Below are 55,142 nucleotides of genomic sequence, written 5' to 3' on the forward strand. Positions count from 1 at the left end.
AAGGGGCGCACCGCTCGGCGGGCACTGAAGGACAATCTGGCGATGTGCCGTCGTCTGGGTCTGGGGCTGATCACTGTTCGTGCCGATGGCGCGGTCGAAGTGCAGTGTGATCCCGGGCTCTACGCGCCGCGAAAGAACAAGGTCAAAGCAGCGCGCATGCTGCGGGAATTTGATCGACTGGAGGGTGATCCCAACGCTGGTGGTGCGACTCGGTACGGGATTGTGACTGCATATCGGCAGGACGCACTAAAATGCGCCGCGCATCTGGCAGAGCACGGCGCAACCAAAGGTTCTGAGGTTGCGGTTGCGACCGGTGTTTCTGTCGCCACACGCTTGATGCGTGAAAACCATTATGGCTGGTTCGATAAGGTTGAGACAGGTGTTTATGGCCTGTCCTCTGCGGGTGAAGAGGGGCTGAAGCACTGGGCATATAGCTGGGAAGATGCGGATGAAATCTAGCCACGCGGATGGGCTTATTCACTCAGCATGCGCTTCGATCTCGGCGATCATTGCGCGGCCAATATCGGAAATCACAGCGTTGCGTTTTGCAAAGGATGCGTTTGTTTCGGTGAGATAGATGGCCGTCAGATAGGTGCGTGGCTCTGGGGTTTGGAGAAAAGCGATGATCGCGCGGCTACCGTGGCCGCCAGCGCCGGTCTTGTCCCCGATTGTCCAACCTTCTGGGACATGAGGGCGGATGAGTTCGTCGGCGACCTGATCTTCGATCATCCATTGCCTGAGTTGAACGGCAGAGTCTGGTGAAAGGCGCGTGCCATCCAGCAGCCTTTCCAACGTCTCCAAAATCGCCCGGGGCGTTGTTGTATCGCGTAGATCACCTGGTGTGGCTTGGTTCAGCGCTGTTTCCCAGCGATCAAGGCGGGTGATGGTGTCGCCTGTAGTCCGCAGAAAGCCGGTTAGTTCGCTGGGCCCGCCCAATCGCTGCAACAACAGGTTGGCTGCGGTGTTGTCGCTGATCGTTATGGTTGCTTTGCACAGGTCTCGCACGGTCATGCCGGTTTCTACGTACTTACTGGTGACGGGCGAGTAGTCGACGAGGTCAGATGATTGATAGGTAACGCGTTCCGATAACGCTTGGGTACCTGTGTCGACCCCTGCCAAAATCGCGCCGCACAAAAGAGGTTTGAATGTGCTGGACATCGCAAACCGTTCATCCGCGCGATAGGCAACCTCCAATCCGCTGTCGACCTCGTACAGCAGCACCCCAATCCGTGCGTCAAGTTCGCGCTCCCATGCCTTAACAGTATCAGTCAGGCTCTGCGCTTGAACCGGCGTGGCCGGACCTGTGGTCACATAAGTCAAAAGTAGTAGACCGACAGCAAGAAATTGAAATCTGCGCATCGAATTTGCCCCGTATTGTTTTTGTCGTGGCCTACCTATGCAGCTGGCCTTCGCAATCAACCACATGGTCCATCAGGTTTGGCCAAAAAATTTCACCTCAACTTGTTGACTCGCTTCTTTCGACACCCTAGCTATGCCGCGTTATCACTCGAACCCACTGAGTGCTAACGCCTCACCGACAGGTGAGGGGAGGATAGATAAACTTTGAGCCCAAGGAGCTGCAAAGATGGCATTGAAACCGCTTCATGACCGTGTGCTGGTTCGCCGTACCGAAAGCGACGAAAAAACCGCAGGCGGACTGATCATTCCCGACAGTGCAAAAGAAAAGCCCAGTGAAGGCGAAGTCGTTGCGACCGGCGAAGGCGCCCGCAAAGACAGCGGCGAACTGATCGCAATGGCTGTAAAAGCTGGCGACAAGATCCTGTTCGGCAAATGGTCGGGCACCGAGGTTCAGGTCGACGGCGAAGAGCTGCTGATGATGAAAGAAAGCGACATCATGGGGATCATCGAGTAAGCCGCCGCGCTTCACTCTGATCTTCATTCCAAACTTATTTCTCAAGGAGAAACGACATGGCTGCAAAGGACGTCAAGTTCGACACCGATGCCCGTAACCGCATGCTGGCAGGTGTGAACATCCTAGCCGATGCTGTTAAAGTGACCCTGGGCCCCAAAGGCCGTAACGTGGTTCTGGACAAATCCTTCGGCGCACCGCGCATCACCAAAGACGGTGTTTCGGTTGCCAAGGAAATCGAACTGGAAGACAAGTTCGAAAACATGGGCGCGCAGATGGTGAAAGAAGTCGCCAGCCGCACCAATGACGAAGCCGGTGACGGCACCACCACTGCAACCGTTCTGGCTCAGTCCATCGTCAAAGAAGGTCTGAAGCAGGTTGCCGCGGGTCTGAACCCGATGGACCTGAAGCGCGGCATCGACCTGGCGACCGCCAAGGTTGTTGAAGGCATCAAAGCTGCTTCGCGCGAAGTCAAAGACTCGGCAGAAGTTGCTCAGGTTGGCACCATCTCGGCCAACGGCGAAGCCGAAATCGGCAGCCAGATCGCAGACGCGATGCAGAAGGTTGGCAACGAGGGCGTTATCACCGTCGAAGAAAACAAAGGTCTGGAAACCGAGACCGATGTTGTCGAAGGTATGCAGTTCGACCGTGGCTACCTGTCGCCTTACTTCGTCACCAACGCAGACAAGATGATCGCAGAACTCGACGACTGCATGATCCTGCTGCACGAAAAGAAACTGTCCTCGCTGCAGCCGATGGTTCCGCTGCTCGAGCAGGTGATCCAGTCGCAAAAGCCGCTGCTGATCATCGCGGAAGACGTTGAAGGCGAAGCGCTGGCAACTCTGGTTGTCAACAAACTGCGCGGCGGCCTGAAAATTGCTGCTGTCAAAGCACCGGGTTTCGGCGATCGCCGCAAAGCCATGCTGCAGGACATCGCGATCCTGACCGGCGGTCAGGTCATCAGCGAAGACCTGGGCATGAAGCTCGAGTCCGTCACCATGGACATGCTGGGCACCGCCAAGAAGATCGAGATCACCAAAGACGAAACCACCATCGTCGACGGTGCCGGCGAGAAAGCCGAGATCGAAGCCCGTGTTGGCCAGATCCGCACGCAGATCGAAGAAACCACCAGCGACTACGACCGTGAGAAGCTGCAAGAGCGCGTTGCCAAACTGGCAGGCGGTGTTGCCGTTATCCGCGTCGGTGGCATGACCGAAGTGGAAGTGAAAGAGCGTAAGGACCGTGTGGACGATGCTCTGAACGCAACACGCGCTGCTGTTCAGGAAGGCGTCGTCGTGGGCGGCGGTGTTGCTCTGGTTCAGGCCGGTAAAGCACTGGAAGCTCTGAAAGGTGCAAACGCCGATCAGGACGCTGGCATCAACATCGTTCGCAAGGCCATCGAAGCGCCGCTGCGCCAGATCGCCGAGAACGCAGGTGTTGACGGTGCGGTTGTTGCGGGCAAAGTCCGTGAATCTTCGGACGCGGCATTTGGCTTCAACGCTCAGACCGAAGAATATGGCGACATGTTCTCGTTCGGTGTGATCGACCCTGCCAAAGTTGTCCGGACCGCTCTGGAAGACGCGGCATCGGTTGCTGGCCTGCTGGTCACCACCGAAGCGATGGTTGCTGACAAGCCCGCCAAAGAGGGCGCGGCCCCTGGCGGCGGTATGCCCGACATGGGCGGCATGGGCGGCATGATGTAAGCTGCTTAGGCCTTAGTGCTTATCGACGGGGTCGCCTTCGGGCGGCCCCGTTTCGTTTTGAATGCCCGCTTTGCGGACATGCCTCCGGCGGAGGTATTTTTGAACAGAAGAAGCTGCGGTGCGTTTGCAGGAATGTGAGTGTGCAAAGCTGACAGACGCAGGTATGCGATTGGGATGAAGTTGTTTTTGCTGACCGCCCTGACCATGTGCGCCTTTGCGGCGAATTCGATCCTGAACCGGCTGGCGATTGACAGTGGTGCCAGCGATCCTGCCAGCTTTGCAGTTGTACGCGTTCTGGCTGGCGCGGTGGTTCTGAGCCTATTGGTGTGGGGGCGCAAGGGTGGAATGCCGCTGCGTTCTAGGCGGCGGGTTCTGGGGGCAGGGTCCCTATCCTTGTACATGATTGGGTTTTCGGTGGCCTATTTGACGCTGGATGCGGGTCTTGGGGCGCTGATCCTGTTCGGGGTTGTGCAGATATCCATGTTTGTGATTGGCGCATTGACTGGGACGACACCCACAGGACGCCAAATTGCAGGTGCTGCGGTCGCTTTGGGCGGCTTGACCTTTGTACTATGGCCGACCGAGGCGGTTCAGGTAGACGCAGCGGGAGCTGCGCTGATGGTCGCCGCTGGTTTTGGTTGGGCGATCTATTCTTTGGTCGGACGGTCCGAGTCAGACGCCTTGGCCGGGACAGCGGCGAACTTTGTTGTCGCGCTTCCCGTAACGACGTTGGCACTGGTTTTCTTGGGGGGCGACTGGCAGATCAATGTAACCGGATGTGCGTTGGCTATTTTGTCAGGCGGGGTCACGTCGGGCCTGGGATATGCGCTTTGGTACCGGGTCTTGCCGCAACTCGCGCCCTCGGTTGCCGCGGTGGTTCAGCTGAGTGTGCCAGTGATCGCGATTGTCGGCGGTGTGGTCCTGTTGGGTGAAGTTGCAGACGCGCGGCTGTTGGCTGGGGCAGCTTTGGTGCTGGGTGGCATCGCCTTGGCCGTTCTGCGCCGGACCCAAGGGTAGGTCTTCCCTCAGCCCCTCATAGGCAGTATTGGGCGGTCATGAGAATTCTGCTCGCCCTCATTTTCCTGTGCCTGCCCGCAGCGGCCAGCGCCAAATGTGTCATCCTGTTGCATGGGCTGGCGCGGACCGAGGCGTCGTTCTCGGTGATGGAGCAGTTGTTCAAAGCCCATGGCTACACCGTCATCCGTCCGGGCTATCCGTCGACAGATCTGGGCATTCCCGAACTGGCTGAACAGACACTGCCCGATGCGTTTGCAGCCTGCGGTGAAGATACAGCCAATGTTGTCGCGCATTCCATGGGCGGTATCTTGTTGCGATATTGGCTTCAGGACAACGCACCGGAAAACCTGGGCCGTGTCGTCATGCTGGGCCCACCCAATCAGGGCAGCCAACTTGTTGACGAACTTAGCGCATGGGAAGTGTTCGGTTATCTGAACGGCCCCGCCGGATTGCAACTGGGCACTGGGCCTGAAGGCATCCCCCAAAAGCTACCGGCAGTGGAGTTCGAACTGGGTGTGATCGCGGGCGAGAACTCATTGAACCCGGTGTTTTCTTCACTGATCGATGGGCGGGACGATGGTAAGGTTTCGGTCCGAACCACCAAGGTGGATGGCATGGCGGATCATATCGTTTTGCCGGTGACACACACGTTCATGATGAACAATCCGCGCGTGATGGCACAGGCCCTGCATTTCATCGAGTTCGGTGAGTTTGATCCACAGATAACCTGGCTGGATGGGGTCACTGACATCATTGACGAGATTTGCATCGGGCAGGACTGCTCTGAGCCCGAATCGGAGCCAACCAGATGACCACGCTGGAGCTGACGCTGTGCAACGCCGAAGTGCTGTTGCCGAGCGTAGGGCTGACACAGGTGCCCGTAGCAATAGCTGATGGGCAAGTGCAGGCCTCAAGCGCTGGGCGTCAGATTGACCTGACGGGTTTTTTGGTTCTTCCGGGAATCATCGACCTACATGGTGACGGTTTCGAACGCCATATCGCCCCGCGCCGGGGTGCCATGAAGCAAATGAACGAGGGCATTTTGTCGGTTGAGGCAGAGCTGGCGGCAAACGGGATCACCACCGGAGTACTGGCGCAGTTCTATAGCTGGGAAGGTGGCGTGCGCGGCCCCGATTTTGCCGCACAGGTCTTTGCCGCGATAGCTGCGGTTAGGGACAGCACCGTCACCGACTTGATCCCTCAGTTAAGGTTCGAAACCCACATGCTGGACGACTATGCCGATCTGGCTGTTCGGATCAAAGACTGGCAAGTGCCTTACGTGGTCTTCAACGACCACTTGCCACATGACCGGCTTACGCAGGGCAAAAAACCGCCGCGCCTGACCGGGCAAGCGCTGAAAGCAGGGCGGAACCCGGATGTTCATTTCCAGATGTTGCTTGATATGTATGCCCGTCAGGCAGAAGTTCCCGCTGCGATCGAAGCACTATGCGCTAAGCTAGAAGGGCTGGGTATTCACCTCGGCAGCCACGACGATGCAACCGCAGATGCCCGGGCATGGTGGCGGGAGCGCGGTGTTCACATCTCTGAATTCCCCGAAACTCTGGAAGCGGCTGAGGCTGCACGTTCGGGTGGGGATCACATTATCCTCGGTTCACCCAATGTGGTCCGGGGTGGGTCACACAAAGGAAATGCCAGCGCTGTTGAACTGATTGCCATGGGGCTCTGTGACGCGCTGGCCTCGGACTATCACTACCCCAGCCCGCGCCGTGCGGCGTTGATGCTGGCTAAAAGCGGCGTGCGGGATCTGGTTGGCGCCTGGGATTTGATCTCATCAGGTCCCGCGCGCGTTTTGGGCCTCGAAGACCGAGGCACGATAGAGCCGGGCAAACGCGCTGACCTTGTCATTCTGGATCGGAAGAGCCACCGCGTCGCCGCCACACTGGCCGGAGGACGCATCAGCTACATGTCCGGGGACATCGCGGCCCGGTTCATCTCTTAAACCCAGCCTGCTTCTCTTGTTCACAAATACCTCCGCCGGAGGCATCACGCGTCAGCGTGATTTCTATGCGCGCGTGATCCGGTTGAAATGCCCCATTTTCCGGCCTGCCTTGACCTCTGCCTTACCATAGAGGTGCAGGGCGACGTCCCGTTCCTGAGCCAGCTCAGGAACGCGGTCCATATCGGCGCCGATCAGGTTTTCCATCACGACATCCGAATAGCGCTGCCCGTCACCCAAGTGCCACCCAGCGACAGCGCGGATGTGCTGTTCGAACTGATCGACGGCGCAGCCATTCTGCGTCCAATGGCCAGAGTTATGGACGCGCGGCGCGATCTCATTCACGATCAAACCCTCGGGCGTCACAAACAGTTCAACCCCCATCACTCCGACATAATCGAGCGCATTCAGGATGTTGGCCGCCAGCAGGATCGCGTCGGTGCGTTGCGCTGGGTGCAGGCGCGCAGGCACGGTGGTCGTGTGAAGAATACCGTCCCGATGCACGTTTTCGCCCGGATCGAAACATGCGACCTGACCGTCCAGCCCACGTGCGGCAATAATTGACACCTCATGGCTGAAATCAACGAACCCTTCCAGGATCGAAGGCGCGCCATTCATGTTGGCCAAGGCCGCTTCGGCATCCTCGGGTGTCTGCAAACGCGCCTGACCTTTGCCGTCGTAACCGAACCGGCGGGTTTTCAGGATGGCCGGGGTTCCGATCTGATCAATTGCGGCCTCAAGGCTGCTCAGATCTGACACATCCGCAAAAGGCGCTGTGTTCAGGCCCAGCTCCTGCAAGAACCGCTTTTCGGTCAGCCGATCCTGACTGACGCGCAAGGCTTCGCGTCCAGGGCGAATAGGGCGGTGCGCTTCCAGTATATCCAGCGCCTCGGTCGGGATGTTCTCGAACTCATAGGTGATGACATCGACCGAATCTGCAAAGGCCCTCAGTGCCTCGGCATCGTCGTAAGCCGCCGTTGTCACCCGATCTGCGACCTGACCGGCAGGTGGGTTCGCGCCGGGCTCGTAGATATGGCTGACAAAGCCCAGCCGCGCCGCCGCGACTGACAGCATGCGGCCCAACTGACCACCGCCCAGAATTCCAATAGTTGCACCGGGGGCCAGCATGTGTGTCATCATCAGGTCTCCAACCGTTTGCCGATCGCGGCCAGGGCTGCGTTCAGCGCGTCATGTGCCCCGCCTGACCGTAGCGCATCGGTCATTTGCAGGCTCAGCGTTCCATCAGTGGCCAGCGCGTCGCGCTCTGCCGCAAGTTGCCCCGCTTTGCCCTTTTCCATCGCGGAAAGGAAGCCCGAGATCAGCTGTGTCGTATAAAATTCTGCGCCGTCTGCGTTTCCGGTTTGATCGGCCAACCAATCTGCTCCGGTCGCCATCAAATCCAGTATCCCTGGCACCATGGCGCAGATCGCGAAATGGGTGTTCAACGCGGCCTGGTCTGCAACCTTGATCACCGGGTTTTCCGGTTCGAACAGATCGGCCAGCAAGCGATCATTGCCCAGAGCGGCCAAGGGGCAACCACCGGTTGCCAGAAAGCCCAGTGGGATGGTCTGCACGAAATCCGACGCAGGCGCACAGAGCTCTGCCAACTGTTCGGTTGATATGGCGGCCATTACCGAAACGATCTGATGATCCGCGCGAAAGGTCAGAGGGGTCAGAATATCAGCGGCCACCTGTGGGCGCAGACACAAAAACACGATGTCCGATGGGTCGAGCACTGATTGGACATCCGCGACCGTCACACCCAGTTCTGATTTGAGTTGCGCCGACACCTTGGCACTGCGTTCGGTGACCCAGATGTCATGACCTCTGGCCGCCAGAAAGCGCACCATAGGTGCCGCGATGTGGCCGGTTCCGACAAAGCCGATCCGGCTCATCCTTCGGGTTCTTCTGCGATAGAGGCTGACAAAGCCATGCGCCATGCATCCAGCCGCTGGGCCAACGCGTCATCCTGAAGTGCCAGAATACCGGCGGCCATCAGCCCTGCATTTGCACCACCGGCCGATCCGATCGCCATGGTGGCAACTGGGAAACCTTTGGGCATCTGCACAATGGAATACAGCGAATCAACACCAGACAGAGCACGGGTCTGAACAGGAACGCCAATCACCGGCACCCGCGTTTTTGAGGCCATCATGCCCGGAAGATGCGCCGCACCGCCCGCGCCTGCGATGATCACGTTCAAGCCGCGTTCGGCGGCAGTTTTACCATAGTCCCAAAGGCGGTCCGGCGTGCGGTGGGCCGACACGATACGCTTTTCATAGGCGACACCCAATTCGTCCAGAATATCTGCGGCCTCTTTCATGGTGGGCCAGTCCGACTGGCTACCCATGATGATCCCGACTTTGACGTTACCCATCCGTTTGATCCCCGCCCTGTTCGCAGAGCGCGAACTATATCCAAATCCGCCTTAGTGGCAATGCGTTAAGCCGATATCAGGCGATGATGTCCGGCGTCAGACGATCCTCGATAAGGCGGATGATATCCTTAAGGCGCAGCTTTTCTTTTTTCAGCCGTCGCAAGGTCAGCTGATCCGCCGTACTGCGCTCATGCAACGCTTCGATGGCTTCGTCCAGATCACGGTGCTGCCGTCGGAAAACTTCAAGCTCAACCCGCAAAACGTCATCGGTTTTCATCGAAAGATCGGTGGGCGCGTTCATTGGCGACTCGGGCTGGTTGTGGTGCTTACCCAACAAGATAGTGTGTCAGACGTTATCACGCCAGACCTTGTGGACATCCTGGTTTCTTCCCATATTCTATAGTGCGCGGTTGCCAGAACGGGGCCGCACCACACGTCGCTTTGGCAATAAAGGACGAGAAAACGTGTCAAAACTTACTCTTGGCTCATACCCGCATCTTTTGGGGTTCGAGCAGTTGGAACGCCTTTTGGAACGGTCTGCAAAGGCCGGCAATGAAGGGTACCCGCCCTACAATATCGAACAGACGTCGGATTTTTCGTACCGGATTACTCTGGCTGTGGCCGGGTTTGCCGAAGAAGACTTGTCGATCACCATCGAGGATCGCCAACTTGTGATCCGTGGCCGTCAGCGTGACGATAGCGAGGGGCGCATCTTCCTGCACCGTGGCATCGCGGCGCGCCAGTTTCAGCGCATGTTCGTGCTGGCCGATGGTGTCGAGGTGGGCGAGGCGATCATGGAGAACGGTCTGCTGCATGTGGATCTAACCCGCGCCGTGCCGGAAACCGTGGTGCAGACAATCAACATACGGAAGGGGTAAGAGCAATGAATACACCGATTGAAATCAACACCGAAGGCGACCGTATCGTTTATGTCAAAACGGTCGAGGTTGCCGATCTGCCAAGCGATCTGCAGGATCAGGCAGGTGATCTGGATCAGCTTTATGCCGTGCACGATTCCGATGGTCAGCAATTGGCGCTAGTCGCCGACCGCAAGCTGGCCTTTGTTCTGGCACGACAGCATGATCTGTCTCCGGTCGCAGTTCACTGAGGGGCCCCTTTACGCCCGTTTTGGGCGTGACAATCCCAATGACACGCGCGATGGTTTGAAACCGGCGAACCCCGCCGCTTTTTTCCTGTGTTCGGAGGCCGCGCGATGAGCTGGTTTGACTTTGATTGGGTGGATGCGTTCAGTGACCGCGCTTTTGGTGGAAATGGCTGCGCCGTTGTGCACGATGGCGCGGTTCTGCCAGCGGATGTTTGCATGGCCTATGTCCGCGAAACCTCACTGGTGGAATGCACATTCACCGGGCCATCTGATGTTGCCGATATCCAGGTGCGGTACTTTCTGGCCAGTCGCGAGATCCCCTTTGCCGGACATCCGACAATCGCGACGGTGGCTGCGATGCGGTCGCGTGGTTTGATCTCGGGCAATGCTCTGACACTCGAAACAGGTGCGGGGCTTGTGGCGATCAAGTTGAATGGGGACGAGATCGAGATGACCCAGGTCGCGCCAGAGTTCGGTGCGCATGTACCTGCTGACCTCGTTGCCACGACCATCGGGGTGCCAGAAAGTGCCATTGTATCTCCGCCTCAGTTCGTTTCAACCGGGCTGCCCTTTTGCATAACGGTTCTGCGAGATCACGAGGCGTTGCGCGCAGCGCGGCTTGACGTAGGGCCATTGCGCGAAGTTGCCGCCGCTGCCGGGTTTTCCGGTTCGGACATGGCCGAGCCGTTTCTGGTGACCTTGCAAGGTGCAACAGCCGAGGGAGATACATTCTCGCGTCTCTTGCTGGCCCCTCCCAGCCCGCCCGAGGACCCGTTTACCGGATCAGCCACCGGTGCAATGGCGGCCTATCTTTGGGAACACGGGTTGATGGCAAAAGACAGTTTCATCGCAGAACAGGGGCATGACATGGGTCGCCCTGGTCAGGCGACGGTAACCCGCGTTGGGCCCTCTGATGCGATGACCGGGATCAAGGTTGCAGGGCGTGGACATGTGCTGATGCGCGGACAGGTGGACTTGCCCGATCAGATGTGACCGCATTTTGGGTTCAGCCAAAAGAAAAGCCCCGGTCTAGGCGGGGGCTTTCTGTATTCTGGTATGTTACCCGGCGATCAGGCCCATGCTTTCCAGTTTTAGCAGGACCTGGTGGGCGCAATTGTCGACCTCGACATTCTCGGTCTCGACGCTCAGTTCAGGGTTTTGGGGAACGTCGTAAGGATCTGAGATCCCGGTGAATTCCTTGATCTTACCTTCGCGGGCCAGCTTATAGAGCCCCTTACGGTCGCGGCGTTCGCATTCCTCGATACTGGTCGCCACATGGACCTCGCAGAAGGCACCGAACTGCTCGATCTCTTCGCGCACGGCGCGACGGGTAGTGGCATAGGGCGCAATCGGCGCGCAGATGGCGATGCCACCGTTTTTGGTGATCTCAGACGCGACATACCCGATGCGGCGAATGTTCAGGTCGCGGTGCTCTTTCGAGAAGCCCAGTTCCGAAGACAAATTCTTCCGCACGATGTCACCATCCAGCAGGGTTACCGGACGGCCACCCATCTCCATCAGCTTGACCATCAGCGCGTTAGCGATGGTGGATTTTCCGCTCCCTGAGAAACCTGTGAAGAACACAGTAAAGCCCTGCTGGCTGCGCGGCGGCTTGGTCTTACGCAGTTCTGTGACGACTTCGGGGAAGCTGAACCATTCTGGGATTTCAAGCCCCTCGGACAAGCGGCGGCGCAACTCGGTGCCCGAGATGTTCAGGATGGTGACATTATCCTTATCCAGAATCTCGTCATTTGGTTCGTACTGGGCGCGTTCCTGCACATAGACCATATGTTTGAAGTCGACCATTTCGATGCCGATTTCATCCTGGTGTTTGCGGAACAGGTCCTGTGCGTCATAAGGCCCATAGAAATCCTCACCAGCCGAGTTTTTGCCAGGCCCTGCATGGTCGCGCCCGACGATGAAGTGGGTGCAGCCGTGGTTTGCGCGGATCAGGCCGTGCCACACTGCCTCACGCGGGCCTGCCATACGCATGGCGAGGTTCAGCAGGCTCATCGACGTGGTCGAGGCTGGATATTTGTCCAGCACCGCCTCATAGCAGCGGACGCGGGTGAAGTGATCGACGTCGCCCGGCTTGGTCATGCCGACAACCGGATGGATCAGCAGGTTGGCCTGCGCTTCTTTGGCGGCGCGGAAGGTCAGTTCCTGATGCGCGCGGTGCAGGGGGTTGCGTGTCTGGAAAGCCACAATGCGGCGCCAGCCCAGCTTGCGGAAATAGGCACGCAGCTCGTTCGGCGTATCGCGACGGGCGCGGAAATCATAATGTACAGGCTGTTGAATACCGACGACCGGACCGCCCAGATAGACCTTGCCAGCCACGTTGTGCAGGTAGTTAACCGCAGGGTGTGCATCGTCATCGGCGCCAAAGACCTTCTCGGCCTCACGCGACTTGTCCGGGGTCCACCGGTCGGTCACAGTCATGGTGCCAAGGATCACGCCTTCCTGATCGCGCAAGGCAATATCCTGGCCCAGCTCAATCCCTTCGGCAAAGTCTTCGTTGACGTCCAGCGTGATGGGCATGGGCCACAAGGTGCCATCGGCCAAGCGCATGTTTTCGACGACATTGTCATAATCGGCTTCGCTCAGGAAACCCTTGAGCGGGTTGAAGCCGCCATTCATCAACAATTCCAGATCGCAGATCTGTCGCGGGCTCAGGTCCCAGCTTGTCAGATCCGCGGCTTCAACTTTTAACTTCTGGGCCGAGTCATATGACACATACAATTCGGGGATCGGAGCCAGATTACTTAACATCGTCATCAGAATACTCTTGTCACAGTGTAAATTTGCCGGTGATTCTCGGCCGTTTCGGGGCGGATTTGCCCCGACTCTTACCCGAAGTCCACCACCGTCGCGAAACAAAGGACGATATGCGCTGATTTCCCCGGAAATGGAAGGATTTTCCCGTACACAATACCAAAGGCGACCGTGGTTCTGTTTCGGTAGCGCGATGCAATCAGGCAGAGGATGCTTGTTCTTCTCTGGTGGTGAGGTCGCTTAGCTCTGCGGCACGTGTAACAGGTACGGCGGGAACCGGTTCGGTCACGCCACGTAGCTGGAACAATTGGATCTGCTCGGGATTGATTGCCACTTCTGCCGCTTGCAGCAACTCCTTCGACACCAGCAGTTCGACCCCAAGTGCTTTGGTCTCGCTTTCAAGGCGGCTGGCGACATTGACAGCATCGCCGATAATGGTGTGCGATGCGTGCCCTGCGGCGCCGATTTCACCCAGCACCAGATCACCTAGATGCAGGCCCATTCCGATACGAATGCCCGGGCTTCCTTCGGCTGCGAGGCGTTGGTTGAAACCTTCCAGAGCAAGGCTGATTTCAATCGCAGCGTCTAGCCCTGATTTGGCAGAGACGGCGGCGTTGGCTTTGTTAAACACGGCCAACAACCCATCACCCATGTATTTGTCGACTACGCCGCCCGCATCGGTGATGGCCGGGACTATGGCGTCAAAGAACCGGTTCAACAGAAAGACGATGTCGTAAGGAAGCTGCCCGGTCGTACGCGCCGTAAAACCCCGCATATCCAAAAACAGCACGGCCAATTGCCGTTCCTGTCCTTGGCTGGCGTGCCCTCGATTCCGCTCGCCATCCGGGCGAAAGACGCGAAACACAGTCAGCGGGTCGGTTGGGCGGATTTGGCAGGCGAGCCGGGTTTGGGGCGAGGCACCCACCGCGGCCAGACTGCGGGCTTCGACCTCACTCGGGGCATCCAGCCCTTCGCTGCCATCTTCGACAATGACACGGCATGTGGTGCAACGCCCCTTGCCACCGCACAGAGCTGTGTGTGGGATGCCGTTGGCTTGAGATATTTCAAGCAATGTCATGCCTTTTTCTGCAACCACATCAGGGCCTTGCGCATAGGCGATCCGCACCGAATGCCTGCGACGCCAAAGCTTGCGGCCCAGAAAGAAGATCCCGCATGCGCCGAGCGTGAACAGAAAGCCCAGAACGGCGTTGTTCTTCATGGCAGACAGGGTGTCGAAGGTTTCCGGTGATGGCCAGTTGTAATACTCAATATATTGTTCACGCAGAAATTCATCAGCGAAATCCGCCCAGATGCGTCGGCCTTCGGTCAGCACACCGGCCAACGCAAATGAGGGCACAAAAACAGCCACGCCGATCAGATAGGGAACGGTTTTTGACCACCAACTGGTCAGGCGCAGCCACATATGAAGGCCGATACAGCCATGTATCCAGACGATCAGCAGCAGCAGGCTTTGCATCCAGATGGCTGAGCTGGGCCACATCAGTATGATGATGTACCCCATCTCATCATTGACGTCGAACACCTCATGCGCGATGCGGGTGTGGACGATATGCGCGATTAACTGCAAGGGGATCAGCAGCCCCAGCACAATCTGCAATGCTGAACTGAACGGCATCCGCAATGTTCTGCGCTGGATGATCGAGATCACCGCAAGGGCCGCGTGAAGGATCAGCGCGGCATAGAACAGCAGGCTGACGGCATTGTGTCGGGTGATCGCCTTGCGACCATCCTGCATCCCGTGCAGATAGTCGGTGTGAAACAGGCCCAGCCCGATATTGATAAAGTGAAAAAACGCGAAAACAAACAGGATCAGGCCGCTGCCAATCCGTAGCTGGGCTGCCCACCCGCCGCGCCAAAGTGCGTTGTCCAATGCCGGTACCCGCGAATGCTTCGTTAGGGTGGAGTGTGAGGGGCAGGCTTGCACGGGTCAAGCCGACCTGAACCGCCGAAGGTAGAAGGGCAGAGATTTCGACCTGCCCCGAAACCTCTGCGCGCCTTTCTATTCCTGTTCGGCCAGAAAACGCTCGGCATCCAGGGCGGCCATGCAGCCCATGCCCGCGCTGGTGACGGCCTGGCGGTAGATGTGATCGGTCAGATCGCCCGCAGCAAACACGCCTGGGATTGAGGTTTCGGTCGAGCCCGGCTTGGTCACGACATAGCCGCCCATGTGTGTTTCCAGTGTGTCTTTGACCAACTCATTGGCGGGTGCGTGGCCGATGGCGACGAAAACACCTTTGCAAGGGATCTCGGTAATGTCCCCTGTCTGTACGTTTTTGACCCGAACGCCTTCAACACCCAGTGGCGCATCCGTACCAACGACTTCTTCCAATTGGTGGAACCAAAGGGGTTCGATCTTTTCGTTCTTGAACAGGCGATCTTGCAGGATTTTCTCGGCGCGCAACTCATCCCGGCGGTGGATCAGGGTCACTTTGCTGGCAAAGTTAGTCAGGAACAAAGCCTCTTCCACGGCCGTGTTGCCGCCGCCGATCACAACGATCTCTTGCCCGCGATAGAAGAAACCGTCGCAGGTTGCGCAGGCCGAGACGCCAAAGCCCTTGAATTTCTCTTCCGATGGCAGACCAAGCCATTTGGCGCGAGCGCCTGTGGCCAGAATAACCGCATCCGCGGTATAGATGGTGCCGCTGTCCCCCTTGGCGGTAAAGGGGCGCTTGCTGAGGTCCAGATCGCTAATGATATCGCCGATCACCTCACAGCCCATGGCTTTGGCATGATCCTGCATGCGTACCATCAGATCAGGGCCCTGAACCTCGGTATCGCCGGGCCAGTTCTCGACCTCGGTCGTGGTGGTCAGCTGACCACCCGGTTCGATACCTTGCACCAGAATGGGTTCCAACATGGCCCGGCTGGCATAAACGCCTGCGGTATATCCTGCAGGTCCCGATCCGATGATCAGAACCTTGGTGTGTCGTGTCTCGGCCATGGTACCCCCGCTCGAACTGCCTGACTTGGGCGTTTCGCCCGTCGCACCGATATAGCGGCGTGCGCGCAGGGCTTAAAGCCCTTTCCTGTTCACGAACGGGGCAGGGGCTTGGTGGTAGTTGCGATCTGAAAACAAAGAATATTGCGCAACAGCGAAAGATTATTGCGCAAGCGGAGGGTGCTGATATAAGAACCGAAAAATCAGGAGCACTTTATGGTCACCACACGGCTGGATGAGATTGATCGCAAGATTCTGGCAGAGCTGCAGGCTGACGGTCGGATGACCAATGTTGAGCTTGCCAAACGTGTCGGTATTTCAGCGCCGCCGTGTCTGCGCCGTGTGCGCACTTTGGAAGACTCAGGCTACATCAACAGCTACCACGCAGCGGTAAACGCGCGTGAATTGGGATTTGAAGTTCAAGTTTTTGCCATGGTCGGCCTGGACAGTCAGGCTGAATCCGAACTGCGCGCATTCGAAGAACGTTGCCGGGAATGGCCGCTGGTCCGTGAATGCCACATGCTCAACGGCGAGGTGGATTTCATTCTGAAATGCGTCGCCCCCGACCTCAGCAGCTTTCAGCAATTCCTGACGGGTGAACTGCTGACCACGCCGAATGTGGCCAGCGTAAAAACCTCGCTTGTTATCCGAGGCGCAAAAGACGAGCCAGGCGTACCATTCGACGTTCTGGAAGAGCGTATGAACCGTACCGCGTGAACCGCGTTTGTTTTGGATGTGGCTGGCAGGGTGGCAGCATTGCCGCCACCGCCAAGGATACAATCCAGCTTAGTAAAATCTGCATGATGCCCCCGCTCTGCAGTAGTATATAAACTTCACGCCGTCAGAGCGTCGACCTCTCCGTCTCCGGCGCGCGGCATCAGCAACGGGCCAAAATCGTTCAGTGTTTCGACATGCGCGAACAGATTCAAATAAATCGACCGTAGGGAATGGCTGATCAAACGAACCGCGTTTACCCCAGGATGATAGGTTTCAAACTGCAACCCATCAACGCGAATGACCGAATGCTTCTTCAGGCAAATGTGAAACAACTCTACCGGAGTTGGCGGCATTGTTTCAATGACGTTCATGCCGTCCTGAAACTCTGACGCTGGTGTCAGAACCGGCCCGTCCCCATAAATGTGCCGCAGATGTCCCGGCGTGCCCAGCAATCGCGCCGCCGGGCCAGCGATCACACCGGACAAAGGCTTCTGCATGCCGAACGTATCCGCCATGATCCGTGTCAGAGGACGTGTGCGCCCATACGAATCTTCGCGCCCTGGGATCAGAGTGACTGACCCTTTCCAGACCACGGTTTCCGAGGTTCCATCCTGTGTAAGGACGGTATCTCCCGGCATAAGGTCTTCAATAGCCATAGGGCCATGTTCGGTTTCCACCAGCGATCCACGCGAGAAGGCGCAAAATGCGTCTTCGAACATGGGCAATGCTGGTGCGATATGGCGTGTTTGCGCGACATCCCCATTGTCGAGCAGAGTGCTTACCTCATACCGGCGCAATTGCGCCTTTGGCTTTGATGCTTGTCTTGGAACCTCGCGCAGCAACGCGGATGTATCAACCGCATTGCGGGCCGCACGGGCCAGTGAGCTAGGAATAGTCACTTATATTCCTTCCTTTCTAATCTCCGAACAGACGAGGCATACCCCCGTACAGGCCCGTCCAACGGAATAGTTCTTTGCCCTGAAATAAATGAGGAACCCTTGGACACTGCCAATGACGGCGGTGCACAGCGACAAATCCTTCGCTTTCCATTGGTCAACACATTGACCCCCCAGGCAAACTCGTACTTTGCGGGCGCAAATTGCCCGCACACACACTCCTGAACAAAGGATCGCTGTTGTATGGCGATCCCACGTCACCGGGCCGAAGCATTCCCGATACGCACTCCAACGCAGGACCGGCAGCTTGGTCCTGGTGGTTTTCTGGTTCAGCGTCGCGCCATCAACCGGCGGGCGACCCTGACAGAATGGCTTGAAACCCGTTTCCATGGCATTTCCAGTTTCTGGTCCTGCGCCGCGGCTAAGACCGCGTTTAGAAAGCGAGTTTTCGATTTCATTCTCTGATCCTGTATTGATAGGGCTTGCTGCCCTTTTTCCCTTGTGCAGCCAAGATCACGCCGTTTTGCGGCAGAGTTGTGGCTTATCCGGGATAAAATCAGGACTGAAAGTGAAGTTTGGCAACTCCTCCAATTTGAAGCGCCAGAGTCCACTTGTGTGGATGTCAGGTAACGATCTGAACACTGGCAAAAACACTACGATTCTGCCTTCAGATAAACACAATGATTGTGGCGGAAAGGTGGCGATTTCGCCTTAATTGGAACTATTTCTATAACCGGATCGCAGAAATCAAACGGCCGTAATCCGCTTCTTTCGAATGGGTTGCGCGTCGGTAAGAATAGAACCGGTCAGGGTCGGAATAGGTGCAATGCCGGGTCCATTCGGCCTGGCCAACGCCCGCCTGGCGCAGCCGGTGAAGCCCAAATGCTGGCAGGTCAAATTGCATCCGATCTTCCTGCCCATTTGCAAAGAAACGGCTGTTATTCGGGGACTCTGCCAGAAAATCATCCAGAAACTCGGGGCCGACTTCGTAGGCGCGCTGCGAGATGGATGGTCCGATTGCGGCGCGGATGTTTGCACGTTGCGCCCCCAACGCCTCCATTGCGTCAAGCGTCGCTTCCAGCACGCCGTCCAGCGCCCCACGCCATCCGGCATGGGCGGCACCGATCACTTTAGCCTCGGGATCGGCAAAGAGAACCGGTTGGCAATCGGCCGTCAGTATGGTCAGCGCAAGATCGGGGGCCGCGGTAACAACTGCATCAGCTTTGGGTTTCTCACCCTGTAACGGCGCATCAATTGTCAGAACGGTTGGTGAATGGACCTGATGAATGCCAATCAGCCGCTCAGGCGTCACTTCCATGGCTGCCGCGACCCTGTTTCGGTTCAGCGCAACAGCTTGTGTCTGATCCGACGATCCGTGCCCGCAATTCAAACCGGCAAAGATACCAGAAGACGCGCCGCCTCGTCGTGTAAAGAACCCGTGCCGCACGGGCGACAGCATGTCGGAGGTCAAGATTTCCAGTGTCATGGCTCCAGTCCCGGCGGTGGTGCTGATTGTGCAGGGTACAGGCCCAGCACTTTGAACAGGTTTCCCATTTCATCAGGATGCGTCAACCGGCGATGTGCGCTGATAAGGCGTTTCTGCTCTGGCACGTTCAGGTTTTTTATCAATGCCTGCGTGCGTGCGGTGATCCCCAATCGTTCCAGAAACACGCCTTGTGGCGTCAGCCGGGTATGCGCGCATCCTGAAGCACGGGCGGCCATTGCCAGCCGCTCAAAATCGACATGCGCGGTCAGATCGGATTGCCCCGGATCGTCCAATGGTTTGGTTTTCTCATGCGCTTTCACGGCTTGCAGCGTATCGCCCAGCGAGCGCCAATCGCCGTAGTCGATGATCAAAGTCACTCCGCCATGGGAAGCTGTCCGGGTGGCGATATCCGTCACGATTGGGGTTGCGGCCACGCATATTTCGACAAGGTCGCCATCCTTTGTGTCGCCGAGCCTGTCGTTCAAGGCAATCTGAGGCGCATTAGGTCCCAGACCGAATGCAAGACCGCCTTCAGTCACGCCAATCCGTCGTTCGCGCCAACCTTCGCCCTCTCGGATGAACTGGCGAATGGGCAGGGCGTCAAAGAACTCATTAGCGACCAGGTACAGGGGCTGTTCGGGCAGTTCGGTGGTAGCGCCGATCCAATTGGGCGTGTACTGGCCCAGCGTTTTCGCCTGAACCTGTCTAAGCGCGGGCGAAGCTTCGACCAGATACATCTGTGCTGCTTCGTGAAACCCTGGAACCTGCCGGGTGGCGCGCAGTATATCGGACATCAAAGTCCCGCGTCCGGGGCCAAGCTCGGCCAATGTAAACGGGCTCGGGCAACCTTGATCCATCCAGCTTTGTGCAAGTGACAGACCGATCAGTTCTCCGAACATCTGACTGATCTCGGGGGCGGTAATGAAATCCCCTTGCGCCCCAAACGGGTCGCGCGTGCTGTAGTAACCCAGCGTGGGATGCAGCAGGCATTCAGACATGAAGTCAGCCACGCTCATCGGGCCATCATGGTGAATGCGACCGATCAGATGGTCCTTTAGCGTCATGCCACCCGCCGGACACGCAGGGCAAACCACAGGCCAATTGCGATCATCGGAAGCGATAATGCCTGACCCATTGTCAGACCGTAGCCTCCGACATGCCAGGCCAGGCCCAGCGGGTTGCCGGGTGAGACGAACTGAGCATCTGGTTGCCGAAAGAATTCGACAATGAACCGTGAGGCGCCATAGCCCGCGAGGAATACGCCCATGATCAGGCCGGGTTTTCGAAAGGCACCGCGGCGATAGACCAGCCAAAGAAGTACGGCACCCAAGATCAACCCTTCAAGCGCGGCTTCGTAAAGCTGCGATGGATGACGCGCGCAAAAGCCCGCAACGACGCCTGGGCAATCCTGCGCGGCGGTGCCGGGGAAGATCACAGCCCAGGGCAGCTCGCTCGGGCGGCCCCATAATTCGGCGTTGGTGAAATTGGCCAAACGTCCCAGCAACAGGCCGGGCGGCACCGTATAGGCCACCAGATCGCCCAGCGACAGGATCGGTAGGGCATGACGACGCGCATAGAGATAAGAGGCAAGGATGACCCCCAACAGACCGCCATGAAAGGCCATGCCGCCCTGCCAGACTTTCAGAATATCCACCGGGTGCGCTAGGTAGTAGGCTGGTTGATAAAACAGAACGAAGCCAAGGCGCCCACCGAGGATGACGCCTAGAATGATCCAGGTCATCAGGTCCTCCAACTGTTCGGGCTGCATCGGCGGTGCATCGTTGCGCCACAATGCAGGCCGCCGCAAGGCAATGACAGCCATTCGCCAGGCGATCAGGATGCCCGCGATATAGGCCAATGCGTACCACCTCAGAGCGAACTCCATCCCGAACAATGAGATCGAGAAGAGTTCGGGTGACAGATCGGGGAAATTCAGAACAGCCTGCATGTGCGTCTCATTGCCCGGGGTTTGCATGGCAAGTCAACCTTGAGCCTGCGCCAATCATCCCCCATATAGAGAGCAACAGCGTTATCGGAGTAAAGCCATGCAAACCCGCAACAAGATCCTCGACGATGTCTCTCAGTTGATGACCAACGCCATGGGCGTGGCGCAGGGCGCGCGGGAAGAGGCCGAGAACGCGATGAAATCAATGCTGGACCGCTGGCTGGCAGACCGGGATTTCGTAACGCGGGAAGAGTTTGATGCGGTGCGCGCGATGGCTCAGAAAGCGCGCGAGGAGAACACGGCGCTCGAAGCCCGCATCGCCGCGCTTGAGGCGAAACTGGACAAATAGCGCCCACACGTTTGATTTTCTGAAAACACCGAGCACCGCGCAGACCTTTCCCGGTTTGTGCGGTGCTGTGTATCTTGCCGCCTTGCAGGATTTAATCAAGACAAAGCTGCATCTAACGCCAATATTTTGATCGTCGTTGCCAGCTGTCCACAACTTATTGCTGTTATCCCCAAGAAATAGGGTTGCCAGAACTCGCCTCGCGTCGCACCATATTTAGTACAGGCCTACGGGGGAAGCCCGGCTTGTAGAGCAGGCAACTAGCGCTGGGGCGCTGCCAGCCCCAACATGCTAGAGATTAGTGAGGTGGCATTATGGCCCTTTCCGAGCAGTTTCTCGAAGAAGACCTTCATCCAATCGATATTGTTGAGCACCTGGCCGAACATCACGACTGGGATTTTGATCGCATCGGTGACGACCAGATCGCCATGGCGGTTGAAGGACAGTGGCGGACATATTCAATCACGCTGGCCTGGTCGAACTATGACGAAACACTGCGCATGGTCTGTTCGTTCGAGATGGAACCCCCATCCGAGCGTGAGAGTGAGCTTTATGAGCTGCTGAACAAGATGAACGATCAGTGCTGGGCGGGTGCGTTTACCTACTGGGCAAACCAGAAGCTGATGGTTTACCGTTATGGCCTGGTTCTGGCTGGTGGCCAGATGGCCAGCCCGGATCAGATCAACACCATTATCTCAGCTGCGGTCATGAGCGCTGAACGCTACTACCCCGCAATTCAACTGGTCACATGGGGCAATCGCGATCCGGAAGATGCGATACAGGTTGCCATTGCAGAGGCCTACGGCCGGGCGTAAAGCTTTGCCCCGAACCGATATGTAAGGGGAGGGGCAATCATGGACATGTCGCGCGTGGCCGAAAACGGCCTGGTGCTTTTGGGTTGCGGAAAGATGGGGTCCGCGATGTTGGCGGGTTGGCTGGAACACGGTCTGCCCGCTTCATCCGTTTGGGTGATCGATCCTTATCCCTCAGATTGGCTGCGGGCGCAGGGCGTTCATATCAACACCACATTGCCGAACGCGCCTGCTGTTGTTCTGGTTGCCGTTAAACCGCAGATGATGGGGGATGCTCTGCCTGCCATTCAGGTGCTGGGCGGTGGTGGCAGCCTGTTCGTGTCTGTCGCCGCGGGTACGTCGATTGCAACATTCGAGAGTGTTTTGGGCGCAGGCACCCCGATCATTCGCGCCATGCCCAACACACCGGCGGCGATCCGGCGGGGGATCACGGCGATGATTGGCAATGCGCATGTAAGCGAGGAGGAACAGAAACTGGCCGAGGACCTTCTTGCCGCGATTGGTGAAACCGTCCGACTGTCGGAAGAGGCGCAGATTGATGCGGTCACCGGTGTCAGCGGTTCAGGTCCGGCCTATGTGTTCCATTTGATTGAAACACTGGCGGCTGCGGGTGCAGCGCAAGGGTTGCCGGATGATCTGGCCATGAAACTGGCCAAGTCTACGGTTGCCGGGGCAGGGGCGCTTGCCATCGCTGCCGAAGACGGCCCGACGCAGCTACGCGTCAACGTCACCTCACCCAACGGCACCACTCAGGCTGCGCTTAAGGTGTTGATGGATGAAAAGGACGGCTTCCCCGATCTTCTGCACCGCGCGGTCAAAGCCGCGACGGACCGGTCAAAGGAATTATCTCGTGCGTGAAATCAGCTTTGATGATTTTCTTAAAGTGGATATCCGGGTTGGTGAGGTCATCCGTGCCGAACCCTATCCCGAGGCCCGCAAGCCCGCGATCAAGATGTGGATCGATTTTGGTGATGAGATTGGTGAGCGAAAAACCTCGGCCCAGATCACAGCCCATTACGATCCCGCTACTTTGGTGGGCAAGCAGGTCATGGCCGTGGTCAATTTTCCGCCGCGCCAGATTGGCAAATTTATGTCCGAAGTTCTGGTTCTGGGTCTGCCAGATGAAAGCGGTGAGATCATGCTGATCGGACCGGATGGGAAGGTTCCTTTGGGCGGCCGTATGCACTGAACACACTTTGGGTCTGTGTCTGAAACTAGTCGCCGACAGCCTCGCGCCAGTGTTTGCGGCAAAGTGAGACATAGGTCTCATTCCCGCCGATCTGCACCTGCGCGCCTTCGGTGATTGCGTTGCCGTTCGCGTCCTGACGAATCACCATAGTGGCTTTGCGCCCGCATTTGCAGATGGTGCGAACCTCGCGCATTTCATCGGCCAGGGCCAATAGAGCGGCAGAGCCGGGAAACAACTTACCCTGAAAGTCGACGCGCAACCCGTAGGCCAGAACCGGGACATTCAGGTCATCGACGGCGCGGGCCAGTTGCCAGACTTGATCCTCAGACAAAAACTGAGCCTCATCAATAAACACACAGGCGACGGCGCCGCGTTTTAGGCGGGCATCAATCATCACAAACACATCATCATCGGGTCGAAAGGTGTCTGCCTGTTCCGAAATCCCGATACGCGATGCGATACGTCCCTGGCCGTCGCGCCCGTCAACGGCTGCCGTCATCAGATAAGTTTCCATGCCGCGCTCACGATAGTTGTGCGAGGCCTGCAGCAACACGGTCGATTTGCCCGCGTTCATGGTTGAATAGTTAAAATACAGCTTTGCCATGAGCCGGGTCTAAATCGCATCGGCGGACGGAACAAGGCTTCAAAAAACACCTGAAAAAATAGACGCCGCCATTGCAGTTGCAAAGGTCGAGCACAGGCTCTTTGGGGATGGAACCCCTGCGCCTACAACAGCGACGCTATCGGCCTTCATTAGGCCTGAACAGCGTGAGACCCAATAATCTTGCCTCACGTTCACTCGTTACCGGCAGGAACTGCCGCCACTCACTCACAAAATCCCCCGCATATCTGAGGGATAGCCAATGTATGACATTTCAATTATGACTCTGTTATGGGAAATTTCCCGGCGCTTTCCCCCAATACTGGCGGTGGAACAGCGGATGCAGGTAACAAAGGTAAAACAATGGCAGATATCGGGGCTTATCTGAAGAAACACACCGAGGCGCTGGTCAAAGACGTGGGAATCGAAGCGGCCTGTGAGATTACCGGAAAATCCAAGGCGACACTTGGCCGGTATTATTCCGACAACGCGGAACATGCCGACCGGTTCATGCCCGTGGATGCGGTCGCCCGACTTGAAAACGCCGCATCCTATCCACATGTCACATCGGCGTTGGCTGATCTCAAAAACATCACGCTGTCCTATGATGGACGTAATACTGATGCACCTCGTACTGGCGGCGTAAACTCGGATGTCATAGCCCTGAGCCAGCGTTTTGCGATGCTGATGACAGAATACCAGGCCGCCATCGAAGACGGTATCATCACCGTGAACGAAGCCAAGCGTTTGCTGAAAGAAACCAGCCTTCTACAACAGGTTCTGATCGAGATGAAGTTGCATCTGGAAGAAGAAAGCGTCAGCTGAGCAAGGGCCCAAGCCCTGTGATGCGTCAAGGCTCTGGTGCGGATGCCTGGTGCCTCAATTCCGTCATTTCTGGTCGATATGAAAGCGTCCAAGACAGGTCGGTCAAAGGCAATCCAAAATGAACACACGGCATGAGGCGTATAGCATCCTGTCCGACAGGTTGGTTTTCCGCCTGTACTGGTTTGCTTTGGTGATCCTTGTCGCCTTGATGACTTTGGCGGGCCCGATTGAAGGGCCGGATGACTTCATGCGCTGGGTCTCGGTTCAGGATTTGCGGAACGGGCAGGGGTGGTTCGACCCCTATCAGCATCGTTTGGGTCCAGGCGAGGGGACGCTGATGCATTGGTCCCGGTTCGTGGATGCACCGATTCTGGCACTATATGAACTCAGTGCTCTGTTCTTTCCGTCTGAAGCCGCCTTTGCGGTTACCGGCTTTGTCTGGCCTACCTTGCTGGCGGGGCTCACCCTTTGGGCTTTTGCAGCCACAGGCGGCGCGTTGGGCGGGCGTGAAGGGGCGGTTGCAGCGCTGCTTTTTGGCGTTTTGGCCCTGCTGAACTCAGGCAAGTTCGATCAGTATTCCTTTGATCACCACGGTTTGCAGATTCTGCTGTTTGCCGCGGCGTTAATGTTCTTTGCGCAACGGCAAGACAGGCGGTACGCCGGGTTGTGGTTGGGCACGTGTCTGGCACTGTCTCTGTCGATCGGCACTGAGTCGCTGGCACAGATCGCCTTGATCACAGTTTTTGCAGCGCTCGACTGGGCCCTGACGGGGTCCGAGGCCCGGCGCAGAACCATCGCGATGTGCCTTGGGATTTTGGCGACTTTGCTCGTGGCAATCCTTGCGACGGCCAGCCGCACCAGTTTCTTCTATCCAGGCTGCGATGCTCTGACGCTCAGCGTCGCATTACCACTTAGCCTGGCTGCGCTGGGATTGCTTGTTGCGGCTGCCTTAACCTCACAAAGCGCTGTCTGGGGGCGTTTCACAAGCCTTGTGTTGGTTGCAGCCGTCGCGGTGTTTGCGGCGTATGTTTATGCACCCTATTGTCTTGGAAACCCAATTGATCAAATGCCGCTGGCCATCAGGCAATTCTGGCTTAGCCAGATCACCGAGTCACAGAACGTTCTGGTGGTTCTGCAAAGACATGCAGGTGAGACGATCGCCCTGATCCTGATATCGATTTTCCTGATCCTTGCATCTGTGATGTTCATCCGAAGGAGCGATGCGAAAATCGAATACACTCTGTTTCTGTGCCTGATTGCTGCAGGGCTTGTTCTGTTCTTGTATCAGTCCCGACTGATGACGTTCCTGACCATGTCATTGGTTGCCGTGCAGGCGCAGGTTCTGGCCGTGTTGTATCGCAGATATAGGGCCGAGGGCCGTTCGGCCCTTGGGATTCTGATGATTCTGTTTGTCGTCTTCATGTCGCCGAAAACGGGTTCCGCGATTGAGGATCGTATAGCGCCTCAAGTGACCTCGAACGTAGCGGGGGCTGAGCAAACAGCGGCACCGGCTTTTGAATGTAACACCCAGCAGGCCATTCGTCCGCTGCAGGAGCTTGAGCCGGGCTTCATAATCGCTGATTTCGACTATGCCGCTCAGATCCTGCGGCATACGGATCACTCGGTTTTGGCGGGGAACTACCATCGGAACAAGGCCGGTATGCTGGCGCAGATTGACTTGTTCCGGTCCGAATCGGTTGGTGCCGGCCCGCGTCTTAACGAACTGGGTGCGGACTACATATTGATCTGCAAATCGCACCCACGCGCCACCTATTGGTCCAGCGTCTCGGACGGCGATGGGTTCCCGGCAGGTATAATCCAGGGCAAGCTGCCAGAAAACGTGCTGGAGATACCCACCAGCGCCGACGCGGTGTTCCAGATTTTCCGCGTACAGGATGCGGCGGGGTCTTAGGTCAGGTGTGCCGTTTTACGATCACCGATCCGACCGAATAGCCAGCGCCAAACGAACAGATCAGCCCGACATCTCCGTCTTCCAAGTCGTCCGAATGTTTGGAAAACGCGATGATCGAACCGGCAGATGAGGTGTTGGCATAATCCTGAAGGATATTGGGCTGCTCATCCGCTTCGGGCTCGCGCCCCAGCACCTTTTTGCCAATAAAATCGTTCATGGTCTTATTAGCCTGATGCAGCCAGAGACGTTTGAGGTCTTCGCTGCCCACGCCCTCGGCGCTCATGTGATCACTGATATGTTTGCTGACCATGGGCAGCACTTCCTTGAAGACCTTGCGACCGTTCTGCATGAACTGCATGTCGCGGCGATCATCCATCCCGTCGGGGCGCGAACGGCGCAGAAAGCCGTTGTTGTTGCGAATGTTGTTGGAAAATGCTGTGGCGCAGCGGGTCGAGAGAATCTCGAAATGAGGTCCTTGTGCGTCCTCGATCCGTTCGATCAGAGTTGCCGTTGCCACGTCGCCGAAGATGAAGTGGCAATCCCGATCTCGCCATTCCAGATGACCCGAACATATCTCAGGGTTCACAACCAGCGCGGCCCGAATTGAACCAGACCGCACCATGTCAGCTGCGGCTTGAATGCCGAATGTGGCCGATGAGCAGGCGACATTCATGTCGAACCCGAACCCGTCAATGCCCAGGGCTTGTTGGATTTCAATCGCAACCGCGGGATAGGCCCGTTCGTGGTTCGAAGCAGCGCAAATGACCAGATCGACATCCGCGGCGGTGCGCCCGGCCTGCGCCAGTGCTTTGTTGCAAGCGTCGATCGCCATTTCCGTCATGATACCCGGTTCATCATCGCTGCGCTGACGCAGTGCTGGGTACATCTTGTCCGGATCAAGTACGCCGGTTTTGTCCATGACATATCGGTTTTCGATGCCGGATGCCTTTACGATGAACTCTTCCGATGAATGCTGCATCGGCTCCATCTCACCATTGGCAATGGCTTCGGCGTTTTCCGCGTTCTGCTTGTCAGCATAGGCGTTGAACGCTTGAACAAGCTCAGCGTTGGTGATGACGTTTTCTGGCGTGAAAACACCGGTACCGGTGATGGCGGGCGTATGCATGACGGGTCCTGAAAGTTTCGAATCCGCCTAAAATGCAGTCACCGGGGGTTTTGATCAAGGGGAGTTGACCCAAGGGAATGAGCGTGAGCTTGTCTTAATGCAGCTTCATAACTTGAATAGTTCAGATAATGAAGTATATGGCGGCCACCTAAGTGGAGAAATCCTTTGTCAGAAGATGTCAGCGAAAGACTTTGCCGCCTGAGTCCTGAAATTCAGTCGATAATGGGAGTCTATGCCCTGTACTGGAAACTGGAAGAGGCGTTTGAGAGCATCGAAACAGAGCTTAGCCATCCCGAATGCCACATGTTGATCAAGCTGGATCAACCCAAGCGTATGGGCGTTCTGGCGGCTGATATGCTGACCGTTCCGTCCACGATCACGGCAACGGCAGATGCGTTGGAGAAGGGTGGGTACCTCAAGCGGGAGCGTGACCCAATGGACCGGCGCGCCTGGTTGTTGGTTCTGACCTCAAAGGGCGAGGGCGCCCGAAATATGCTGGTCGCCGAAGCCGGGGCACTGTTCCACCGCGCGTCGGGTCTGAATGCGGATGAGACCGCTCAATTCGCGCAATTGGCGCACAAAATCCGTGATACCATTCTGAAAACGGGAATTCCCGAGGGACTGAAGAAATGAAATTACTGACTTCTCTGGGCCTTGCCCTGACTGTTCTTTCGTCACCGCTGGCTGCACAGGATGTCGCCAAGCCAGTTAAGTTGATGCTGGTGCAGGAGACGATGCCGGGGTTTTCGCGCCAGTTCTTCGGGCGTGTCGCGGCGCGGCAAACCGTTGATCTGGCCTTTCAGGTGTCAGGTCAGATTGTCGAGATGCCGGTCACCGAAGGGTTTGTCATCCCCAAGGGCCAGCTGATTGCCCGCCTTGATCAGGAACCCTTTCAGCTGCGTTTGGATCGGGCAAAGCTGCAAAAGGAACAGGCGGACCGGACCGAAGCCCGTTTGTCACGCCTGCGCGGAACAACTGCCAGCCAGGTTGCCGTCGATGACGCCGTGACTGAAGCACAGTTAGCGGCTATCGCCCTGCGCGATGCGGAATACGAGCTGGAACATGCAACCCTAACCGCTCCCTTCGATGCGCTGGTGTCCAGCCGCGCGGTCGAAGCCTTTACAACTGTCTCGTCGGGTACGCCCATTGTGCGCATCCACGATATGTCCGAGCTGCGGATCGAAGTGGATGTGCCGGAAATCCTGTTCCAGCGTACTGGGCAGCAGGATGACATTGCCCTGACCGCAAAGTTCCCGGTCAGCGATGAAGTGTTCCCGCTGGAGATTCGCGAATTTGATGCCGAATCCTCCAGCGTCGGGCAAACCTTTCGCATTCAGTTCGGCCTGACCCCACCTGAGGGTCTGCAGATTCTACCCGGGTCCTCTGTGACCGTGACTGCGCAGGTACAGGATCACAATCGGGGCATTACAATTCCCGCAACCGCTATTGTCGCTGACGCCAGCGGCGCTCTCTCAGTGATGGTGTTTTCCCCTGCTGGCGCCGATGAGGGCACCGTGCGCCGTGTGCCTGTCATGATCGAGCCAACCCAGTCGGGCGATGTTCGGGTGCTGACTGGCTTGTCCAGCGGCGATGAGATTGTCGTCGCAGGAGGGGCCGTGCTGACAGATGGTCAGGCGGTGCGCCGCTTTTCCGGCTTCGCCAACTGAGGGGCTGAGATATGAACATCGCGCGCGCCTCGATTGACCGGCCTATCTATACGTGGCTGATCATCCTCATTGCCTTGTTCGGCGGTATCTGGGGATTTCTGTCACTGGGTCGCTTGGAAGATCCGGCCTTTACCATCAAAAACGCCGTCATTGTCACGCAATATCCCGGTGCGACGGCCGAACAGGTGGCGCTGGAAGTGTCCGAGCCCCTTGAATCGGCCATTCAGCAGATGGGTGAGGTGGACACGATCACGTCAGTCAATCAGCCTGGGCGATCCCTGATCGAGGTTGAGATCAAATCCAACTATGATGGCAGCGAATTGCCTGCCGTCTGGACCCGATTGCGTGCCAAGATACGCGATGCGGCGCGTGGGCTGCCCTCGGGGGTTGACCAGCCCTTCGTCAATGATGGCTTTGGGGATGTGTTCGGTCTGTTCTATGCGGTCACAGCCGAGGGGTTTTCGGACGCAGAAAAGCATGAACTGGCGACCTTCCTGAGGCGCGAATTGCTGACCGTCTCTGGCGTTGCGGATGTCGAAGTTCAAGGCTTGCCGCAAGAGGCAATCTTTATCGAGCCCGACCTCGCAATTTCGGTCAATCAAAACGTCCCGATTCAGGCGATTAACGAGGCGATTTCGAACGCTGATTCCGTCAATGCTTCGGGCTCGGTGCGGTCGGCCGATGACCGTACCACGATTCTAACGGCTGAAGGGTCTGACAGCGTTTCCGCTATCGCCGGGCTATCGGTTGGCTCTCAGGGGCAGGTGATCAACCTGTTTGATATGTCCAACGTTTACCGCGCGCGGCAGACCGACCCGGACGTAATCATCCGGTTCGACGGGGTCGAAGCCTTCACGCTCGGCGTTGCGGGTCTGTCGACTGAGAACATCGTCGAAGTTGGCAAACGCGTAGACGCAAAATTTGCTGAACTTGATACAGCGATCCCCTATGGCGTCGACATCCTGCCGATCTATCAGCAGCATGTTGTGGTCGAGCAGGCGTCGAATGACTTTTTGGTGAATCTGGCGATGTCAGTGGCCATTGTGGTTGCCGTGTTGGGTCTGTTCATGGGCTGGCGCGCCGCCATCGTGGTTGGATCAACCCTGTTGCTGACTGTGGTCGGCACGCTGCTTTTCATGTCCATGTTCTCGATTGAGATGGAGCGGATTTCGCTTGGCGCATTGATCATTGCGATGGGAATGCTTGTCGATAACGCCATTGTTGTTGCTGAGGGGATGCAGATTGCCATGCTGCGTGGCAAATCCTCTCGCGACGCGGCGGAAGAGGTCGCTTCAAAAACGCAAATTCCGCTGCTTGGTGCGACGGTAATCGGGATCATGGCCTTTGCGGGTATCGGCCTGAGTTCAGACGCAACCGGAGAGTTCCTTTTCTCACTATTCGCGGTGATTGGGATCTCGCTTCTGCTCAGCTGGGTGTTGGCGATCACCGTGACACCGATGCTGGGGCACTATTTCTTCAAACAGGGCGTAGCGGGGGACGTAGACGCTTATGGCGGGATTTTGTTCCGAATCTACGGATCAATCCTGCGCGGCGCATTGCGGTTGAGGTGGCTGGTTGTTGCCGGGTTGGTTGCAGTCACTGTCGCATGCTACGCCGGTTTCGGGCTTGTGAAGCAGCAGTTTTTCCCGGATTCGAATACACCTTTGTTCTTCGTGCACTACAAACTGCCGCAAGGTACAACCGTCGCCCGTACCGCTGAAGACATGGCCGTGTTCGAAGAGTGGTTGACTGAGCGGGATGATGTCGTCTCGGTCACAACCTTTGTCGGGCAGGGGGCCACGCGGTTTATGCTGACCTATTCGGCTGAGGACCCGAACCCAAGCTATGGTCACATGATCATCCGTACAGAAACGCTGGAGGACATCCCGCTGTTGCAAGCTGATCTGGAAGAGTTTGGCTCTGTCCAGTTCCCCGAAGGTGAGTTCCGGACCAAGCGGCTGGTCTTTGGACCCGGTGGCGGCGATCCGATCCAGGCACGCTTTTCGGGCAGCGACCCGGTGATCCTGCGGCAACTGGCCGACGATGCGGTGCAGCGCATGGCGGTCGCATCGCCGAACGCGTTGAACATCTCTCATGACTGGCGCGAGCAAGAGCTTGCGGTACAACCGATCTATGCGACCGAACGGGCGCAGACGGCTGGTGTGACGCGTGAAGACATCGCGGCGACATTGCAGTTTTCCACTGATGGGATCACCGGAGGCGTGCTACGTGAGCGAGACCGCCTGATCCCGATTATCCTGCGTCGCCCGGCCGATGGCGAATATTCGATCGTCGATCAGGTGGTCTATTCCGATCAATCGCAGCGTTTTGTTCCGATCGAACAGATGGTGGACGGGTTTGAATACCGCTCGCTGAACACGTTGGTCCACCGGCGCGATCGTGTTCTGACCATCACGGTTGGCGCCGATATCCCGCCCGGCTTTACGGCTGCCCAGGTTCATTCCGAGGTTCGAGATGCGATTGAGGCTATTGATCTGCCACCCGGATATAAAATGGAATGGGGCGGCGAGTTTGAGAACTCTCGTGATGCGCAAGAAAGCCTTGGGCGGCAACTACCGCTCAGCTTGTTGATCATGGTGCTGATCTCGGTTCTGTTGTTCAACGCGATCCGTCAACCGATCATTATCTGGCTGTTGGTACCGATGTCCGTGAACGGAGTGGTGATTGGCCTGTTGGGCACCGGGTTGCCCTTCACCTTTACCGCGCTTTTGGGTCTGCTGAGCCTGTCGGGGATGCTGATCAAGAATGGCATTGTACTGGTTGAGGAAATCGATCTGGTCCGCGCGACCGGTAAACCGTTGCAGGACTCGATCATCGAAGCCTCGATCTCGCGTCTGCGCCCGGTCATGCTGGCCGCGATCACCACGATCCTGGGCATGGCCCCGCTGCTGACGGATGCGTTCTTTGTATCGATGGCGGTGACGATTATGGGTGGGTTGGCCTTTGCTACCGTCTTGACGATGGTCGCCGCGCCCGTGTTCTACATGCTGTTTTTCAAACGGGATGAGCGGCTTCAGGCGGCCGAGCAATCCGCTGCTTAAATGAAAAACCCCCGGTCCGCGACCGGGGGTTTTGCTCTACTCTTTAGGGAAGTTACCCCTGCAATGACTGTACCTCAACATCACCTTCGGCCTGCGCCTTGATGGCCAGTGCGGCGGCGTGGCTGGCAGCGGCTGTGGTGAAATAAGGGATCTTGTCGTAGAGGGCGACGGAACGGATGACTTTGCTGTCCTCAACCGCCTGAGCGCCTTCGGTTGTGTTCATCACCAACTGCACCTGACCGTCTTTCAGCATGTCCGCCACGTCCGGGCGGCCCTCATAGACTTTATTGACCAGATCGCAGGCAACGCCTTGTTCCGCCAGCCAGCTTTGCGTGCCGCGGGTGGCGACAAGGGCAAAGCCCTGTGCGGACAAAACCTGCGCGGCTTCGAGCATCGCGGGGGTTTTGTCGGCATCCTTGATCGAAATGAACGCGCGGCCCGATGCCGGCAGAACCATGCCAGCGCCCATCTGAGCCTTGAGGAATGCGCGTGGGAAGTCACGATCCCAACCCATGACCTCACCGGTCGAGCGCATTTCGGGGCCCAGAATGGTGTCGACACCGGGGAACCGGGCGAAGGGCAGAACGGCCTCTTTCACCGAGAACCACGGCATGTCCGGGTCGGCCAGTGTCATCTGATCAGCGATCTTGGTGTCCTGACCTTCCTGATACGGCGGGCGTTGCGGGAAGTTCGAAAGCTTCTCTCCCGCCATCAACCGCGCGGCGATGGATGCGATGGCACTGTCTGTCGCCTTGGCAACGAAAGGCACGGTCCGCGAGGCGCGTGGGTTTACTTCGATCAGGTAGATCTCATCATCTTTGATTGCGAACTGAACGTTCATCAGGCCCACGACGTTCAGCGCCTTGGCCAGTTTGAACGTCTGATCCTTGATCTGCGCGATGATCTCTTTCGATAGCGAATAGGGCGGCAGAGAGCAGGCCGAGTCGCCGGAATGCACACCTGCCTCTTCGATATGCTGCATGATGCCCGCGACGTGAACGTCGGTACCGTCACACAAGGCATCCACATCCAGCTCAACCGCACCTGCCAGGTAACTGTCCAGCAGAACGGGGCTGTCACCCGAAACCACCACGGCCTCGTTGATATAGCGTTTCAGCTGGTCCATATCACGCACGATTTCCATCGCGCGGCCACCCAGAACGTAAGAGGGGCGGATCACCAGTGGGAAGCCAATTTCATCCGCAATGGTCAATGCTTCGGCATCGGTCGAAGCAATGCCGTTCTTCGGCTGTTTCAGACCCAGATCGTTCACCAGAGCCTGGAACCGCTCGCGGTCTTCGGCCAGGTCAATCGCGTCCGGTGTGGTGCCGAGGATCGGAATGCCTTCGGCCTCTAGCGCGTTGGCCAGTTTCAGCGGCGTTTGCCCGCCAAATTGAACGATGACGCCATGCAATGTGCCGTTTTCCTGTTCCTTCGTCAGAATTTCCATGACGTGCTCGAACGTCAGTGGCTCGAAATACAGGCGGTCCGAAGTGTCATAGTCGGTCGAGACCGTCTCGGGGTTGCAGTTGACCATAATGGTCTCATAGCCCGCATCGGTCAGCGCGAAGCAGGCGTGGCAGCAGCAATAGTCGAACTCGATCCCCTGACCGATCCGGTTCGGGCCACCGCCAAGGATAACGACCTTCTTGCGGTCGCTTGGGCGCGCTTCGCATTCGACCTCGCCCATCATCGGTGCTTCGTAGGTCGAATACATATAGGGCGTCTGCGCCTCGAATTCAGCGGCGCAGGTGTCGATGCGTTTGAAGACAGCGGTTACGCCCAGATTGCGACGGGCACGGCGGACGTTGTCCTCGTCCCGGCCAGTTAGTTTGCCCAGACGCGCATCGGTGAAGCCTAGCATCTTCAGCCTGCGAATGCCTTCTTCGGTTATCGGCAAGCCGTTTTTGCGGATCTGTTGCTCGGCCTCGACGATCTCGCGGATACGGGACAGGAACCAGGGGTCGAACTTGGTAACGCCGAAAATTTCGTCATCGCTGAGGCCGTGGCGCATCGCTTGTGCGATGGTCCGCAGACGATCCGGAGTTTGCTGGCTGATCGCCTTGATCACTGCAGCCTTGTCGTCCGCTGCGTCCCAGAAACCCACATTCAAACCGGGGATTTCGACCTCATCAAAACCGGTCAGGCCTGATTCCATAGAGGCCAGCGCCTTTTGCATCGATTCGTGGATGGTGCGCCCAATGGACATGGCCTCACCCACCGATTTCATCGCGGTGGTCAGGTGAGGTTCAGAGCCCGGGAACTTCTCGAAGGCAAATTTTGGTATCTTGGTGACGACATAGTCGATGGTCGGCTCGAATGAGGCGGGCGTGACCTTGGTGATGTCATTGTCCAATTCATCTAGCGTGTAGCCTACGGCCAACTTTGCGGCGATCTTGGCAATCGGGAACCCGGTCGCTTTGGACGCCAGCGCCGAGGACCGTGACACGCGCGGATTCATCTCGATCACGACCATGCGGCCATCAACCGGGTTGATCGCCCATTGCACGTTCGACCCACCGGTTTCGACGCCGATCTCGCGCAGCACGGCAATCGAGTGATTGCGCATGATCTGGTATTCTTTGTCGGTCAACGTGAGCGCCGGGGCCACGGTGATCGAGTCTCCCGTATGCACCCCCATCGGATCGACGTTTTCAATGGAACACACGATGATGGCGTTGTCGGCGGTGTCGCGCACCACCTCCATCTCATACTCTTTCCAGCCCAGCAGGCTTTCGTCGATCAGAATCTGACCCACGGGCGAGGCATCCATCCCCGAGCGGCAAATGTGGATATAATCCTCACGGTTATAGGCCACGCCACCGCCGGTGCCGCCCAGGGTAAAGGCGGGGCGGATGATGGCGGGTAGGCCAACCGTTTCCAAAGTGTCCAGAGCCAGCGCCACACCGGCCTCCAGATCTTTCTTGCCCTCTGCGTTCTTGGGGGCGGTCACGATCTCAGCCTTGGGATTCTCGATTCCCAGCCTGTCCATCGCCTCGCGGAACAGCTTGCGGTCTTCGGCCATCTCGATCGCGTCTCGTTTCGCGCCGATCATCTCGACACCGAATTCTTCAAGCACGCCCATCTCTTCCAATGCGAGCGAGGTGTTCAGGCCGGTTTGTCCGCCCATCGTGGGCAGCAAGGCGTCGGGGCGTTCTTTTTCGATAATCTTGGCGACAACTTCGGGTGTGATCGGTTCGATATAGGTGGCATCGGCTAGACCAGGATCGGTCATGATCGTGGCGGGGTTCGAGTTGACCAGAATGACCCGATAACCTTCCTCGCGCAGCGCCTTACAGGCCTGAGCGCCGGAATAGTCGAACTCGCACGCCTGCCCGATGACAATGGGGCCCGCCCCGATGATCATAATCGACTGGATGTCGGTTCTTCTCGGCATGGCTTTGCCCCTTCACAATGTACGAGTCACCGGCACCGCCCCAGTGCCCAAATTGTTCTGCGTTATAGGGTCCGCGCCGAAAGGTGCAAGAGGTATCGGAAATCGGAGCTAAAATGCCGCTTTATTCTCTTTCCTTTGGCGGCGTATTCTCTATATCGCGCAGCACTGTTGATGAGGATGCACTTGCGTATTCGTTTCGATCAGGGCCCTGCCGGTCCGGGAACCCGGTTTGACCGGCCATCCCACATCATCCGCGCGGACAGAGCGGATCAGGTGCCGCATGCGCTGGCGACCTTGGATGAGGCGCGCGCATCGGGCGGGTGGCTGGCCGGCTATGCCAGTTATGAGCTTGGATACACGCTTGAGCCCCATCTGGCCGCGCGACTACCAGAGGGGCGAAAGCTGCCTTTGCTGTGCTTTGGCGTCTATGACTCGCCAAAGCAAAGCGAATTGCCCAAAGCCTCGGGCGGTATATCAAAGTTTCAGCCGCGTTGGGACGAGGCGCGATACAGCCGGGCGTTCAAATCTGTACATAACGCCATTGGTGCGGGCGATGTTTATCAGGCCAATCTGACATTCCCGATTGATCTGGAAATCGACGGCGCCAGCGCCCCGCTCTATGCGGCGCTAACTTCGGGCCAGCCGGTCGGGCACGGGGCGTTGGTTCAGCAAGACGGATTGCCCGATCTGCTCAGCCGCTCGCCCGAGTTGTTTTTCCGTACAGATGAGGCCGGGCAGATCGAAACGCGTCCGATGAAAGGCACGCAGCCGCGAAGCGAGGATATGGCCGAGGACGCCCGTCGCCGAAACTTCTTGTCCAGCGATGAGAAGAACCGGGCCGAGAACCTGATGATCGTTGATCTGCTGCGCAACGATATCAGCCGGGTTGCCCTGCCGGGGTCGGTTCATGTGCCTGAACTGTTCAAAGTGGAAACCTACGCGACTGTGCACCAGATGGTTTCGTTGGTGCGGGCAAAATTGCAGATTGGTGCCGGGCTGTCGGACATCCTGACGGCTTTGTTCCCCTGTGGGTCCATCACCGGTGCCCCCAAAATCCGCGCGATGGAGATATTGTTTGAGTTGGAGCCTTGGCCGCGCGACATCTATTGCGGCACAATTGGCTGGGCCGCGCCGGATGGCCGGTCCGAGTTCAACGTCGCCATTCGTACGCTTATGGCGGAGGGTGGCAAAGCGACCCTGAATGTCGGCGGCGGTGTGGTCTGGGACAGCACAGCCCCATCGGAATACGAGGAGGCATTATGGAAAGCCCGCTTTGCCCACCAGTTGAGCCTGACTTCCGCCTGATCGAAACGCTGGGCTTTCAGCCCGGGCAAGGGTTCGAGCGGGAGGATCGGCACCTGAACCGTATGAGCCAAACAGCATCGGCTCTGGCCTTGCCTTTCGACCGTGAGGCTGCGCAGGGGATGTTGGCCGAGGTGGAGTGTGATGTCGCCCTTCGGTGCAGGCTGACGATGGATGTCGCTGGTCAGTTCGATCTGACGGCCGCCCCCCTGGCGGACAATCCCCCACTCTGGCGACTTGCCGTCTCTAACATCAAGTTGAGTTCCGACGACATCTGGCTCCGCCATAAAACAACCCGTCGTGTGATCTATGATACTGCGCGCGCGTCGATGCCCAGAGCTGTGGATGAGTTGTTGTTCCTGAACGAGCGGGGCGAGCTGTGCGAGGGGTCAATCACCAATCTGTTCCTTGAAACACGCGACGGTCGTCACTTAACTCCGAAACTATCGAGCGGGTTGTTGCCTGGTATCTTGCGCGAAGAGTTGCTGGAACAGGATTTTGCCGAAGCAGTGCTGACGTTGAACGACTTGAAGGATGCGAAAGCGGCTTACATGGGGAATTCCCTGCGCGGACTTATCCCGGCTGAGTTGGTGAGCCTGTGAATAGGAACGCGGCATTAACAACCCCTTCGGTCGCGCTGACGCGCTTAAGGTTTGAGTTTTGCCTGTTTTTCATCGCAGCCCCTTTGGCCATCGCGGTTTTCCTGCCGCCCAACTGGATGTTTCCGGCGTTATTCGCCTTCACCGGTCTGGGTATCGTTCTGGTGCACGCGACACCGGGGTTTCGCTGGGCCGAACTAAGATACGGCTGGGCGAATTGGTCGCTGCGTGAACTGGCGCTGTTTGCAGGGGTGACCGCTGCGTTTTGTATCGCGCTGATCCATGTCACACGCCCGGACGCTGCTTTTACGCTGCTAAGGTACCGGCCCGAGATGCTGGCCTTCATCTGGGTTGGCTATCCGTTGCTGTCTGCTTTGCCGCAGGAATTGCTGTTTCGCCCGCTATTCTTCCGCCGCTATCACGCCTTGCTACCTGCAGGACGCCGTGCCGACTTGCTGAACGCAGTCATCTTTTCCTTCGCTCATCTGATGTATTGGAGCTGGATTGTAACCATCATGACCTTTATTGGCGGGTTGCTATTCAGCTGGGCCTATCGCAAGCGCGGTTCGTTCTTCTACGCGGTTTTGCTGCACGCGATTGCGGGGAATATCATCTTTGCCGTGGGTCTGGGTGTGTATTTCTATTCAGGCAACGTGCAAAGGCCGTTTTGACGGGGCGACCTGCCTTGACTTTCTGGGCCTGACGGGGTGTATCGGCGCGACGAATTCTGCGCCCGAAGGGATATGATCCATGCACGCCTATCGCAGCCACACCTGCGCCGCTCTGACCGCCGCCAATGTTGGTGAAACCGTCCGCCTGTCCGGTTGGGTGCATCGTGTCCGAGATCATGGCGGCGTGCTGTTCATCGACCTGCGCGACCATTTCGGTGTGACACAAGTTCTGTGCGATGGCGACAGCGCGGCCTTTGCCGAGCTGGAGAAGGTTCGGTCCGAATGGTGTATCCGCATCGATGGCACCGTCAAAGCGCGCGACGCCGATCTGGTGAACCCGAAACTGCCAACTGGTGAGATCGAGGTTTATGTGCGCGAACTGGAAGTTCTGGGCGCAGCCGACGAGCTGCCGCTGATGGTGTTTGGCGATCAGGAATACCCCGAGGAAACCCGCTTGCGCTATCGCTATCTGGACCTGCGCCGCGAGGCGATGCAGCAGAACATGACCCTGCGCTCGGACGTCGTGGCCTCGATGCGCCGCCGGATGTGGGATCAAGGCTTCCGTGAATACCAGACACCGATCATCACCGCCTCTTCGCCCGAAGGCGCGCGCGACTTCCTGGTGCCCTCGCGTCTGCACCCGGGCAAGTTCTACGCGCTGCCGCAAGCGCCTCAGCAGTTCAAACAGCTGATCATGGTGTCGGGTTTCGACAAGTATTTCCAGATCGCACCGTGCTTCCGCGACGAAGACCCGCGCGCGGATCGCTCGCCGACCGATTTTTACCAACTCGACCTTGAGATGTCGTTTGTCGAACAGCAGGACGTGTTCGACACAATCCAGCCCGTTCTGACCGGCGTGTTCGAAGAGTTCGGCGGTGGTCGCAAGGTTGATCAGGACTGGCCTCAGATTTCCTACAAGGATGCGGCCCTGTGGTACGGCAGCGACAAGCCCGACCTGCGGAACCCTATTAAAATGCAAGTGGTCTCCGACCACTTCCGCGGGTCTGGCTTCGCGATTTTCGCAAAGCTGCTGGAGCAGGACGGCACCGAAATCCGCGCCATCCCAGCGCCGACCGGGGGCAGCCGCAAGTTCTGTGATCGTATGAACGCGTTTGCCCAGAAAGAGGGTCTACCGGGGATGGGTTACATCTTCTGGCGTGATCAGGGCGAAGGGATGGAGGCCGCTGGCCCGCTGGCCAAGAACATCGGCCCCGAGCGAACCGAGGCAATCCGTCAACAGTTGGGTCTGGGCGTCGGCGACGCAGCGTTCTTCCTGGGTGGCAAGCCGAAAGCCTTTGAGAAGGTCGCTGGCAAGGCGCGCGATGTCATCGGCGAAGAACTGAACCTAACGGAAAAAGACCGTTTTGCGTTTGCGTGGATCGTGGATTTCCCGATCTATGAACAGGACGAGGAAACTGGCGCGATCGATTTCGAACACAACCCGTTCTCGATGCCGCAGGGCGGCATAGAGGCGTTGCAGGGCAACCCGCTGGACGTGCGCGGCTATCAGTACGATCTGGCCTGTAACGGGTATGAACTGGTTTCAGGCGCAATCCGAAACCATAAACCGGAAATCATGCTGAAAGCCTTTGAACTCGCAGGTTATGGCGCGGATGAAGTGAAATCCCGCTTTGGTGCCCTGTTCAATGCGTTCCACTATGGCGCGCCGCCACACGGTGGCTGTGCTGCGGGCATCGACCGGATCGTGATGCTGCTGGCGGATGAGGCCAATATCCGTGAGGTCATGATGTTCCCGATGAACCAGCGCGCCGAAGACCTGATGATGGATGCACCGTCTGATCCGAGCTCGGATCAGTTGATGGAACTGGGTCTGCGGATCATTCCTCAGGATTAAGGTGCTTTAGTCAGATCGCTTAGACCCGCGAGCAGAGCGTGAAACCCAGATCGACTTGCCCCTGGCAGGTAACCGCGTCACAATTCCCTCCTCCGCGCATTGCGGGCGAGGGTGCGGCGACGCCGATTGAACTGGCGCGAAAACCCGAGGCTAGTCGATCAGCTTTTCAAACCCCTTTCGGTTGACCCGAATGGATCGGGCGGTTTGGCGGGTGTGGCGGTATATCCAGACGAACAGCAGTGATGCGGTGATAAAATATGCGGTTGCCATTTCAGATCGCCTCTCGCTGTTCCAGCCGTGTTTGAACAAGGCCCGCAACCTGCGCAGCCAGTGCCGTGATCGGAGTGCCTTGAGCGCGCGACTGGGCAAGCTTGCGCGCGGCTTCTGCAAGCACAGTATCTTCGGCCTCGCGCGCAACGCCCTGCAGAAACTGGGCGGCATAATCCAAGGTGCGTGGATCGGTGGGTCCGGCCAGAACATCTGCGATATGGGCCATGTCATCCTGATAAGCCAGAGGGTCCGGCTGAATGACCTCATCCCGTACTGAGTGAAGGCCACTGGGGCGTCGATCTTCGGGCAGGCATTCAAGGATGGATTTCTGAAAATAAGACATGGATTTTAAAGGCTTGGGTAGGAAGCCATCCGCCCCGACGCTCTGAGCTACAGTCTGGTTCTCATCATCGCCTGACATGCCCAGAATCACGCTGATCCGTGGGGATGCCGCGCTGAGTTCAGCGATCAAATCGGCGCCCGATCCGTCCGGCAATCCCATATCCACCAGAATGACAGACGGGCGATAGATCTGCAGATGGCGGCGTGCGGATTTCAGACAGTCCGCGCGCCTGATCCTCGCTCCGCTGTGTAGGCACATCAAACGAATGGCATCGCAGGCGTAGCGACTGTCTTCGACGACCAAAATGGTTTGCCCCAGCAGTGGCCGCGTTGCCGTGGGCGCGGCGATGGTGGTGGCGAAGGGGACCGAATCGTCCATGGCAGCTCTCCTATCCAACAGATGGTTCACGCTAGGAACTTCTGGCTAACACAGGGTTAACGGGCGATTTGGCGCACTTGTTCTTTGCCAGGGCTGCCCCCATAACCCATGTAACGCAAGCTTGAGGAGACTAATATGATCGGACGCCTGAACCACGTCGCCATCGCCGTACCCGACCTAGAAGCCGCATCCGAGCAGTATAGTTCTGCGCTGGGCGCTAAGGTGGGTGCCCCGCAGGATGAGCCGGATCATGGTGTCACGGTCGTGTTCATCGAGCTGCCCAACACCAAAATCGAACTTCTGTATCCGCTGGGCGATGATAGTCCGATCAACGGGTTCCTCGAAAAAAACCCCGCAGGTGGCATTCACCATGTGTGCTATGAGGTCGAAGATATAATCGCAGCCCGCGATCACCTGAAAGAAACCGGTGCGCGTGTATTGGGCAGTGGCGAACCGAAAATTGGTGCGCATGGCAAACCCGTTTTGTTCTTGCATCCCAAGGATTTCAACGGCTGCCTGGTCGAGCTGGAGCAGGTATAATGCAAAGCCCGGAGGGCCCGAAATGACCATCACCGCTGCGCTGGTGCTGTTTGCAGTTATCTGGTTTTTGACGCTGCTTGTTGTGCTTCCCATTCGCATAAAAACGCAGGGCGATCTGGGCGATATCGTACCGGGCACCCATGCGGGCGCACCTGAAGTGCACTATATGAAGAAAAAGATGTGGATCACGACCGGTATCACGTTCGTTCTGTGGGCGATCATCGCAGGGATCATACTGTCCGGTTGGATTTCGGTGCGGGATTTCGACTGGCTGAACCAGCTGGAACCCCGCTGATCGGTGTCAGGCTGTGCGGGCCGACACAGCGTGATAGATATGGGTGAACGTCGCAGCCCCGATAATTGGGATCACCAAATTCACCAGCGGGACCGAGAGCGGTATGGCCATCAGCGTACCTGCAAGCCAGATCGTGGAGGCATGCTTCGCGCGCAACTGGCGCGCGCCGTCGCGCCCCAACCGGCGCATTGCTGCCAAGGTAAAGTACTCGCGTCCTAGCAGGAATCCGTTCATTGCCCAGAAGATGAAAGGCGCGAATGGGGGGAACATAGCATAGAGGATCAGAGCCAGAAGGTTTGCCAGAATCAACACACCCATAAAGCTGAGACCGTCCATCACCGCTTCGCTGAACGGGATACGAGGGACGGGCGGCAGGTGGGTATAGTGCTTGTCTTCAACCGCTTGCGCCACCTCCTCCAGAAAGATCGAGGTGATGGCAGAGGCCACGGGCACCATCAGGAACACCGGCAGCACCAATACCAAAAAGATGCCCGAGTAGTTCAGTACATCGTTCAGCCAAGACACCTCGCCGACGAAAGGCAGCGAGATTTCACTGCCGGACAAGGAATTGATGAACCAGATCGCGCCCGCGCAGGCGAGAAAGAGCAAAAGGATCGTCAGCCCGATTCCACGCAGCAAAACAGACCGGAACTTTGGGTCGCCGACCTGACCAAGCGCCGCAAAAAACGCGTTGAGGATGATCATTCAGAAACCCAGTCGGTCAGTGCATCAATGTCAGGGCGAGGGCGTTCAGGCGGGATGGCGCCTTCGGTGGCAATATGGATCAGCCCGGCCAAACGTTCGTTGTCGGCCAACCCGAACGCTGCTTTACAGAATGCGGGGTCATGAGATTGCCAGCCAGACAACCAGTTCGCACCCCAGCCCGCGGCCAATGCGGCGTTCAGCAAGGCAAGGCAAACAGCCCCGGCAGAATAGGTCTGTTCAATCGCTGGGATTTTCTCTGAAGGTTTTTGAACCTCGACAACAGCGACGGCCAGATGTCCAAGGTCAAACTGACTGCGGGCCTTGGCAATGTCTTCCGGCGTTTTCCCAAGCGACTGGCCACATGTCTCGGTCAACTCCGCCAGACGAGCCATCGCGCCTTCTTCAATCACGATAAAGCGCCAGGGCTCTAGCTTACCATGATCCGGGCTGCGCGCAGCGGCGGTCAGCAAAGGCAACAGCTGATCCCGCGTCGGGGCCGGAGCCACGAGCGTCTTTGCAGGTCTAGACCGGCGCGACAACAAAAACTCCAAAGCAGCAGGGTTTTTCAGGGACATATGTTAACTTCCTTTACATCAGCTCTGTCTATCTTGGGCGGTGTAGCTGGCGTTTCAAGGGCGTGCTTATGTATTTGGCGGATCAATTCCACTTCAACCCGTGCCGTGCAAGTGGAATAGCGCACAAAATTCCCGCTGCGCCGCCCAAACGCGGGGCGGTTTTTTAGGGCTGGGCAGTTTGGTTTGAGGGTTTATTCGCGCTGATCCAGTGTTTCTCGGATCTGGTAAACACCTTCGGGCAAATCCAGGGCCGCCGCCAGATCACGCACCTGTTCAGGCGAAAGGGTAATCTTCTGAATTTGCTCGGTCCGGGGGTCCAGTTGTTCCAGAGTCACACATTCTGCGAAACTGTTGATGACGACATCCTCATGCAAAGGCTTGGGGCCTTCATCCACCAGAGTAATGATGGTCGAGTCGAATTCATGCTCAATCGAAAACATGATTTCAGAGTGCAGCCCAGAGCCTCTCAATGCAACCCGCAACTGATCGAAACCGCAGTGGTACTGACCGTCGGGTATGACTATGTTGGGCTGAAAGCCTGATCGGCAAAAGGAACAATCCATGCATCGCTTTGCTCTGCTTATGTCGGCCGTGTTTCTTGCGGCGTGCTCAACAGGTGAGTTGCGTTTGGTTCCTGCTGAGGAGTGGCGCGGGCTGACACCCGACGAGGCTGCCAGTGCTGCGGCCTTTCGGGCTGTGAGCCGAGAAGTTGGTCAGGAGGCGCGTACGCAATGCAAGCGGTCCGCCAGCGCAGAGAATTGTGATTTTGGCATTTTTGTCGATTTGAATCCGTCTGCCCCACCAAATGCATTTCAAACTTTGGATGATCAAAAGCGGCCTGCCATCATCTTTACCCGGTCGATGATCGAATCGACCCGGAACACTGATGAACTGGCCTTCGTGATGGGACATGAAGCGGCGCACCACGTGCTGAACCACATTGCCCGACAAAGTAAGAACGCCAGCATAGGTGCTGCGAAATTTGGTGAGGCGGAACGTATACGGGGTAAGGGGGACGCCGCTGTGGAGCGGGCGCAGAAGCTGGGGGCGAAGGTTGGGGTGCAGGCCTATGTGCAGGACTTTGAGCTTGAAGCAGACCAACTGGGAACGATCATAACCTTCAACGCTGGTTACAACCCGTTGGTTGGCGCAAAATACTTTGATCGCATCCCAGATCCCGGAGACAGCTTTCTGGGAACCCACCCCCCGAATGCCGAGCGGGTTCAGATTGTTCTGGAAACCTCTCGCAAACTAGGGCTGTCGCCGTGACAGAACTGGTGCGGCTGGGTGTGATCCTGACGGATCGCGGATCAAAATACGCGGTCTCAGGTGCGGCGGTGTCGTCACGTACACAGGTCGATGCGGTACTGACTGCGTTGAAACGTGATAAGTCCTACTCCAAAGCCACTCACAATACCTGGGCCGCGACCCTACCGACGGGGTCACTCAAGGCCGATGACGGGGAAAGCGGCGCGGGCATGGTCATCCTGCGGATGATGGAGCGCGAAGAACTGCAGAATCACGTGATCATCGTCACCCGTTGGTACGGCGGGAAAAAGCTGGGCGGTGATCGTTTTCGGCGTGTTCAAGATGCAACGCGCGCCTATTTGGACCATATCGCGGCCTCTGCTTGACCTGAATCAAGGTTTTGCCTTGGCCAGCGGATACCTTTCCCTCGTGGCGCGACAGGGAAAGGACAGGACATGCCCAGCCGAGAGACTTTGCGATTGCACGCCGGATTGGTCGACGACATGGCGCGGATGCTGGATATCGACCTGCAGGAGGCCGCTATCGAAGGCGGCATATCGATTGATCAGATTTCGGATGCTGTTGTCCGGTGTGCCGATTGCCCAAACCCGATACACTGCCAAAACCTGTTGCAGAATGCCGACGCGCTGGATCGTGCGCCGGAATATTGCCGCAACCAGGAGTTGCTGCACAAGCTAAGACCCTAACAACGGTGATCTGATGCCACGGCTCGGAGATATCATGACCCACCTCCGTCTGGTCTTACGGATGGGGCAGGCGACCGGCACCGATCTTGTTGCTGCGCATCGCACAGGTCATCTCAGTCAGGCAGACTGGGCCGAGATGATCCGGTGTTGCCGTGGCTGCATGTGGGCAAAGCAATGCCCTGAATGGCTGAACGAGCGCGAAGTCGCTGCAGCCGTCCCTAACAGATGTCCAAATCGAGCACGGTTCGCGGCGCTGAAACGCGCGCAGATGGAAGACGCCTGATGCCCCGTCAAATGCTGGGCCAGATTGAAAAGCACTTCTGGTTGACACGTTCTGTAGCGCGTTCAATGGGCATTTCTTTCACTGAAGTGATTGCCGAAGGGCGACTTTCCGCCGAAGGATATGCGGCATTGGTGACGCGTTGCAGGGCGGCGGGCTGCAGCAAGGAATGCGCGATCTGGTTGGCTAAGAACCGAGATATCGCAACGTCGGCGCCCGAGTTTTGTGCAAATGCCGATCAGCTTGCTGCCTTGCGCTAACGGTCAAATCTTCGAATGTGATCCATCGCACAAAGGGGCTTTCTGGCTGTGCTTGCAGCAGCAGAAAAACACCTTTTTGTTGGATTCAGCCGTGTATTTCAGGGGTTCAAAGTCCGTACCCTTATGCGATCCATCACAAAATGGCTGCTTCGCTGATCGGCCGCATGCGCACCAGAAATAGGTCTTGCCCTCGGCAACATCGATGGGAACGGGTTCCTTTTTGGCAATGATTGGTGCGTCTGACATGTGGCTCCTCCGATCTTGGCTGATGTCACCTAGAAGAGTAAGGCAATGCCCTGGAAAGGGTAGGGCAAATACAAATCGTGTTCAGATAGACGGTTACACAGGCATAGGTTCGCTGCCGATCACCGGTTCGTGATCGATTCTGTTGCCAGAGTGTTTTTCTGACTTTATCCTGAAAATGGCCCCGAAAAACTGGGCAATATCAGAAAAGTAATAGAGGAAAGACGGACATGAAACTGAAACTCGCTGCTGTTGGCGCCTTCGCACTGATCCTGACTGCCTGCGCGCAGCAGGAAGAACCTACGCCTGTCTACGTTCAGCCAAGCTATGACAAAGCTGGCACACCAAGCTGCCCGGGCGGGTATGACCTGGCGACGACCGAAGCAGGTGAGACCGTCTGTAACCCGGTTACACAATAAGCTTTCTGCAGGCGGTCCAGTTTGGGCCGCCTGTCCCCCAAGCGAATGAGGCCGCCTGCTAGGCGGTTTTTTGTTTTGTGCTTAATTTGGACATACGAGCGACCCAGTCACGAATGACGCTGCTCAGTTGATCTTGCCCCACAGGTCATATTCACCGGCTTCGTCAACCGTTACCTGTAGAATGTCGCCCGGTTTAAGGTCTTCAAACCTTTCGTCAATGAACAGGTTCCCATCAATTTCCGGTGCATCGGCTTTGGTGCGGCAGGTGGCGGCCTCGGCATCCACTTCGTCTACGATCACCTGGATCGTTTGCCCGACCTTGGCCTGTAGCTTCGCCTCGGAAATCGCCTGTGCTTTCTCCATAAAGCGCTCCCACCGGTCTTGTTTGACCTCGTCGGGAACATGATCCGGCAAGTCGTTCGAGCGTGCGCCAGCGACGTTTTCGTATTGAAAACAGCCAACGCGATCTAGCTGCGCCTCATCCATCCAGTCTAGCAACGTTTGAAACTCGGCCTCTGACTCGCCCGGGTAGCCAACGATAAAGGTCGAACGCAGCGTGATGTCAGGGCATATGGCGCGCCACGCCCGGATCTCATCCAGAGTTTTTGCGGCTGCCGCAGGGCGCGCCATGCGTTTCAGAACATCCGGGTGCGCGTGTTGGAACGGGATATCCAGATAAGGCAATACGTTGGACCCGGCATCCGCCATCAACGGGATCAGCTCGCGAACATGTGGGTAGGGGTAGACATAGTGCAGACGCACCCAGGCATCGAGATGTCCCAACTCACGCGCCAGATCGGTGATATGGCTGCGGACCTCGCGATCTTTCCACGGGTTTGCATCGTATTTTCGATCTAACCCATAGGCCGAAGTATCCTGCGAGATCACTAGCAACTCGCGCACGCCGTTATCGACTAGTTTTTCCGCCTCGCGCAACACCGCATGGGCCGGACGGCTGGCCAGCTTCCCACGCATGTCGGGGATGATGCAGAACTTGCATTTGTGGTTACAGCCTTCCGAAATCTTCAAATAGCTGTAGTGGCGCGGGGTTAGTTGCACGCTGCTGGCAGGTAGCAGGTCGACGAACGGGTCCGGGTCCGGCGGAACCGCCGAATGTACCGCATCCAGAACCTGTTCGTATTGATGGGGTCCGGTGACTGCCATGATGCGCGGGTGATGTTCGCGGATATAATCCGGTTCCGCCCCAAGGCAGCCGGTGACGATCACCTTGCCGTTTTCAACCAGTGCTTCGCCAATCGCATCCAGCGACTCGGCCTTGGCACTGTCCAGAAACCCACAGGTGTTCACGATGACGGCATCGGCCCCGGCATAATCGGGCGAAATGCCATATCCTTCGGCCCTCAGACGGGTCAGGATGCGCTCGCTGTCGACCAGTGCTTTGGGGCAACCCAACGACACCATGCCAATGGTTGGCTGGTTTGAACGGGGCGTCTCGGGCATCCGGGCGGCGGGCGCCAGGTCGGGGCGTAGATTTGGCGGGTTTGTGGTCATGGCGCGGCATATAGTGGGGAAAGCTTCCCCTTGCAAATGTCGCGATCCATTTGGATGATGAAATCAAACAGGCCAGCAGGTGGAGAGCAGACACATGAAATGGCTAATACGCATCGTGTTCATTCTTGTCGCTGTTGTTGGGCTGGTCTTTGGTGCCTTGCTGCTGATGCCTGGCGACAAGCTTGCGGCAATCCTGTCTGAGCAGGTGAAGGCCCAAACAGGCCGTGATCTGACCCTGACAGGTGACGTAAACCTGTCGTTCTGGCCGGTTCTGGGGATGGAAACCGGTCCTGTGACATTCGGCAACGCCGACTGGGCCGGTCCCGAACCGATGCTAAGCGCGCAAAGCCTTGCTGTGGGTGTTGATGCCGCCGCTTTGCTGGCAGGTGATTTGAAGATCAAACGTGTCTTTGCAGATAATCCTGTGCTGCGCCTCGAACTGTCAGAGGGGCGGGGAAACTGGGTGTTGGGCGCGCCTGCTTCTGCATCGTCCGGAGGTGGTAGCGCCTCTAGCGCAGCGCCAACTGAATCGAGTGCAGCGGTGACGCTGGAACGGTTAGAGCTTACGGATGCGCGCCTCATCTACATTGAAAACGGCGAAACCCAGATGGATTTCTCGGGTGTGACGCTGTCGGCCAGCTGGCCTGATGTGTCGGCCCCTATGGTCATGCAGGCCAAAATGGGTGTGCCGGGCGGTGCGGTGCAGGTGGACCTGAAGATCCCCGATCTACCTGCGTTTTCCGCTGGTGAGGTGACGCCCCTAGAACTGTCATTGAAAGCGCCTGGTGGCGAGATAGGGTTCGACGGTCGGGTCAACCTGTCCGGAGAGATGGACGGCAAAACACTAATCACCACCCAAAGCACTGAAAAGATGTTAGCCGCTTTTGGGCAGGGAGGTGTCGGCGTTCCCTATGGCTTGGGCCAGACGGCGGATATCTCGACCCAGATGACCTACACAAAAGACGGCAAGGTGTCACTGCGCGATATGGTGGCCAAGCTTGATAACAACCGTTTTGCGGGCGAAGCCGATATCACGATTGCCACGACGCCGAACATCGTCGCCCGGTTGGACGCGGGGGCGTTGGATCTGACCAAAGCAACTGGCAAGGTTGAAGGATCGAGCGGCGATTCCGCGCCATCAGCCAGTGAGGGCTGGTCCAAAGACCCGATTGATGCATCGGCCTTGTCTCTGGCGAATGGCCAAATTCGCCTGACCGCGAAGTCTATTGCGGTTCCGGGGATGGAGTTTGGCGCGTCGGACCTTACACTCAGTTTGGATCGCGCACGCGCGGTGTTGGAAATGCACCCTGCGACGTTGTTTTCCGGTCAGCTGAACGGGCAGGTAGTCGCGAACAATCGAAACGGCTTGTCCGTGGGCGGCAACCTGAAAGCCAGCGGCCTCAATCTGCAACAGGCGTTGACGACACTGGCGGGGGTAGAGCGCCTGTCCGGTACCGCATCAGGGGCGGTCGAGTTTCTGGGGGTAGGGCAAACCGAAGATCAGATCATGCGCTCACTTAGTGGTAAGGGCAACGTAGATGTTGAGAGCGGTGTGATCTCAGGCTTTGATCTGGATCGGCTTATGGGCCGCGGCACGGGATCAGGCGGCACAACGGTGTTTAACAGCCTGACCGCCAGCTATGTGATCGACAAAGGTGTGCTGACCAACAATGACCTGTTGATGTCGCTTAAGAACTTCCGCGCCGATGGCAAAGGCAGCGTCAATCTGGGTGCGCGCAGTATTGACTATCTGTTCACGCCAACCGCGCTTCGGGCCAATTCTGGCGATGGTATTTCGGTACCGGTGCGTATTGAGGGGCCGTGGAGCAACCCCTCGATCAAACCCGATCTGACGAAAGTCATCGAGGCTGCGGCTGAAGGGAAGGTCAAGGAACTGGAAGACAGCGCCAAACAGAAGGTGTTCGACAAGGTCGGGCAAGAGCTGGACACAACTGTGACTGATAGCGATCAGATCGAAGACGCGCTGAAGAACAAGCTGGAGGAAGAGGCCAAGAAAGGCCTGTTGAAACTATTTGGCGGTGATTGAAGGCTAACGGCTGGGGCTTTGGCTCAGCACCGTCAAATGGTCTGATCGTAGTCGCCGACACCGGGCTCTGATCGGATGACAGCATCGATATCCGCAAAAATGGCGCGCATTTCGGCGTCGCTATCGCTGCTTTCGCAGACAACCACAAGGTTGGGAGTGTTTGAAGACGCACGCACCAACCCCCAACTGCCATTGTCCAGAATAACGCGGGCACCGTTGACGGTCACCACTTCTTTGATCGCGCGGCCCGCAAGGCTTTCGCCCGATTCTGCTTTGGCGACCAGCTTGTCGACCAGCCGGTTCAGAATATCGTATTTTTCTGTATCCGCCGCGTAGGGCGACATGGTTGGTGTGGACCATGTCTTAGGCAAGGCCTTGCGCAGGTCCGACATGCTTTGGTCCGGATTACGATCCATCAGCTTGCAAATCTCAACGGCGACGCGCATGCCGCAGTCGTAACCACGCCCGACCGGTTCGGCCAGAAAGTAGTGCCCGGATTTCTCGAACCCTGCTAAAGCGCCAATCTCTTTGACGCGCCGTTTCATGTGGCTGTGCCCGGTTTTCCAATAGTCGGCTTTGATGCCCAGGGCCTGTAGCTTTGGGTCGCTGGCGAATAGGCCAGTGGATTTCACATCCGCAACAAATGTCGCCCCTGGATGTAGTTTGGCAAGATCGCGGGCCATGATGACACCGACCTTGTCGGCGAATATCTCTTCGCCTTCATCATCGACAACACCGCAACGATCGCCGTCCCCGTCAAAGCCAAGCGCCAGATCGGCACCGCTTGATTTAACGGTATCGGCCATGTCGTGCAGCATCTCCATGGCTTCTGGATTGGGGTTGTAGTTGGGGAACGTGTAGTCCAGCCGGGTGTGGCTGGGCACGACCTCAACCCCGATCCGTTCAAGGACTTCGGGCGCGAACGCTGAGGCTGTGCCGTTGCCGGTGGCGCAAACCACTTTCAGCGGGCGGGTCATTTTGAAGTCACCGACCAGATCATCGATATAGGCCTCTTTCACGCCCTCGACGAACTCATACGATCCACCTGATTGGGGCTGCCCTTCGCCGCTCAGAACGATGTCGCGCAGCTCGGCCATCTCGTCAGGGCCATGAGTCAGCGGGCGCTCGAACCCCATTTTCACGCCGGTCCAGCCGTTTGGATTGTGGCTGGCCGTGACCATGGCAACGGCCGGAACATTCAGATGGAACTGCGCGAAATAGGCCATTGGGCTAAGCGCGGGGCCAATATCCTTGACCTGAATGCCCGCTTGCATCAGCCCCAGGATCAGCGCGTTTTTGATCGACAGGGAATAGTCGCGGTAATCGTTTCCAACCGCTATGACAGGCTCGATCCCGCGCCGCTGAATTTGTGTGCCCAAACTCAGGCCAAGCGCCGTCATCCCGGGCAGGTTGATCTCTTCGGGGTATTTCCAGCGCGCGTCGTATTCCCGAAACCCTGTGGGCTTGATCATCGCGTCGCGCAGAAAACTCCAGGTGTTTGGCGACACCTCGGGGATAGGTTTGGTCACAACAGCACTCAATCGTTAAATCTGGATGGGGTTCGCTTTGGCCAGCGCATCAAAACGCATCAATGTGTCGATGAGTTTTGGCATTTGGTCTAGCGGGATCATGTTTGGACCATCCGAAGGTGCGCCATCTGGTTCTTGGTGCGTTTCAATAAAAACAGCACCAATACCGAGAGACACAGCGGCTCGTGCCATAACGGGAGCAAACTCACGCTGGCCACCAGATGAACCGCCTTGACCGCCCGGCTGCTGTACCGAGTGGGTAGCGTCCATCACAACCGGATAGCCTGTCTTGGCCATCTCGGGCAGTCCACGCATGTCAGCCACCAAGGTGTTGTAGCCAAAAGACGTACCGCGTTCTGTCAAAAGAATGTTCTGGTTCCCGGTGCTTTCAATCTTGTCGACGATATTGCCCATCTCCCATGGGGCCAGAAATTGCCCCTTCTTAACATTAACCACAGCACCGGTGTTTCCGGCAGCCAACAGCATATCCGTTTGGCGGCATAGGAAGGCCGGGATCTGCAAGACATCCACCGCCTCTGCGGCGATGGCGCATTGGGCTTCGGTGTGGACGTCTGTCAGCACCGGCACACCGATGGTTTTGCGGATGCCGTCCAGAACCTTCAGCCCGGCATCAATACCCATGCCGCGTTTGCCCGACAGCGAGGTCCGGTTGGCCTTGTCATACGAGGCCTTGAACACATACTGCGCGCCCGCGGCCTCGCAAGCTTCTTTCATCTTGCCCGCAATCATCTGGGCATGATCGGCTGTTTCAAGCTGGCACGGACCGGCAATAATGGTCAGCGGAAGATCGTTGCCGACCGTCAGGTCGGAGATTTTGACATGTTTCATGTGTTTTACGAGGATACCTGTTCACGAAGGACCGACGCGGTAAGCGAGATCATCAGGTAGATACCAGCAAACAACAGGAAAGCCAAAATCGTATTTTCGAACTTGCGCGGATAGCTGGGATCTTGGCTTGGCACAGGATTGACCGAGACGGTCAGATACCGCACCTGCCGGTTGGCCTCGGTTCGTGTGGTTTCCATGTACTGCATCGCGGTTTGCAGCAACATATCCCGTGCGACCAAATCAGCCTGTGCCATTTGAATCCGAACGCTCAGGCGGGCCAGCGAGTTTTCGCCTGCCGAGACATCCAGCATCTCGGCATTCAGCTCGTCCAGCACGTTTTCCAGTCGGGTAATATCTGCGTTCACCCCGTCGACCTTGGCCTGGTTGGGGCGCAGATTGTCCAGCAAGGCAGCCAGTTCAAGGCGTTTGTCCTGCAGCAAAATCTCGATCTCGTTAATCCGACCACGCAGACCTGCAAGAACGTTTTCGGGGTCAAGAACCGCGCCTTGAAGCTGTAGTTCGATCAGGGCTTCCTGGGCTTGTCTGCGCGCCTCTTGCGCTGCTTCGAAACTTTCAAGCGCATCCCGCATTTGGTCATCGCGCTTTTCACCAGACAGCGTGTTCACGCGGCTTTCTGCGTAGGAAATCAGGCGCTCAGAAAACTCGGTCGAGGTTTGCGGGTCCGGGGCGATAATTTCCATCCGGATGATTCCGTCGGTAGGATCGTATCCGATCGTTACAATGCGCTTATAAAGCTTATAAGCCTCTTCCAGTGTTGCGTCTGGGGCCAAACGTTGGACTGGATCAATCCAATCCTGCTTGAACACCTCAGCGAACCCCGCGTCCCGGTCCAGCAGCAGCAGTGCTTCTTTTGATTCCAGAAAATCCTGCACCGAAACCGAATCCTGAGCCGTGGCAAACTGTGTGCCCGATAGTAAGCCGCCTACAGAACCACCCGCAGCATCCGCTTGCAGGATCGAGAAGGAGGAGTTGCTGGCATACATTGGCGTCGCGATGCGATAGAAATAGAACCCCACTACAAAGGTCGGCAGAAGAACAAACGCGGCCAATCTGGCGAACAAGGTAAAGAGTTTGACGCGCCGCCTGCGCGCGATCTCTTTCTGAATTTGCCCGATTTCCAGATTGCGCCGTTCGGCCGGGCTCATTTCAGGGCCCGGAACGCCATACTGTTTTTCCTGCGTAGTTTGGGGCAGTTGGACCCGGACTTTGTCTTTTGGCTTGCCGGGCTGTGCGTCTGCATCTGGCTCTTTTGCAGCGGCAAGTTCGAGCAGATTTGTCCGCTCGAACGGATCAATGCCCTTTTTGCGCAGCAGTCGTACAGCGTCATAATCCGAGGACGCGGCAAGCCCGTGTTTTTGGGCAAGGCGTCTTGCGATGCGCAATTGGCGGCCGGTCAGACCTTCGCGCTTTATGTCGTCCAGTTCTGTTCCGGGCTGGGTTTCATTGGCGGCGGCGGGGCTTTGCGTGGCGTTTCGGATGCGCGCAATAGCATCCGCGCGCGCCTCGGCCGAGGCATCGACCTGCCGCTTGCGGCCCAGATTGTACTTTCTAACCTTGGGTTTCGTAGTCATATAGCTGTTTTGCCTCTTCCAAGGTTTCAAACATGTAAAGCTGCCCGTCCAACAGAACCGCCGCCTGCTGGGCAAACTTCTCTAGTGTTTCGGGGCTGTGCGATACAATCACCAAGGTCGTCGTGCGCAGACGCTCCTGCAAGATGTCCCCGGCTTTTTTGTTGAACTCAACATCCGTGGAAGAGGGCATCCCCTCATCAATCAGATACATGTCGAAATCCAGCGCCAGCAGCAATGAAAAGGTGAATCGCGCCCGCATCCCCGAGGAATAGGTCGCAAGTGGCTGGTTGAAATATTCACCCAAACCGCAAAGCCAACTACAATAGGCCTCAACATAATCGGGATCCATGCCGTATATTTTGGCGATGTAGCGCGCGTTTTCCAGCGCCGACATTTTGCTGGACACACCGCCAGTAAATCCCATTGGAAACGACACTTTGCAATCACGGCGAATGACCCCTTCATCCGGCTTTTCCAGCCCCGCCATCATATTGATAAGAGTGGTTTTTCCGGTTCCATTGGGGGCGAGAACGCCAAGCGATTTGCCCAGCTCAACCCGGAATGAGACCTGATCCAGGATCACCTTTCGGCTGGTCCCGGTCCAGAAGGATTTGCTGACATTCTCGAACTCAAGCATCTGCTCTCTGCTGCTCAATCCAGTATTGTGTCGCTCTTATCACATGGCGATGAGGTGCATTTCCTATCGGTCCATGTTGGCTACATTATGTCGAATTATGAAACAAATCATCAATATGCACCAGCGATTGGAAGGGGCAGGTAACATTCCATGGTCAATCTGATCGATGAGATTCAAGCTTGCCGCCTTTGCGCCGATCAATTCGCGCAAACTGAGACGGCCCATTCACCGCGACCGGTCGTTTGGTTTAAGCCGGGCACACCTATCCTGATTGCGGGGCAGGCGCCTGGCGCACGCGTACACGAGTCGGGCCGCCCGTTCACGGATCCCTCAGGGGATCGATTGCGCACTTGGTTGGGCATTGGTAATTCCGTCTTCTACGACCGGGCCAAGCTGTCCATTGTGCCCATGGCCTTTTGTTTTCCCGGATATGACGCCAAGGGCGCGGACTTGCCGCCTCCTGCGATTTGCCGAAAGACATGGCATGACCGCGTGGTTGAGGCGCTTGGTAAGGTTCCGCTAACGGTTCTTGTAGGTGGTCATGC

Annotated in this window: 59 protein-coding genes (2 of these 59 only partly in view); 33 read left to right on the forward strand and 26 right to left on the reverse strand. The window is 57.3% G+C overall.

From position 1 onward, the window contains the following. Positions 1-459: the 3' portion of a DUF2161 domain-containing phosphodiesterase gene (locus tag ACR0JE_RS08190; RefSeq protein WP_480548826.1), read on the forward strand. Its footprint begins 222 nt before the window's first position; only the last 459 of its 681 coding nucleotides appear in the window; its start codon lies off the left edge, out of view; the stop codon is at positions 457-459. 18 nt (positions 460-477) lie between these two features. On the opposite strand, the gene bla is transcribed toward ACR0JE_RS08190, so the two are convergent. Continuing rightward, entirely contained in the window at positions 478-1,359 is an 882-nt protein-coding gene (bla, locus tag ACR0JE_RS08195; RefSeq protein WP_480863839.1) for a class A beta-lactamase, read from the reverse strand. 226 nt (positions 1,360-1,585) lie between these two features. On the opposite strand from bla, the gene groES reads away from it, so the two are divergent. The 5 genes from groES to ACR0JE_RS08220 all read left to right on the forward strand — a co-directional run bounded on the left by groES (position 1,586) and on the right by ACR0JE_RS08220 (position 6,550). Beyond that, the gene (gene groES, locus ACR0JE_RS08200; RefSeq protein WP_170536247.1) at positions 1,586-1,873 is read left to right on the forward strand and encodes a co-chaperone GroES; all 288 of its coding nucleotides are present in this window, start codon (positions 1,586-1,588) and stop codon (positions 1,871-1,873) included. A gap of 56 nt (positions 1,874-1,929) precedes the next feature. Next, positions 1,930-3,573, forward strand: a complete 1,644-nt coding sequence (gene groL / locus ACR0JE_RS08205) for a chaperonin GroEL (RefSeq protein WP_170536249.1) — start codon at positions 1,930-1,932, stop codon at positions 3,571-3,573. 174 nt (positions 3,574-3,747) lie between these two features. Next, positions 3,748-4,590, forward strand: a complete 843-nt coding sequence (locus ACR0JE_RS08210; RefSeq protein ID WP_480863840.1) for a DMT family transporter — start codon at positions 3,748-3,750, stop codon at positions 4,588-4,590. A gap of 38 nt (positions 4,591-4,628) precedes the next feature. After that, entirely contained in the window at positions 4,629-5,402 is a 774-nt protein-coding gene (locus ACR0JE_RS08215) for an alpha/beta fold hydrolase (protein ID WP_480548834.1), read from the forward strand. After that, positions 5,399-6,550, forward strand: coding sequence for an alpha-D-ribose 1-methylphosphonate 5-triphosphate diphosphatase (locus ACR0JE_RS08220; RefSeq protein ID WP_480863841.1), 1,152 nt, complete (start codon positions 5,399-5,401; stop codon positions 6,548-6,550). Before ACR0JE_RS08215 ends, ACR0JE_RS08220 begins: the two co-directional genes overlap by 4 nt. Before the next feature lie 63 nt (positions 6,551-6,613). On the opposite strand, the gene ACR0JE_RS08225 is transcribed toward ACR0JE_RS08220, so the two are convergent. The 4 genes from ACR0JE_RS08225 to ACR0JE_RS08240 all read right to left on the reverse strand — a co-directional run bounded on the left by ACR0JE_RS08225 (position 6,614) and on the right by ACR0JE_RS08240 (position 9,225). Next, a complete protein-coding gene (locus tag ACR0JE_RS08225; RefSeq protein WP_480863842.1) occupies positions 6,614-7,684 on the reverse strand; it encodes a 5-(carboxyamino)imidazole ribonucleotide synthase in 1,071 nt (356 codons plus the stop codon). 2 nt (positions 7,685-7,686) lie between these two features. Then, a complete protein-coding gene (locus ACR0JE_RS08230) occupies positions 7,687-8,442 on the reverse strand; it encodes an NAD(P)-binding domain-containing protein (protein WP_480863843.1) in 756 nt (251 codons plus the stop codon). Beyond that, positions 8,439-8,924 carry a 5-(carboxyamino)imidazole ribonucleotide mutase gene (gene purE, locus ACR0JE_RS08235; RefSeq protein WP_353010442.1) on the reverse strand — a complete coding sequence of 162 codons (486 nt, stop codon included), beginning with the start codon at positions 8,922-8,924 and terminating at the stop codon, positions 8,439-8,441. Before purE ends, ACR0JE_RS08230 begins: the two co-directional genes overlap by 4 nt. Positions 8,925-9,000: 76 nt before the next feature. Next, complete coding sequence (locus ACR0JE_RS08240) at positions 9,001-9,225, reverse strand: YdcH family protein (protein ID WP_480863844.1); 225 nt, start codon at positions 9,223-9,225, stop codon at positions 9,001-9,003. Between the two features lie 163 nt (positions 9,226-9,388). Here ACR0JE_RS08240 and ACR0JE_RS08245 point away from each other — a divergent pair, with 163 nt between their 5' ends. The 3 genes from ACR0JE_RS08245 to ACR0JE_RS08255 all read left to right on the forward strand — a co-directional run bounded on the left by ACR0JE_RS08245 (position 9,389) and on the right by ACR0JE_RS08255 (position 11,022). Continuing rightward, positions 9,389-9,802 carry an Hsp20 family protein gene (locus ACR0JE_RS08245; protein ID WP_058275530.1) on the forward strand — a complete coding sequence of 138 codons (414 nt, stop codon included), beginning with the start codon at positions 9,389-9,391 and terminating at the stop codon, positions 9,800-9,802. Positions 9,803-9,807: 5 nt separating this feature from the next. Next, positions 9,808-10,032, forward strand: a complete 225-nt coding sequence (locus tag ACR0JE_RS08250; protein WP_170536263.1) for a DUF1150 family protein — start codon at positions 9,808-9,810, stop codon at positions 10,030-10,032. 105 nt (positions 10,033-10,137) lie between these two features. Then, a complete protein-coding gene (locus ACR0JE_RS08255; RefSeq protein ID WP_480863845.1) occupies positions 10,138-11,022 on the forward strand; it encodes a PhzF family phenazine biosynthesis protein in 885 nt (294 codons plus the stop codon). Between the two features lie 66 nt (positions 11,023-11,088). Here ACR0JE_RS08255 and ACR0JE_RS08260 read toward each other — a convergent pair whose 3' ends face one another. The 3 genes from ACR0JE_RS08260 to trxB all read right to left on the reverse strand — a co-directional run bounded on the left by ACR0JE_RS08260 (position 11,089) and on the right by trxB (position 15,763). After that, the gene (locus ACR0JE_RS08260) at positions 11,089-12,804 is read right to left on the reverse strand and encodes a bifunctional sulfate adenylyltransferase/adenylylsulfate kinase (RefSeq protein WP_480863846.1); all 1,716 of its coding nucleotides are present in this window, start codon (positions 12,802-12,804) and stop codon (positions 11,089-11,091) included. Positions 12,805-13,000: 196 nt separating this feature from the next. Continuing rightward, a complete protein-coding gene (locus tag ACR0JE_RS08265; protein WP_480863847.1) occupies positions 13,001-14,692 on the reverse strand; it encodes an adenylate/guanylate cyclase domain-containing protein in 1,692 nt (563 codons plus the stop codon). Positions 14,693-14,821: 129 nt separating this feature from the next. Then, positions 14,822-15,763 (reverse strand): thioredoxin-disulfide reductase, encoded by a 942-nt coding sequence (gene trxB / locus ACR0JE_RS08270; protein ID WP_480828016.1) that lies wholly within the window; start codon positions 15,761-15,763, stop codon positions 14,822-14,824. Between the two features lie 213 nt (positions 15,764-15,976). Between trxB and ACR0JE_RS08275 the strand changes: the two genes are divergently transcribed. Next, positions 15,977-16,477: an Lrp/AsnC family transcriptional regulator gene (locus ACR0JE_RS08275; RefSeq protein ID WP_170536272.1), complete on the forward strand. Its 501-nt coding sequence runs from the start codon at positions 15,977-15,979 to the stop codon at positions 16,475-16,477. Positions 16,478-16,593: 116 nt separating this feature from the next. On the opposite strand, the gene ACR0JE_RS08280 is transcribed toward ACR0JE_RS08275, so the two are convergent. The 5 genes from ACR0JE_RS08280 to lgt all read right to left on the reverse strand — a co-directional run bounded on the left by ACR0JE_RS08280 (position 16,594) and on the right by lgt (position 20,807). Continuing rightward, positions 16,594-17,376, reverse strand: a complete 783-nt coding sequence (locus tag ACR0JE_RS08280) for a Hint domain-containing protein (RefSeq protein ID WP_480863848.1) — start codon at positions 17,374-17,376, stop codon at positions 16,594-16,596. Between the two features lie 326 nt (positions 17,377-17,702). Next, positions 17,703-17,831 carry a hypothetical protein gene (locus ACR0JE_RS08285; RefSeq protein WP_480548849.1) on the reverse strand — a complete coding sequence of 43 codons (129 nt, stop codon included), beginning with the start codon at positions 17,829-17,831 and terminating at the stop codon, positions 17,703-17,705. 269 nt (positions 17,832-18,100) lie between these two features. Further along, positions 18,101-18,859 carry a peptidoglycan editing factor PgeF gene (gene pgeF, locus ACR0JE_RS08290; RefSeq protein WP_480863849.1) on the reverse strand — a complete coding sequence of 253 codons (759 nt, stop codon included), beginning with the start codon at positions 18,857-18,859 and terminating at the stop codon, positions 18,101-18,103. Further along, a complete protein-coding gene (locus ACR0JE_RS08295; RefSeq protein ID WP_480863850.1) occupies positions 18,856-19,923 on the reverse strand; it encodes a class I SAM-dependent methyltransferase in 1,068 nt (355 codons plus the stop codon). Before ACR0JE_RS08295 ends, pgeF begins: the two co-directional genes overlap by 4 nt. Beyond that, on the reverse strand, positions 19,920-20,807 hold the full coding sequence (gene lgt / locus ACR0JE_RS08300) for a prolipoprotein diacylglyceryl transferase (RefSeq protein WP_480863851.1): 888 nt from the start codon (positions 20,805-20,807) through the stop codon (positions 19,920-19,922). Before lgt ends, ACR0JE_RS08295 begins: the two co-directional genes overlap by 4 nt. Positions 20,808-20,904: 97 nt before the next feature. On the opposite strand from lgt, the gene ACR0JE_RS08305 reads away from it, so the two are divergent. The 4 genes from ACR0JE_RS08305 (at position 20,905) to ACR0JE_RS08320 (ending at position 23,151) form a co-directional block, all read left to right on the forward strand. Beyond that, complete coding sequence (locus ACR0JE_RS08305) at positions 20,905-21,153, forward strand: accessory factor UbiK family protein (protein ID WP_353010465.1); 249 nt, start codon at positions 20,905-20,907, stop codon at positions 21,151-21,153. A gap of 311 nt (positions 21,154-21,464) precedes the next feature. Further along, entirely contained in the window at positions 21,465-21,965 is a 501-nt protein-coding gene (locus tag ACR0JE_RS08310; RefSeq protein WP_480863852.1) for a type III secretion system chaperone family protein, read from the forward strand. Positions 21,966-22,004: 39 nt separating this feature from the next. Then, the gene (gene proC, locus ACR0JE_RS08315) at positions 22,005-22,820 is read left to right on the forward strand and encodes a pyrroline-5-carboxylate reductase (RefSeq protein ID WP_480548853.1); all 816 of its coding nucleotides are present in this window, start codon (positions 22,005-22,007) and stop codon (positions 22,818-22,820) included. Next, positions 22,813-23,151, forward strand: coding sequence for a tRNA-binding protein (locus ACR0JE_RS08320; RefSeq protein WP_353010469.1), 339 nt, complete (start codon positions 22,813-22,815; stop codon positions 23,149-23,151). The genes proC and ACR0JE_RS08320 overlap by 8 nt, the downstream gene beginning before the upstream one ends. A 25-nt stretch (positions 23,152-23,176) precedes the next feature. Here ACR0JE_RS08320 and ACR0JE_RS08325 read toward each other — a convergent pair whose 3' ends face one another. Beyond that, positions 23,177-23,755 (reverse strand): thymidine kinase, encoded by a 579-nt coding sequence (locus ACR0JE_RS08325; protein WP_480544189.1) that lies wholly within the window; start codon positions 23,753-23,755, stop codon positions 23,177-23,179. Positions 23,756-24,115: 360 nt separating this feature from the next. On the opposite strand from ACR0JE_RS08325, the gene ACR0JE_RS08330 reads away from it, so the two are divergent. Together ACR0JE_RS08330 and ACR0JE_RS08335 are read left to right on the forward strand one after the other, a co-directional pair. Further along, positions 24,116-24,577: a hypothetical protein gene (locus ACR0JE_RS08330; RefSeq protein ID WP_170536584.1), complete on the forward strand. Its 462-nt coding sequence runs from the start codon at positions 24,116-24,118 to the stop codon at positions 24,575-24,577. A 118-nt stretch (positions 24,578-24,695) separates the two neighbouring features. After that, positions 24,696-26,489, forward strand: coding sequence for a hypothetical protein (locus ACR0JE_RS08335; protein ID WP_480863853.1), 1,794 nt, complete (start codon positions 24,696-24,698; stop codon positions 26,487-26,489). A gap of 1 nt (position 26,490) precedes the next feature. Here ACR0JE_RS08335 and ACR0JE_RS08340 read toward each other — a convergent pair whose 3' ends face one another. After that, entirely contained in the window at positions 26,491-27,615 is a 1,125-nt protein-coding gene (locus ACR0JE_RS08340) for a beta-ketoacyl-ACP synthase III (protein WP_480863854.1), read from the reverse strand. Between the two features lie 222 nt (positions 27,616-27,837). On the opposite strand from ACR0JE_RS08340, the gene ACR0JE_RS08345 reads away from it, so the two are divergent. From ACR0JE_RS08345 to ACR0JE_RS08355, 3 genes are read left to right on the forward strand one after another with little or no spacing between them, the layout of a single operon-like run. Then, positions 27,838-28,248, forward strand: coding sequence for a MarR family winged helix-turn-helix transcriptional regulator (locus ACR0JE_RS08345; RefSeq protein WP_480863855.1), 411 nt, complete (start codon positions 27,838-27,840; stop codon positions 28,246-28,248). Then, positions 28,245-29,282 (forward strand): efflux RND transporter periplasmic adaptor subunit, encoded by a 1,038-nt coding sequence (locus ACR0JE_RS08350; RefSeq protein WP_480863856.1) that lies wholly within the window; start codon positions 28,245-28,247, stop codon positions 29,280-29,282. Before ACR0JE_RS08345 ends, ACR0JE_RS08350 begins: the two co-directional genes overlap by 4 nt. Positions 29,283-29,293: 11 nt before the next feature. Beyond that, positions 29,294-32,344: an efflux RND transporter permease subunit gene (locus ACR0JE_RS08355; RefSeq protein ID WP_480863857.1), complete on the forward strand. Its 3,051-nt coding sequence runs from the start codon at positions 29,294-29,296 to the stop codon at positions 32,342-32,344. A 52-nt stretch (positions 32,345-32,396) separates the two neighbouring features. Here the strand turns inward: ACR0JE_RS08355 and carB are convergent, their stop codons facing one another. Continuing rightward, on the reverse strand, positions 32,397-35,741 hold the full coding sequence (gene carB, locus ACR0JE_RS08360) for a carbamoyl-phosphate synthase large subunit (protein ID WP_480863858.1): 3,345 nt from the start codon (positions 35,739-35,741) through the stop codon (positions 32,397-32,399). 177 nt (positions 35,742-35,918) lie between these two features. On the opposite strand from carB, the gene ACR0JE_RS08365 reads away from it, so the two are divergent. The 4 genes from ACR0JE_RS08365 to aspS all read left to right on the forward strand — a co-directional run bounded on the left by ACR0JE_RS08365 (position 35,919) and on the right by aspS (position 40,168). Then, a complete protein-coding gene (locus ACR0JE_RS08365; protein WP_480863913.1) occupies positions 35,919-37,046 on the forward strand; it encodes an aminodeoxychorismate synthase component I in 1,128 nt (375 codons plus the stop codon). Continuing rightward, complete coding sequence (locus tag ACR0JE_RS08370) at positions 37,001-37,645, forward strand: aminotransferase class IV family protein (protein WP_480863859.1); 645 nt, start codon at positions 37,001-37,003, stop codon at positions 37,643-37,645. The genes ACR0JE_RS08365 and ACR0JE_RS08370 overlap by 46 nt, the downstream gene beginning before the upstream one ends. Beyond that, complete coding sequence (locus ACR0JE_RS08375) at positions 37,642-38,313, forward strand: CPBP family intramembrane glutamic endopeptidase (protein ID WP_480863860.1); 672 nt, start codon at positions 37,642-37,644, stop codon at positions 38,311-38,313. Before ACR0JE_RS08370 ends, ACR0JE_RS08375 begins: the two co-directional genes overlap by 4 nt. Before the next feature lie 79 nt (positions 38,314-38,392). Next, positions 38,393-40,168 (forward strand): aspartate--tRNA ligase, encoded by a 1,776-nt coding sequence (aspS, locus tag ACR0JE_RS08380; protein WP_480863861.1) that lies wholly within the window; start codon positions 38,393-38,395, stop codon positions 40,166-40,168. A gap of 271 nt (positions 40,169-40,439) precedes the next feature. On the opposite strand, the gene ACR0JE_RS08385 is transcribed toward aspS, so the two are convergent. Continuing rightward, the gene (locus ACR0JE_RS08385; RefSeq protein WP_480544179.1) at positions 40,440-41,159 is read right to left on the reverse strand and encodes a response regulator; all 720 of its coding nucleotides are present in this window, start codon (positions 41,157-41,159) and stop codon (positions 40,440-40,442) included. A 135-nt stretch (positions 41,160-41,294) separates the two neighbouring features. On the opposite strand from ACR0JE_RS08385, the gene mce reads away from it, so the two are divergent. Together mce and ACR0JE_RS08395 are read left to right on the forward strand one after the other, a co-directional pair. Next, on the forward strand, positions 41,295-41,699 hold the full coding sequence (gene mce / locus ACR0JE_RS08390) for a methylmalonyl-CoA epimerase (RefSeq protein ID WP_480544178.1): 405 nt from the start codon (positions 41,295-41,297) through the stop codon (positions 41,697-41,699). Positions 41,700-41,721: 22 nt separating this feature from the next. Next, positions 41,722-41,994, forward strand: coding sequence for a DUF1467 family protein (locus tag ACR0JE_RS08395; protein WP_170536310.1), 273 nt, complete (start codon positions 41,722-41,724; stop codon positions 41,992-41,994). Positions 41,995-42,000: 6 nt separating this feature from the next. Here the strand turns inward: ACR0JE_RS08395 and ACR0JE_RS08400 are convergent, their stop codons facing one another. The 3 genes from ACR0JE_RS08400 to ACR0JE_RS08410 form a co-directional block, all read right to left on the reverse strand. Continuing rightward, the gene (locus tag ACR0JE_RS08400; RefSeq protein ID WP_480863862.1) at positions 42,001-42,699 is read right to left on the reverse strand and encodes an EI24 domain-containing protein; all 699 of its coding nucleotides are present in this window, start codon (positions 42,697-42,699) and stop codon (positions 42,001-42,003) included. Next, positions 42,696-43,274 carry a nitroreductase family protein gene (locus ACR0JE_RS08405; RefSeq protein ID WP_480863863.1) on the reverse strand — a complete coding sequence of 193 codons (579 nt, stop codon included), beginning with the start codon at positions 43,272-43,274 and terminating at the stop codon, positions 42,696-42,698. Before ACR0JE_RS08405 ends, ACR0JE_RS08400 begins: the two co-directional genes overlap by 4 nt. Positions 43,275-43,465: 191 nt before the next feature. Beyond that, the gene (locus ACR0JE_RS08410) at positions 43,466-43,714 is read right to left on the reverse strand and encodes a hypothetical protein (RefSeq protein WP_480863864.1); all 249 of its coding nucleotides are present in this window, start codon (positions 43,712-43,714) and stop codon (positions 43,466-43,468) included. Between the two features lie 121 nt (positions 43,715-43,835). On the opposite strand from ACR0JE_RS08410, the gene ACR0JE_RS08415 reads away from it, so the two are divergent. The 5 genes from ACR0JE_RS08415 (at position 43,836) to ACR0JE_RS08435 (ending at position 45,769) form a co-directional block, all read left to right on the forward strand. Then, positions 43,836-44,543, forward strand: coding sequence for a M48 family metallopeptidase (locus ACR0JE_RS08415; RefSeq protein ID WP_480544174.1), 708 nt, complete (start codon positions 43,836-43,838; stop codon positions 44,541-44,543). Beyond that, positions 44,540-44,908, forward strand: a complete 369-nt coding sequence (locus tag ACR0JE_RS08420; RefSeq protein WP_480544173.1) for a YigZ family protein — start codon at positions 44,540-44,542, stop codon at positions 44,906-44,908. The genes ACR0JE_RS08415 and ACR0JE_RS08420 overlap by 4 nt, the downstream gene beginning before the upstream one ends. 69 nt (positions 44,909-44,977) lie before the next feature. Then, complete coding sequence (locus ACR0JE_RS08425; RefSeq protein WP_480548878.1) at positions 44,978-45,229, forward strand: DUF6455 family protein; 252 nt, start codon at positions 44,978-44,980, stop codon at positions 45,227-45,229. A gap of 34 nt (positions 45,230-45,263) precedes the next feature. Next, positions 45,264-45,512, forward strand: a complete 249-nt coding sequence (locus ACR0JE_RS08430) for a DUF6455 family protein (protein WP_480548879.1) — start codon at positions 45,264-45,266, stop codon at positions 45,510-45,512. Further along, on the forward strand, positions 45,512-45,769 hold the full coding sequence (locus tag ACR0JE_RS08435) for a DUF6455 family protein (protein ID WP_480863865.1): 258 nt from the start codon (positions 45,512-45,514) through the stop codon (positions 45,767-45,769). The genes ACR0JE_RS08430 and ACR0JE_RS08435 overlap by 1 nt, the downstream gene beginning before the upstream one ends. A 3-nt stretch (positions 45,770-45,772) precedes the next feature. On the opposite strand, the gene ACR0JE_RS08440 is transcribed toward ACR0JE_RS08435, so the two are convergent. Next, positions 45,773-46,015 (reverse strand): CDGSH iron-sulfur domain-containing protein, encoded by a 243-nt coding sequence (locus tag ACR0JE_RS08440; RefSeq protein ID WP_480544167.1) that lies wholly within the window; start codon positions 46,013-46,015, stop codon positions 45,773-45,775. A 227-nt stretch (positions 46,016-46,242) separates the two neighbouring features. On the opposite strand from ACR0JE_RS08440, the gene ACR0JE_RS08445 reads away from it, so the two are divergent. Continuing rightward, positions 46,243-46,431: a hypothetical protein gene (locus ACR0JE_RS08445; RefSeq protein ID WP_170536329.1), complete on the forward strand. Its 189-nt coding sequence runs from the start codon at positions 46,243-46,245 to the stop codon at positions 46,429-46,431. 123 nt (positions 46,432-46,554) lie between these two features. On the opposite strand, the gene rimO is transcribed toward ACR0JE_RS08445, so the two are convergent. Next, a complete protein-coding gene (rimO, locus tag ACR0JE_RS08450) occupies positions 46,555-47,943 on the reverse strand; it encodes a 30S ribosomal protein S12 methylthiotransferase RimO (RefSeq protein WP_480863866.1) in 1,389 nt (462 codons plus the stop codon). Positions 47,944-48,037: 94 nt separating this feature from the next. Between rimO and ACR0JE_RS08455 the strand changes: the two genes are divergently transcribed. After that, complete coding sequence (locus ACR0JE_RS08455) at positions 48,038-49,990, forward strand: AsmA family protein (protein WP_480863867.1); 1,953 nt, start codon at positions 48,038-48,040, stop codon at positions 49,988-49,990. Between the two features lie 32 nt (positions 49,991-50,022). On the opposite strand, the gene ACR0JE_RS08460 is transcribed toward ACR0JE_RS08455, so the two are convergent. Genes ACR0JE_RS08460 through ACR0JE_RS08475 form a run of 4 tightly spaced genes read right to left on the reverse strand, consistent with a single transcriptional unit; the run spans position 50,023 to position 54,597 of the window. Then, a complete protein-coding gene (locus ACR0JE_RS08460) occupies positions 50,023-51,519 on the reverse strand; it encodes a phosphomannomutase/phosphoglucomutase (protein ID WP_480863868.1) in 1,497 nt (498 codons plus the stop codon). 15 nt (positions 51,520-51,534) lie between these two features. Then, positions 51,535-52,368, reverse strand: a complete 834-nt coding sequence (kdsA, locus tag ACR0JE_RS08465) for a 3-deoxy-8-phosphooctulonate synthase (RefSeq protein ID WP_480863869.1) — start codon at positions 52,366-52,368, stop codon at positions 51,535-51,537. A gap of 5 nt (positions 52,369-52,373) precedes the next feature. Beyond that, positions 52,374-53,960, reverse strand: a complete 1,587-nt coding sequence (locus tag ACR0JE_RS08470) for a KpsE/RkpR family capsule polysaccharide export protein (RefSeq protein ID WP_480863870.1) — start codon at positions 53,958-53,960, stop codon at positions 52,374-52,376. Further along, entirely contained in the window at positions 53,938-54,597 is a 660-nt protein-coding gene (locus tag ACR0JE_RS08475; RefSeq protein ID WP_353010523.1) for an ABC transporter ATP-binding protein, read from the reverse strand. The genes ACR0JE_RS08470 and ACR0JE_RS08475 overlap by 23 nt, the downstream gene beginning before the upstream one ends. Positions 54,598-54,747: 150 nt before the next feature. On the opposite strand from ACR0JE_RS08475, the gene ACR0JE_RS08480 reads away from it, so the two are divergent. Continuing rightward, positions 54,748-55,142 carry the 5' portion of a uracil-DNA glycosylase family protein gene (locus ACR0JE_RS08480; RefSeq protein WP_480863871.1) on the forward strand. 193 nt of this gene lie beyond the right edge of the window, so only the first 395 of its 588 coding nucleotides appear in the window; its start codon is at positions 54,748-54,750; its stop codon lies beyond the right edge, outside the window.

This window comes from Ruegeria sp. H3, from assembly GCF_056533095.1.

Coding starts and splice junctions, on each gene's coding strand:
- pgeF (WP_480863849.1), bottom strand. CDS start 18,859: ATGACACTGGAAATCTTGACCTCCGACATGCTGTCGCCCGTGCGGCAC.
- ACR0JE_RS08365 (WP_480863913.1), top strand. CDS start 35,919: ATGCACTTGCGTATTCGTTTCGATCAGGGCCCTGCCGGTCCGGGAACC.
- ACR0JE_RS08330 (WP_170536584.1), top strand. CDS start 24,116: ATGGCAGATATCGGGGCTTATCTGAAGAAACACACCGAGGCGCTGGTC.
- ACR0JE_RS08470 (WP_480863870.1), bottom strand. CDS start 53,960: ATGACTACGAAACCCAAGGTTAGAAAGTACAATCTGGGCCGCAAGCGG.
- lgt (WP_480863851.1), bottom strand. CDS start 20,807: ATGCAGGCTGTTCTGAATTTCCCCGATCTGTCACCCGAACTCTTCTCG.
- ACR0JE_RS08475 (WP_353010523.1), bottom strand. CDS start 54,597: ATGCTTGAGTTCGAGAATGTCAGCAAATCCTTCTGGACCGGGACCAGC.
- ACR0JE_RS08435 (WP_480863865.1), top strand. CDS start 45,512: ATGCCCCGTCAAATGCTGGGCCAGATTGAAAAGCACTTCTGGTTGACA.
- ACR0JE_RS08285 (WP_480548849.1), bottom strand. CDS start 17,831: ATGAAATCGAAAACTCGCTTTCTAAACGCGGTCTTAGCCGCGGCGCAG.
- kdsA (WP_480863869.1), bottom strand. CDS start 52,368: ATGAAACATGTCAAAATCTCCGACCTGACGGTCGGCAACGATCTTCCG.
- ACR0JE_RS08275 (WP_170536272.1), top strand. CDS start 15,977: ATGGTCACCACACGGCTGGATGAGATTGATCGCAAGATTCTGGCAGAG.
- ACR0JE_RS08350 (WP_480863856.1), top strand. CDS start 28,245: ATGAAATTACTGACTTCTCTGGGCCTTGCCCTGACTGTTCTTTCGTCA.
- ACR0JE_RS08305 (WP_353010465.1), top strand. CDS start 20,905: ATGCAAACCCGCAACAAGATCCTCGACGATGTCTCTCAGTTGATGACC.
- ACR0JE_RS08345 (WP_480863855.1), top strand. CDS start 27,838: ATGGGAGTCTATGCCCTGTACTGGAAACTGGAAGAGGCGTTTGAGAGC.
- ACR0JE_RS08260 (WP_480863846.1), bottom strand. CDS start 12,804: ATGACGATGTTAAGTAATCTGGCTCCGATCCCCGAATTGTATGTGTCA.
- ACR0JE_RS08250 (WP_170536263.1), top strand. CDS start 9,808: ATGAATACACCGATTGAAATCAACACCGAAGGCGACCGTATCGTTTAT.
- carB (WP_480863858.1), bottom strand. CDS start 35,741: ATGCCGAGAAGAACCGACATCCAGTCGATTATGATCATCGGGGCGGGC.
- ACR0JE_RS08310 (WP_480863852.1), top strand. CDS start 21,465: ATGGCCCTTTCCGAGCAGTTTCTCGAAGAAGACCTTCATCCAATCGAT.
- ACR0JE_RS08230 (WP_480863843.1), bottom strand. CDS start 8,442: ATGAGCCGGATCGGCTTTGTCGGAACCGGCCACATCGCGGCACCTATG.
- ACR0JE_RS08255 (WP_480863845.1), top strand. CDS start 10,138: ATGAGCTGGTTTGACTTTGATTGGGTGGATGCGTTCAGTGACCGCGCT.
- ACR0JE_RS08295 (WP_480863850.1), bottom strand. CDS start 19,923: ATGACGCTAAAGGACCATCTGATCGGTCGCATTCACCATGATGGCCCG.
- ACR0JE_RS08385 (WP_480544179.1), bottom strand. CDS start 41,159: ATGGACGATTCGGTCCCCTTCGCCACCACCATCGCCGCGCCCACGGCA.
- ACR0JE_RS08445 (WP_170536329.1), top strand. CDS start 46,243: ATGAAACTGAAACTCGCTGCTGTTGGCGCCTTCGCACTGATCCTGACT.
- groES (WP_170536247.1), top strand. CDS start 1,586: ATGGCATTGAAACCGCTTCATGACCGTGTGCTGGTTCGCCGTACCGAA.
- ACR0JE_RS08425 (WP_480548878.1), top strand. CDS start 44,978: ATGCCCAGCCGAGAGACTTTGCGATTGCACGCCGGATTGGTCGACGAC.
- ACR0JE_RS08415 (WP_480544174.1), top strand. CDS start 43,836: ATGCATCGCTTTGCTCTGCTTATGTCGGCCGTGTTTCTTGCGGCGTGC.
- ACR0JE_RS08225 (WP_480863842.1), bottom strand. CDS start 7,684: ATGACACACATGCTGGCCCCCGGTGCAACTATTGGAATTCTGGGCGGT.
- ACR0JE_RS08430 (WP_480548879.1), top strand. CDS start 45,264: ATGACCCACCTCCGTCTGGTCTTACGGATGGGGCAGGCGACCGGCACC.
- ACR0JE_RS08395 (WP_170536310.1), top strand. CDS start 41,722: ATGACCATCACCGCTGCGCTGGTGCTGTTTGCAGTTATCTGGTTTTTG.
- ACR0JE_RS08210 (WP_480863840.1), top strand. CDS start 3,748: ATGAAGTTGTTTTTGCTGACCGCCCTGACCATGTGCGCCTTTGCGGCG.
- ACR0JE_RS08215 (WP_480548834.1), top strand. CDS start 4,629: ATGAGAATTCTGCTCGCCCTCATTTTCCTGTGCCTGCCCGCAGCGGCC.
- proC (WP_480548853.1), top strand. CDS start 22,005: ATGGACATGTCGCGCGTGGCCGAAAACGGCCTGGTGCTTTTGGGTTGC.
- aspS (WP_480863861.1), top strand. CDS start 38,393: ATGCACGCCTATCGCAGCCACACCTGCGCCGCTCTGACCGCCGCCAAT.
- trxB (WP_480828016.1), bottom strand. CDS start 15,763: ATGGCCGAGACACGACACACCAAGGTTCTGATCATCGGATCGGGACCT.
- mce (WP_480544178.1), top strand. CDS start 41,295: ATGATCGGACGCCTGAACCACGTCGCCATCGCCGTACCCGACCTAGAA.
- rimO (WP_480863866.1), bottom strand. CDS start 47,943: ATGACCACAAACCCGCCAAATCTACGCCCCGACCTGGCGCCCGCCGCC.
- ACR0JE_RS08240 (WP_480863844.1), bottom strand. CDS start 9,225: ATGAACGCGCCCACCGATCTTTCGATGAAAACCGATGACGTTTTGCGG.
- ACR0JE_RS08440 (WP_480544167.1), bottom strand. CDS start 46,015: ATGTCAGACGCACCAATCATTGCCAAAAAGGAACCCGTTCCCATCGAT.
- bla (WP_480863839.1), bottom strand. CDS start 1,359: ATGCGCAGATTTCAATTTCTTGCTGTCGGTCTACTACTTTTGACTTAT.
- ACR0JE_RS08455 (WP_480863867.1), top strand. CDS start 48,038: ATGAAATGGCTAATACGCATCGTGTTCATTCTTGTCGCTGTTGTTGGG.
- ACR0JE_RS08400 (WP_480863862.1), bottom strand. CDS start 42,699: ATGATCATCCTCAACGCGTTTTTTGCGGCGCTTGGTCAGGTCGGCGAC.
- ACR0JE_RS08355 (WP_480863857.1), top strand. CDS start 29,294: ATGAACATCGCGCGCGCCTCGATTGACCGGCCTATCTATACGTGGCTG.
- ACR0JE_RS08370 (WP_480863859.1), top strand. CDS start 37,001: ATGGAAAGCCCGCTTTGCCCACCAGTTGAGCCTGACTTCCGCCTGATC.
- purE (WP_353010442.1), bottom strand. CDS start 8,924: ATGGGTAACGTCAAAGTCGGGATCATCATGGGTAGCCAGTCGGACTGG.
- groL (WP_170536249.1), top strand. CDS start 1,930: ATGGCTGCAAAGGACGTCAAGTTCGACACCGATGCCCGTAACCGCATG.
- ACR0JE_RS08340 (WP_480863854.1), bottom strand. CDS start 27,615: ATGCATACGCCCGCCATCACCGGTACCGGTGTTTTCACGCCAGAAAAC.
- ACR0JE_RS08220 (WP_480863841.1), top strand. CDS start 5,399: ATGACCACGCTGGAGCTGACGCTGTGCAACGCCGAAGTGCTGTTGCCG.
- ACR0JE_RS08335 (WP_480863853.1), top strand. CDS start 24,696: ATGAACACACGGCATGAGGCGTATAGCATCCTGTCCGACAGGTTGGTT.
- ACR0JE_RS08325 (WP_480544189.1), bottom strand. CDS start 23,755: ATGGCAAAGCTGTATTTTAACTATTCAACCATGAACGCGGGCAAATCG.
- ACR0JE_RS08410 (WP_480863864.1), bottom strand. CDS start 43,714: ATGTTTTCGATTGAGCATGAATTCGACTCGACCATCATTACTCTGGTG.
- ACR0JE_RS08405 (WP_480863863.1), bottom strand. CDS start 43,274: ATGTCCCTGAAAAACCCTGCTGCTTTGGAGTTTTTGTTGTCGCGCCGG.